The organism is Burkholderia sp. AU45388, assembly GCF_030481585.1.
GTDB lineage: Bacteria > Pseudomonadota > Gammaproteobacteria > Burkholderiales > Burkholderiaceae > Burkholderia > Burkholderia sola.
This window is the reverse complement of the sequence record NZ_JAUJPV010000006.1, coordinates 1-57,671: the sequence shown is the minus strand read 5'-3', so window position 1 is coordinate 57,671 and position 57,671 is coordinate 1. Positions and strand designations below refer to the sequence as shown.

General features: G+C 67.8%; 45 protein-coding genes (1 of these 45 running past the window's edge). 18 read left to right on the top strand and 27 right to left on the bottom strand.

All coding sequences use genetic code 11. From position 1 onward, the window contains the following. From QZM72_RS13505 to sapR, 7 genes are all read right to left on the bottom strand, one after another. Positions 1-232, bottom strand: partial view of an ABC transporter ATP-binding protein gene (locus QZM72_RS13505; RefSeq protein ID WP_089470001.1) — the start only. It extends 545 nt beyond the left edge of the window; 232 of the gene's 777 nt are visible here — the first part of the coding sequence; its start codon is at positions 230-232; the stop codon falls past the left edge of the window. After that, positions 229-1,143, bottom strand: coding sequence for an ABC transporter ATP-binding protein (locus QZM72_RS13500; RefSeq protein WP_089470000.1), 915 nt, complete (start codon positions 1,141-1,143; stop codon positions 229-231). The genes QZM72_RS13505 and QZM72_RS13500 overlap by 4 nt, the downstream gene beginning before the upstream one ends. A gap of 1 nt (position 1,144) precedes the next feature. Beyond that, positions 1,145-2,059 (bottom strand): nickel transporter permease, encoded by a 915-nt coding sequence (gene nikC / locus QZM72_RS13495; protein WP_301738358.1) that lies wholly within the window; start codon positions 2,057-2,059, stop codon positions 1,145-1,147. Between the two features lie 66 nt (positions 2,060-2,125). Then, positions 2,126-3,196: an ABC transporter permease gene (locus QZM72_RS13490; protein WP_065501758.1), complete on the bottom strand. Its 1,071-nt coding sequence runs from the start codon at positions 3,194-3,196 to the stop codon at positions 2,126-2,128. Positions 3,197-3,206: 10 nt separating this feature from the next. Continuing rightward, on the bottom strand, positions 3,207-4,808 hold the full coding sequence (locus QZM72_RS13485; protein ID WP_301738357.1) for an ABC transporter substrate-binding protein: 1,602 nt from the start codon (positions 4,806-4,808) through the stop codon (positions 3,207-3,209). 70 nt (positions 4,809-4,878) lie between these two features. Further along, positions 4,879-5,442, bottom strand: coding sequence for a D-alanyl-D-alanine dipeptidase (gene ddpX / locus QZM72_RS13480; RefSeq protein ID WP_301738355.1), 564 nt, complete (start codon positions 5,440-5,442; stop codon positions 4,879-4,881). A 16-nt stretch (positions 5,443-5,458) separates the two neighbouring features. Then, on the bottom strand, positions 5,459-6,352 hold the full coding sequence (gene sapR / locus QZM72_RS13475; RefSeq protein WP_301738354.1) for a sap1 transcriptional regulator SapR: 894 nt from the start codon (positions 6,350-6,352) through the stop codon (positions 5,459-5,461). A gap of 255 nt (positions 6,353-6,607) precedes the next feature. Here sapR and QZM72_RS13470 point away from each other — a divergent pair, with 255 nt between their 5' ends. The 4 genes from QZM72_RS13470 to QZM72_RS13455 all read left to right on the top strand — a co-directional run bounded on the left by QZM72_RS13470 (position 6,608) and on the right by QZM72_RS13455 (position 11,172). Then, a complete protein-coding gene (locus tag QZM72_RS13470; RefSeq protein WP_050012821.1) occupies positions 6,608-6,856 on the top strand; it encodes a helix-turn-helix transcriptional regulator in 249 nt (82 codons plus the stop codon). Positions 6,857-6,859: 3 nt separating this feature from the next. Beyond that, positions 6,860-8,194, top strand: coding sequence for a type II toxin-antitoxin system HipA family toxin (locus tag QZM72_RS13465; RefSeq protein WP_301738353.1), 1,335 nt, complete (start codon positions 6,860-6,862; stop codon positions 8,192-8,194). 318 nt (positions 8,195-8,512) lie between these two features. After that, complete coding sequence (locus QZM72_RS13460; RefSeq protein WP_209924950.1) at positions 8,513-9,769, top strand: oxalate decarboxylase family bicupin; 1,257 nt, start codon at positions 8,513-8,515, stop codon at positions 9,767-9,769. 95 nt (positions 9,770-9,864) lie between these two features. Continuing rightward, complete coding sequence (locus QZM72_RS13455) at positions 9,865-11,172, top strand: Nramp family divalent metal transporter (RefSeq protein WP_301738352.1); 1,308 nt, start codon at positions 9,865-9,867, stop codon at positions 11,170-11,172. Positions 11,173-11,532: 360 nt separating this feature from the next. On the opposite strand, the gene QZM72_RS13450 is transcribed toward QZM72_RS13455, so the two are convergent. From QZM72_RS13450 to QZM72_RS13435, 4 genes are all read right to left on the bottom strand, one after another. After that, complete coding sequence (locus QZM72_RS13450; protein WP_301738351.1) at positions 11,533-13,122, bottom strand: ABC transporter substrate-binding protein; 1,590 nt, start codon at positions 13,120-13,122, stop codon at positions 11,533-11,535. Positions 13,123-13,257: 135 nt separating this feature from the next. Next, positions 13,258-13,590, bottom strand: a complete 333-nt coding sequence (locus tag QZM72_RS13445; RefSeq protein WP_089470589.1) for a sugar ABC transporter ATPase — start codon at positions 13,588-13,590, stop codon at positions 13,258-13,260. A gap of 268 nt (positions 13,591-13,858) precedes the next feature. After that, positions 13,859-15,418, bottom strand: a complete 1,560-nt coding sequence (locus QZM72_RS13440) for a DHA2 family efflux MFS transporter permease subunit (protein ID WP_089469990.1) — start codon at positions 15,416-15,418, stop codon at positions 13,859-13,861. A gap of 382 nt (positions 15,419-15,800) precedes the next feature. Next, the gene (locus tag QZM72_RS13435; protein ID WP_089469988.1) at positions 15,801-16,703 is read right to left on the bottom strand and encodes a LysR family transcriptional regulator; all 903 of its coding nucleotides are present in this window, start codon (positions 16,701-16,703) and stop codon (positions 15,801-15,803) included. Positions 16,704-16,849: 146 nt separating this feature from the next. On the opposite strand from QZM72_RS13435, the gene QZM72_RS13430 reads away from it, so the two are divergent. Further along, positions 16,850-18,880: an FUSC family protein gene (locus QZM72_RS13430; protein ID WP_089469987.1), complete on the top strand. Its 2,031-nt coding sequence runs from the start codon at positions 16,850-16,852 to the stop codon at positions 18,878-18,880. A 10-nt stretch (positions 18,881-18,890) separates the two neighbouring features. On the opposite strand, the gene QZM72_RS13425 is transcribed toward QZM72_RS13430, so the two are convergent. Beyond that, positions 18,891-19,811: a bestrophin family protein gene (locus QZM72_RS13425; protein ID WP_089469986.1), complete on the bottom strand. Its 921-nt coding sequence runs from the start codon at positions 19,809-19,811 to the stop codon at positions 18,891-18,893. Between the two features lie 12 nt (positions 19,812-19,823). Then, positions 19,824-22,148: an FdhF/YdeP family oxidoreductase gene (locus QZM72_RS13420; RefSeq protein ID WP_301738350.1), complete on the bottom strand. Its 2,325-nt coding sequence runs from the start codon at positions 22,146-22,148 to the stop codon at positions 19,824-19,826. Positions 22,149-22,300: 152 nt separating this feature from the next. On the opposite strand from QZM72_RS13420, the gene QZM72_RS13415 reads away from it, so the two are divergent. Next, the gene (locus tag QZM72_RS13415; protein WP_301738349.1) at positions 22,301-23,722 is read left to right on the top strand and encodes a PLP-dependent aminotransferase family protein; all 1,422 of its coding nucleotides are present in this window, start codon (positions 22,301-22,303) and stop codon (positions 23,720-23,722) included. 58 nt (positions 23,723-23,780) lie between these two features. Here the strand turns inward: QZM72_RS13415 and QZM72_RS13410 are convergent, their stop codons facing one another. After that, positions 23,781-25,022 (bottom strand): mechanosensitive ion channel family protein, encoded by a 1,242-nt coding sequence (locus tag QZM72_RS13410; protein WP_089469983.1) that lies wholly within the window; start codon positions 25,020-25,022, stop codon positions 23,781-23,783. A 463-nt stretch (positions 25,023-25,485) separates the two neighbouring features. Between QZM72_RS13410 and QZM72_RS13405 the strand changes: the two genes are divergently transcribed. Then, on the top strand, positions 25,486-27,204 hold the full coding sequence (locus QZM72_RS13405) for a SulP family inorganic anion transporter (protein WP_301738348.1): 1,719 nt from the start codon (positions 25,486-25,488) through the stop codon (positions 27,202-27,204). 147 nt (positions 27,205-27,351) lie between these two features. Here the strand turns inward: QZM72_RS13405 and QZM72_RS13400 are convergent, their stop codons facing one another. The 6 genes from QZM72_RS13400 to QZM72_RS13375 form a co-directional block, all read right to left on the bottom strand. Continuing rightward, entirely contained in the window at positions 27,352-28,809 is a 1,458-nt protein-coding gene (locus tag QZM72_RS13400; RefSeq protein WP_301738347.1) for a DHA2 family efflux MFS transporter permease subunit, read from the bottom strand. After that, positions 28,806-29,369: an isochorismatase family protein gene (locus QZM72_RS13395; protein ID WP_089469980.1), complete on the bottom strand. Its 564-nt coding sequence runs from the start codon at positions 29,367-29,369 to the stop codon at positions 28,806-28,808. Before QZM72_RS13395 ends, QZM72_RS13400 begins: the two co-directional genes overlap by 4 nt. A gap of 69 nt (positions 29,370-29,438) precedes the next feature. Beyond that, positions 29,439-29,882, bottom strand: coding sequence for a MarR family winged helix-turn-helix transcriptional regulator (locus tag QZM72_RS13390; RefSeq protein ID WP_089469979.1), 444 nt, complete (start codon positions 29,880-29,882; stop codon positions 29,439-29,441). Between the two features lie 86 nt (positions 29,883-29,968). After that, positions 29,969-30,202, bottom strand: coding sequence for a hypothetical protein (locus tag QZM72_RS13385; protein ID WP_301738346.1), 234 nt, complete (start codon positions 30,200-30,202; stop codon positions 29,969-29,971). Between the two features lie 44 nt (positions 30,203-30,246). Next, positions 30,247-31,329 (bottom strand): serine hydrolase, encoded by a 1,083-nt coding sequence (locus QZM72_RS13380; RefSeq protein WP_301738345.1) that lies wholly within the window; start codon positions 31,327-31,329, stop codon positions 30,247-30,249. Between the two features lie 199 nt (positions 31,330-31,528). Further along, the gene (locus tag QZM72_RS13375; RefSeq protein ID WP_301738344.1) at positions 31,529-31,807 is read right to left on the bottom strand and encodes a hypothetical protein; all 279 of its coding nucleotides are present in this window, start codon (positions 31,805-31,807) and stop codon (positions 31,529-31,531) included. A gap of 51 nt (positions 31,808-31,858) precedes the next feature. Between QZM72_RS13375 and QZM72_RS13370 the strand changes: the two genes are divergently transcribed. Together QZM72_RS13370 and QZM72_RS13365 are read left to right on the top strand one after the other, a co-directional pair. After that, entirely contained in the window at positions 31,859-32,734 is an 876-nt protein-coding gene (locus tag QZM72_RS13370; protein WP_301738343.1) for a LysR family transcriptional regulator, read from the top strand. A 71-nt stretch (positions 32,735-32,805) separates the two neighbouring features. Then, positions 32,806-33,090 (top strand): transcriptional regulator, encoded by a 285-nt coding sequence (locus tag QZM72_RS13365; protein ID WP_301738342.1) that lies wholly within the window; start codon positions 32,806-32,808, stop codon positions 33,088-33,090. A gap of 96 nt (positions 33,091-33,186) precedes the next feature. On the opposite strand, the gene mgtA is transcribed toward QZM72_RS13365, so the two are convergent. The 3 genes from mgtA to QZM72_RS13350 form a co-directional block, all read right to left on the bottom strand. Next, a complete protein-coding gene (gene mgtA / locus QZM72_RS13360; protein ID WP_301738341.1) occupies positions 33,187-35,952 on the bottom strand; it encodes a magnesium-translocating P-type ATPase in 2,766 nt (921 codons plus the stop codon). Between the two features lie 47 nt (positions 35,953-35,999). Next, positions 36,000-36,158 (bottom strand): hypothetical protein, encoded by a 159-nt coding sequence (locus tag QZM72_RS13355; RefSeq protein WP_301738340.1) that lies wholly within the window; start codon positions 36,156-36,158, stop codon positions 36,000-36,002. A gap of 506 nt (positions 36,159-36,664) precedes the next feature. Continuing rightward, complete coding sequence (locus QZM72_RS13350; protein WP_301738339.1) at positions 36,665-38,326, bottom strand: S8 family peptidase; 1,662 nt, start codon at positions 38,324-38,326, stop codon at positions 36,665-36,667. A gap of 415 nt (positions 38,327-38,741) precedes the next feature. Here QZM72_RS13350 and QZM72_RS13345 point away from each other — a divergent pair, with 415 nt between their 5' ends. Further along, entirely contained in the window at positions 38,742-39,638 is an 897-nt protein-coding gene (locus QZM72_RS13345; RefSeq protein WP_089469970.1) for a glutamate/aspartate ABC transporter substrate-binding protein, read from the top strand. Between the two features lie 75 nt (positions 39,639-39,713). Here the strand turns inward: QZM72_RS13345 and QZM72_RS13340 are convergent, their stop codons facing one another. After that, positions 39,714-40,256, bottom strand: a complete 543-nt coding sequence (locus tag QZM72_RS13340) for a hypothetical protein (protein ID WP_301738338.1) — start codon at positions 40,254-40,256, stop codon at positions 39,714-39,716. A gap of 295 nt (positions 40,257-40,551) precedes the next feature. Between QZM72_RS13340 and QZM72_RS13335 the strand changes: the two genes are divergently transcribed. Both QZM72_RS13335 and QZM72_RS13330 read left to right on the top strand, forming a co-directional pair. After that, positions 40,552-41,799, top strand: coding sequence for a multidrug effflux MFS transporter (locus tag QZM72_RS13335; RefSeq protein WP_301738337.1), 1,248 nt, complete (start codon positions 40,552-40,554; stop codon positions 41,797-41,799). Positions 41,800-41,820: 21 nt separating this feature from the next. Next, positions 41,821-42,342 (top strand): GNAT family N-acetyltransferase, encoded by a 522-nt coding sequence (locus QZM72_RS13330; RefSeq protein WP_089469967.1) that lies wholly within the window; start codon positions 41,821-41,823, stop codon positions 42,340-42,342. Positions 42,343-42,371: 29 nt separating this feature from the next. On the opposite strand, the gene QZM72_RS13325 is transcribed toward QZM72_RS13330, so the two are convergent. The 3 genes from QZM72_RS13325 to QZM72_RS13315 all read right to left on the bottom strand — a co-directional run bounded on the left by QZM72_RS13325 (position 42,372) and on the right by QZM72_RS13315 (position 51,498). Further along, the gene (locus QZM72_RS13325) at positions 42,372-43,061 is read right to left on the bottom strand and encodes a hypothetical protein (RefSeq protein WP_301738336.1); all 690 of its coding nucleotides are present in this window, start codon (positions 43,059-43,061) and stop codon (positions 42,372-42,374) included. Positions 43,062-43,184: 123 nt separating this feature from the next. Then, positions 43,185-45,437, bottom strand: coding sequence for a penicillin-binding protein 1C (gene pbpC / locus QZM72_RS13320; RefSeq protein WP_301738335.1), 2,253 nt, complete (start codon positions 45,435-45,437; stop codon positions 43,185-43,187). Between the two features lie 10 nt (positions 45,438-45,447). Continuing rightward, positions 45,448-51,498, bottom strand: coding sequence for an MG2 domain-containing protein (locus QZM72_RS13315; protein WP_301738334.1), 6,051 nt, complete (start codon positions 51,496-51,498; stop codon positions 45,448-45,450). A 310-nt stretch (positions 51,499-51,808) separates the two neighbouring features. Here QZM72_RS13315 and QZM72_RS13310 point away from each other — a divergent pair, with 310 nt between their 5' ends. The 6 genes from QZM72_RS13310 to QZM72_RS13285 all read left to right on the top strand — a co-directional run. After that, a complete protein-coding gene (locus QZM72_RS13310) occupies positions 51,809-52,315 on the top strand; it encodes a sugar dehydrogenase complex small subunit (protein WP_089469963.1) in 507 nt (168 codons plus the stop codon). Next, positions 52,315-53,934 (top strand): GMC family oxidoreductase, encoded by a 1,620-nt coding sequence (locus QZM72_RS13305; RefSeq protein WP_301738332.1) that lies wholly within the window; start codon positions 52,315-52,317, stop codon positions 53,932-53,934. The genes QZM72_RS13310 and QZM72_RS13305 overlap by 1 nt, the downstream gene beginning before the upstream one ends. A gap of 2 nt (positions 53,935-53,936) precedes the next feature. Continuing rightward, positions 53,937-55,214: a cytochrome c gene (locus QZM72_RS13300; protein ID WP_301738331.1), complete on the top strand. Its 1,278-nt coding sequence runs from the start codon at positions 53,937-53,939 to the stop codon at positions 55,212-55,214. Positions 55,215-55,389: 175 nt separating this feature from the next. Then, positions 55,390-55,806 carry a DoxX family protein gene (locus tag QZM72_RS13295; protein WP_301738330.1) on the top strand — a complete coding sequence of 139 codons (417 nt, stop codon included), beginning with the start codon at positions 55,390-55,392 and terminating at the stop codon, positions 55,804-55,806. Between the two features lie 63 nt (positions 55,807-55,869). Beyond that, positions 55,870-56,976, top strand: a complete 1,107-nt coding sequence (locus QZM72_RS13290; protein ID WP_069617957.1) for a porin — start codon at positions 55,870-55,872, stop codon at positions 56,974-56,976. Positions 56,977-57,475: 499 nt separating this feature from the next. Beyond that, positions 57,476-57,671: hypothetical protein (locus QZM72_RS13285; protein WP_301738329.1), on the top strand; the 196-nt coding region annotated here is incomplete at its 3' end.

Below are 57,671 nucleotides of genomic sequence, written 5' to 3'. Positions count from 1 at the left end.
GGAACGCGCGTTCGGGCGTGCCGCCCACCGGGCGGCCGTCGATCGACAGACTGCCGCCCGCGAGCGGCACGAGGCCCGTCAGCGCACGCAGCAGCGTCGATTTGCCGGAGCCTGATTCGCCGACGAGCCCGAACACTTCGCCGTCGCGCACCGCGAAGCTCGCGTCTCGCACGGCGTCGACGTGACCCGTGCGGGTCGGGAAACGAATCGAGACGCGATCGACGTCGATCATCGCGAGGCCTCCTGTCGATCGGCGCGCGCGACGGCCGGCGCCGCCGCGTCGAGCCACGCCGGATCGCGCCGTAGCACCGGCAGTTCGTCGGGCGGATTCGCGAGCGGCGGATTCGCCGCCAGCAGCCCGCGCGTATAGGGATGCGTCGCGTCGCGCAGGTCGCGCGCGGCGCAGGTTTCGACCACGCGGCCGGCATACATCACCGCGACGCGGTCGCAGAACGACATCACGAGCGGCAGGTCGTGGCTGATGAACATCAGGCCCGTGTCGTGCCGCGCGATCATCGCGTCGAGCACCGCGAGCACCTGCATCGATACCGCGACGTCGAGCGCGGACGTCGGCTCGTCGGCGATCAGGAGGCGCGGGCCGGTCGACACCATCATCGCGATCATCACGCGCTGGCCCATGCCGCCCGACAGCTCGTGCGGATACGCGTCGGCGACGCGCGCCGGATCGCGGATCTGCACGGCCGCGAGTGCCTCGACGATCCGCTCGCGCAGCGCGCGGCCGCGCAAGCCCGGCTCGTGCCGCCGGAACGCTTCGCCCATCTGCTTCGCGACCGTCATCACCGGGTTCAGCGAATATTTCGGGTCCTGCAGGATCATTCCCATCTGGCTGCCGCACAGGCGCCGGCGCTCGCGCGGCGACATCGCGAGCAGGTCGTGGCCCGCGAAGCGCATCGTGCGGGCCGACCAGCGCGCGGCGTCGGGCAGCAGGCCGAGCAGCGCGCGGCCCGTCAGCGACTTGCCGGAGCCCGACTCGCCGACGATGCCGAGTCGTTCGCCCGGCGCGAGCGTCAGCGACAGGTCGCGCACCGCGTCGGTGACGACGCCGTCGTGCCCGCGAAAGCCGATCTTCAGGCCGTCGATCTCGCAGAGCGGTGCGGCGGCGTGGGCGGAATTCAATGACATGTCACGCTCCATGACGCGGATCGAAGACGTCGCGCAGCCCGTCGCCGAGCAGGTTGAACGCGAGGCTGACGAGCAGGATCGCGATGCCGGGCAGCGTCGCGACCCACCATGCGTCGAGCAGCACGTTGCGGCCCGACGCGACCATGAAGCCCCATTCCGGGCTCGGCGGCTGCGCGCCGAGGCCGAGAAAGCCGAGGCCCGCGACGGTCAGGATGATGCCGGCCATGTCGAGCGTCGCGCGCACGATCACCGACGACATGCACAGCGGCATGATGTAGCGCAGCAGGATGCGCGGGCCCGACGCGCCCTGCAGCCGCGCCGCATGGATGTAGTCGGCCTGCGCGATGCGGATCGTCTCCGCGCGGGCGAGCCGCGCATACGCCGGCCACGCGGTGATCGAGATCGCGACGACCGCGTTGATCACGCCGGGCCCGAGCGCGGCCGCGAACGCGAGCGCGAGCACGATCTTCGGGAACGCGAGCGCGATGTCGGTGATGCGCATCAGCACGCTGTCGACGAAGCCGCCGCAATAGCCGGCCGTCGTGCCGATCAGCAGGCCGATCGGCACGACGATCACGACGACGAGCAGCGCGATGCCGAGCGTCAGGCGCGATCCGGCGATCAGCCGCGAAAGGATGTCGCGGCCGAGCTGGTCGGTGCCGAACCAGTGCGACGGCGAGCCGGGCGGCAGCAGCCGGTCGGGCAGCACCTGGCGCAGCGGATCGTGCGGCATGATCAGCGGGCCGACGATCGCGACGACGATCAGCGCGACCAGGATCGCGAGCCCGAACAGGTTGAGCGGATTCGTGGCGAACCGGCGCCAGCGGCGGTACGCGAGGCCGAACGCGGCCTGCGAGCGCGACGCGGGCGCATCGGAAAGCAGCCACGCGCGCAGGGTGAGACGCTCGGCGTTCATGGTCGGGTGGCCTTCGACATGGGTGGAACAGGACGCAGGATGGAAGCGGTCATATCGAACCGGCCCTCAGCGCGCACGCGGATCGAACACGCGGTACAGCGCGTCGGTCAGCAGGTTGACGGTGATGAACATCGCGCCGATCACGAGCGTCGCGCCGAGCACCGCGTTCATGTCGGCGTTCAGCAGCGCGCCGGTCAGGTACGAGCCGAGCCCCGGCCACGCGAACACGATCTCGGTCAGTACCGAGCCTTCGAGCAGGTTGCTGTACGTGAGCGCGATCACGGTAAGCAGCGGCACCGCGATGTTGCCGAACGCATGCCGCCAGATCACGCGGCGCTCGGACAAGCCCTTCGCGCGCGCGGTGACGATGTATTCCTGGCTCAACTGGTCGAGCATGAACGAGCGCGTCATCCGGCTCAGGTAGGCGACCGAGTAGTAGCCGAGGATCGCGGCCGGCAGCGCGATGTGCGACACCGCGTTGCGGAACACGTCCCACTCGCCGGCGAGCGCCGCGTCGATCAGCAGGCTGCCCGTGCGCGGGTCGACCATCCCGTCGTACACGGGATCGAGCCGGCCCGGGCCGCCGACCCAGTGCAGCCGCGCATAGAACAGCAGCAGCCCCATCAGCCCGAGCCAGAACACCGGCACCGAATTGCCGATCAGCCCGACGAAGCGTGCGATGTGATCGATCGGCCGGTTGTGCTTCACGGCGGCCGCGACGCCGAGCGGCACGCCGATCGCGATGCCGATCAACGTCGCGATCGTCGCGAGTTCGAGCGTGGCCGGAAACACGCGCTTGATGTCGTCGAGCACCGGGTTCGCGGTCAGCAGCGACATGCCGAGATTGCCATGCAGCACGTCGCGCGCGTAGATCAGGAACTGCGTGACGAGCGGCTTGTCGAGGCCGAGCGCGATGCGCTCGGCCGCGTAGGCTTCGGCGGACGCGCGATCGCCGAGGATCGCGAGCACGGGATCGATCGGCACCTTGCGGCCGATCACGAACGTCAGCGCGAGCAGCCCCGCGAACGTGACGGCGAGCGTGAGCGCCCAGCGCAGCACGCGCAGCGCCCAGCGGACGGCCGGGCGCCGCGCGGGCAGCGTGCGCAGCGCTTCGAGGGAGGAGGCGGGGGTCGACATGCGGCGAATCTTATTGCTTCTTCAGGTTACGGTACGACACGAGATCGTTGATCGGCCCGACTTCGAGCCCGCTCACGCCGGGCCGCGTCGCGACCTGCGCGACTTTCTCGAACATGATCACGAACGGCGAGCGCGCGAGCATCTCCTTCTGCATCGCCTGGTACCGCTGCGCGCGTTGCGCGGCGGTCGGCTCCGCGAGCGCGGCGTCGGTTTCCTTCGTCAGTTGCGGAATGTCCCAGCTGTTGCGCCAGGCCAGCATTTTATAGCTCGACTTGTCGGTGTTGTCCGGATTCCATGCGAAACCCTGCGCATTGCTGTGCGGGTCGATGTAGTCGGCCGACCATTCGCCGATGTAGATGTCGTGCTGGCGTGCGCGGTATTTCGCGAGCGTCTGCTTGTTGTCGCCGGGGATCAACTGCACCTTGACGCCCGCCTGCGCGAAATTCGCCTGCACCGCCTGCGCGATCTCCGTGTACGGATAGTCGTTGCGCACGTCCATCGTCACCGAGAAGCCGTTCGGCACGCCGGCCTTCGCGAGCAGCGCCTTCGCCTTCGCGACGTCGAGCTTGTACGGGTTCGCATTCAGCGTGCCGAGGAAACCTTCGGGCAGGAAAGTCTGGTGCACCTTGTAGGTCGTCTTCACGACGTTGGACTGGATGCCCGAATAGTCGACCAGCCACTTCAGCGCTTCCTGCACGTCGGGCTTCGCGAGCGTCGGGTTCTTCGTATTCAGGCCGAGATACAGCAGCGTCGCCTGCGGCGAGACCGACACCTTCGCCTTGCCGGATTTCACGACCGCCGCGAGATCGTCGGGGCTCAGGTCGCGCGCCGCGTCGACGTCGCCGTTTTCCAGCAGCAGGCGCTGGCTCGCGGCTTCGGGCACGTGGCGCAGCACGATGCGCTTCATCGCGAGCGGCAGCCGGTAGCCGTCGAAGCGCTGCAGCACGAGGCTGTCGCTGGGCGACCACTTGACGAGCTTGTAGCCGCCGGAGCCGGCCTCGTTGGTCTTCAGCCACGCGTTGCCGAAGTCGTTGCCCTGCTGGTGCGACAGCAGCAGCTTCTTGTCGAGCACCGACGCGGGCCACGAGCCGAGCACGTTCAGCACGAAGGTCGGCGCGTATTTGTGGTCGGTCGTGATCGACACCGTCTGGTCGTCGAGCTTCTTCACGTTCGCCGCGACGTTGGCTTTCGTGAGCCCGATGCCGGTCAGCACCGCGGCCGGGCCCTTGTCGAGCAGCACCGTGCGCTGGATCGACCATGCGACGTCGTCGGCCGTCAGCGGGTTGCCCGAGTGGAACTTGAGGCCCGGGCGCAGCTTGAACGTATAGGTCAGCCCGTCGGGGCTCACGGTCCACGATTGCGCGACGTCGCCGTTGAATTTCGACGGATCGCGCAGGTCGACGCGCACGAGCCGGTCGTACGTGTTCGCGACGTATTCCTCCGGCACCAGTTCGTAGATCTCGCCCGGATCGAGCGTCGTGAATTCGTCGAGCAGCGTGGCCATCACGAACATGTCCTTCGGCGTTTCCGCGCGGGCGGCGGAAAGCGGCACGGCGGCGAGCAGGGACGCGGCGGCCAGCGCCGCGACGAGCCGGGAGGTCGGGAATTTCATGGGCACTTCTCCATCTGTCGTTTGAGTCGTTGAACGTGAACGTGCATGAAAAAGAGGGCGTGCGGCGTCGTCACATCAGGCGCCACGGGCCGCTCGCCGCGTTGTCGATCGGCGGCAGCGCGTGCGAACCCGGCAGCTCGTAGTGCCACCACTCGCTGTCGATGTGGGTGAATCCGGCCGCGTGCATCATGCCGAGCAGCAGCAGCCGGTTGCGTTGCACCGGCTCCGGCAGCCCCGCGTGGAAGTGGCTCGACGCGGCGACCATCTCGTCGAAGCCCGTGCCCATGTCGAGCGGCTCGCCGTTCGCGCCGACGAGCGTCAGGTCGAGCGCGGTGCCGCGGCTGTGGTTCGACCCGCGGCCGAGATCGGCGACGAAGTTCGGGTCGGGCAGGAAATCCCACAGCACCTGCTGCGCCTGCGGCGGCCGGTATGCGTCGTAGAGGCGCAGCGTGAAGCCGGCCTGCGCGGCGATGTCCACGGCGCGGCGCAGCGCGGCTTCGGCCGGCTCGAGCAGCAGACAGTGCGCGGTGCGGTAGATCGGCTTGCCGGTCAGGTTGCGCTCGGTCGCGTAGACGAGATCGATCTCGACGCGATGCGTGGCGGGCGTGATTTCGACGAGACGGTGACGGTTCATCGGCGGTCCGGTTCGCTCAGGATTCGAATTGGTCGAACGTGTGCTGCAATTCGCGGTTGCGCGCGACGCGCCGGTCGATCGCGGGACCGAGGCGGTCGACCACGGCGGTGATCAGCAGGTTGAACAGGCAGGTGAGCGGCGCGAGCGAATCCCAGAACTGGCCGACGTCGGTCTTCACCTGCAATAGGTCGGCCGGCCACTCGCGCGCCCACGGGCAATACAGATCGGTGACGAGCGCGAACGGCTGGCCGCGTTCGGCGGCGGCCTGGCAATAGCGACGTGCGCTGCGCGAATAGGCGCGCGTGTCGGTGACGATGCAGTACGGCCGTTCGAACTCGGAATTCAGCGAATCGACGTACGAGCCCGACTGGCCGTCGGAATAGAACACGCGCGGGCGCAGGTATTCGAGGTAGCTGCTGAACGCGTTGCTGATGCCGCGCGTCGACTGGATCCCGAGGATGAAGACGGCATCGGCATGCGCGATCCGGTCGGCCACCTGCGCGAACACCGGTTCTTCGGCAAGCCGGTACACATGGCGGATTGCGTCGAGTTCGCGCTCGAGCGAGGCGGCGAGCGTGCCGCCGCTGCGATCGCCGTCGCGCGCGTCGGCGGTGGCGGTCGTGGGCGAGGTGGTGGCGCGGCGGTACTCGTCGAGGCGGTCGGTGATCATCCATGGACGATCGCTGCCGCCGCGCAGTTCGCGTTTCAGATCGTCGAGATTCCGGTAACCGACGCTGCGCAGGAAACGCCCGACCGAAATGCCGCTGGTGCCGGTCTGCTGCGCGATCTGGTCGGCGGTTTCGAGGCCGAGCCGATCGAGGTTCGCAAGCATGTAGCTGGCGATGCGTTTCGCGGTCGGCGTCAGGTCGGCGAAGCGGGATTCGACGGTGTGGGCGAATGCGCAGGTCATCAGGCTGTTAGATCGTTGTCATTTGATGATTCGATGTCATCTATCTGACAAAGCCAAAATCACGCGCGCCAGCGAATAAAAACTATGGGTTTGCGGTGGGTGATAGGGGGATGGGCGTGCGTGCAACGGCGGGGCGCAACGCCCGACGTGAAAAATATTTCTGACACGAATATTTTGCGTTTATCTCTAACAGAGATAATTTGCGTTTATGCCTGTCAGAGATATACTGCATGAATCGCATAGAGGGCCCCCGCCGTGAATCTCATCGTCAATACCCCTGCTCAACTGGGCGAGATCCTGTCGTCAGCGCGTCAGGCCAAGGGGCTGACGCAAGCCGAGGCGGCGGCACGCATCGGCGTCGGCCAATCGCGCCTGTCGTCGCTGGAAACGATCCGCACCGAAAGCCTGTCGCTCAAGCAGTTGCTCGAATTGACCGCGCTATACGGTCTCGAGCTCAGCATCCGCACGAAGGACGGGCGCGACGCTGCCAACGTCGAGTGGTAATCGATGGGGCGCAAATCGCACAGCCGCGCGCTATCGATCTGGGCCAATGGCGTGCGGGTCGGAATCTGGCGGATTCCCGCGCGCGGCGACATGGAACTGCACTACGACGCCGGCTGGAAACAGTCGGATGCCGGCCGCCCGCTGTCGCTGTCGCTGCCGTTCGGCATCGGCCCTGCGCCGTTGCGCGGCGAGCGCGTCAATCACTACTTCGACAATCTGCTGCCCGACAGTGACGCGATTCGGCGTCGGCTTGCGTCCCGGTTCGGCACGGCGACGACCGAGCCGTTCGATCTGCTCGCGGCGCTCGGCCGGGACTGCATCGGCGCGGTGCAGTTGCTCGGCGAGGATGAAACCCCGGCCGGCCATGACCGGATCGACGGTACGCCGTTGTCCGACGACGACGTGGCACGCGTACTCGATCAGGCGAGCGGGGCGGCGGGCGGCGCGCAGGACGATGACGATTTCCGCCTGTCGCTGGCCGGCGCGCAGGAAAAGACCGCGCTGCTGTTTCACGACGGGCGGTGGATGCGTCCGCATGGCGCGACGCCGACCACGCATATCCTCAAGTTGCCGCTCGGGCTGGTCGGCAACAAGCGTGCGGATCTGACGACATCCGTCGAAAACGAGTGGCTGTGCCTCGCGATTCTGCGCGCGTTCGGCTTGCCGACGGCGCAGGCCGACATCCTCCGTTTCGGCGAACACAAGGTGTTGTCGGTCGCGCGCTTCGATCGCGCGCTGCATCGTGACGGCGGATGGCTGTTGCGCTTGCCGCAAGAGGATTTCTGCCAGGCGCTCGGCGTGCCGCCGCATCTGAAATACGAAGCGCAGGGCGGCCCCGGCGTGCCCGATCTGGCCGGCATCCTCCGCCGGTCGGAAACGGCGCAGGCCGACCTCGACACGCTGTTCACCGCGTTGGTGGTGTTCTGGATGCTCGCCGCACCGGACGGGCATGCGAAGAACTTCAGCCTGCGCCTGCTGCCGGGCGGCCGCTTCCGTCTGACGCCGCTCTACGACGTGATGTCGATCTGGCCGGTCGAGGGGGATGGCGCGAACCAGTGGTCGTGGCACAAGGCGAAGCTCGCGATGGCCGTGCACGGCAAGCGCAAGCACTATGCGATGCGCGACATCACGCGCCGCCACTTCACTGCGATGGCGGAGTATTGCCTGCTTGGCGACATCGCTACGCCGATCGTCGAACGACTCATGGCGTCGACGCCGCACGTGATCGAATCGGTCGGCGCGGCGCTGCCGGCCGGCTTTCCGGCGAGGATCGCCGAACGCATTCTCGGCGGATTGCGCTTCGCCGCGCAACGACTTGCCGACATGCCGCGGGCGTGACCCGGTCCCGGCCCGGCCGGTCCGGGCACGTGAAAGCCGGCGCATCCGCATTTTCCCGTTCCGGTCGATGGCATGGGGCCGCCATCGACCGGCGCGCATATCGCCCCCTTCTTCCCGACATTCATCCTCTGCTGCATCGCAACAATTACAAAATTAAAGTCGATTACATTCAGTCATTAATTCAGGTTAATAATTCATTTAATTTTTAGATGAATATGGATTTAACTTGCGTCACGGGATGTTCGATTTTCGATCATTCGAAAACGGCAGGTATTCCGTAATGGGAATTCTCTCGATGACAGAAATGAAGAGGAAATCATGACGAATCTTTCTCGACGCAGGATGTTGACGAGTACGGCCGGCGCCATTGCGGCCGCGGGCATTGCGGTAACGGCGAAGGCCGCTTCGTTCGGTAACCCGGACAGCCCGCCGGAAGGCGCGGTGAATGCCCGCAACCGGCAGAGCCTGACCGACCCGGGGCCTAAAAATCCGGCCATCGCCAATCAATTCCCGTCTTTTCAGGATCCGCCGGCTACCGATATCAACGGGATGCCGTTATTCTGGGCGTCTTTCAATAATGCCCATAAACGCATTCAGAATGGCGGATGGGCGCGCGAAGTGACGCAGGACGATTTCGCGATTTCCGAAACCATTTCCGGCGTCAACATGCGGCTGACGCGCGGCGGCATTCGCGAGATGCACTGGCACCAGCAGGCCGAGTGGGCCATCATGCTCGACGGCCGCTGCCGGATCACGGTGCTCGACGAACTCGGGCGGCCGTCGGTGCAGGACGTCAAGACCGGCGATCTCTGGTATTTCCCGCCCGGCCTGCCGCATTCGCTGCAGGGCCTCGGCAGCGACGGCGCCGAATTCCTGCTCGCCTTCGATAACGGTCGCGCGTCCGAATTCAACACGCTGCTGTTGACCGACTGGATCGCGCATACACCGCCCGACGTGCTTGCGCTGAACTTCGGCGTGCCGGCCGACGCGTTCAGGAACGTGCCGCTCGACAATCTTTGGATCTTCCAGGGCGACGAACCGGGCCCGCTGGCGGATGCGCAGCGCGCGTCGGCCGCGTCGGCCGGTGCGCCGCCGCATCCGTTCGTCTTTTCGCTCGGCGACATGAAGCCGGTCAGGAAGACGCGCGGCGGCGAGGTGCGGATCGCGGACAGCACCAACTTCAACGTGTCGACGACCGTCGCGGCGGCGCTCGTCACCGTGCATCCGGGCGGCATGCGCGAGCTGCACTGGCACCCGAACGCGGACGAATGGCAGTACTACCTGCAAGGCGAGGCGCGGATGACCGTGTTCGACACGGGGCCGAAGGCGCAGACGGCCGACTTCCGCGCGGGCGACGTCGGCTATGTGAAGAAGAGCCTCGGTCACTACGTGCAGAACACCGGCCAGACCGACCTCGTGTTCCTCGAGATCTTCAAGACCGACCGTTATGCGGAGGTGTCGTTGTCCGACTGGCTCGCGCACACGCCGCCGAAGCTCGTCGAAGCGCACCTGAACGTCGCGCCGGACGTGATCGCGCAATTTCCGCGCAATCGTCCCGACGTCGTGCCGCTGTAACGCCGCCGGCGTCCTGCCGTGGCCGGCACGCGGCTTGCTGGCCGTGGCGGGGTGAACCCCGAATCGGTCCTCCTCATTCGAACGGAATACTGACCATGATTCCCGTCCCGAGCAAACCTGCCGGCGGCTTCGCGCTGCCGGGCCGGTCCATCGAGCATACCGACGGCGCGGCGCGCGCCGCGCTGGAAGGGCGCCGCACCGGCGTCGCCGCGCTGCTGCCGTTCGTCGGCCCGGCCGTGATCGCGTCGATCGGCTACATGGACCCCGGCAACTTCGCGACCAACATCCAGGCCGGCGCCGCGTACGGCTACCGGCTGCTGTGGGTCGTGCTGGCCGCGAACGCGATCGCGATGCTGTTCCAGGCGATGTCGGCGAAGCTCGGCATCGTGACCGGCCGCAATCTCGCCGAGCTGTGCCGCGACCGCTTTCCCGCGCCGGTCGTGTGGGGCATGTGGATCGCGTCGGAGATCGCCGCGATGGCGACCGATCTCGCCGAATTCCTCGGCGGCGCACTCGCGTTCGGGTTGTTGTGCCACCTGTCGCTGTTCGCGGGGATGATCGCGACCGCGTTCGTGACCTGCGCGATCCTCGCGCTCGAAAAACGCGGCTTCCGGCCGCTGGAAGCGGCGATCGCGGCGCTGGTCGGCGTGATCGGCGCGTGCTATCTCGGCGAACTGCTGATCGCGCCGCAGGACTGGCATGCCGCCGCGTTCCATCTGGTGGTCCCGCAGATTCCGGATCATGCGGCGCTGACGATCGCGGTGGGCATCATCGGCGCGACGATCATGCCGCACACGCTGTATCTGCATTCGGGCCTCACGCAGGATCGCACCGCGCCGCGCGACGACGGAGAGCGGCGCCGGCTCGTGCGGTTCTCCAACCGCGAAGTCGTGATCGCGCTGGGGCTCGCCGGCTTCGTGAATCTCGCGATGGTGATGATGGCGTCGTCGGCGTTTCACGCGGCCGCACCCGGCATGACCGACATCGGCGACGCCTATCACACGCTGATTCCCGTGCTCGGGCCGGCGGCCGGCGCGCTGTTTCTTGTCGCGCTGCTGACCTCCGGCGTGTCGAGCTCGGTGGTCGGCACGATGGCGGGGCAGGTCGTGATGCAGGGCTTCATCCGCCGCCGCATGTCGATCTGGGTGCGGCGCGCGGTGACGATCGCGCCCGCGTTCGTGGTGGTCGCGCTCGGCTGCGACGTCACGCGCGCGATGGTGGTCAGCCAGGTCGTGCTGAGCTTCGTGCTGCCGATGCCGATGATCGCGCTGCTGATGCTGTCGGCACGCACGGACGTGATGGGCGCTTACGCGATGCGGATGCCGCTGCGGATCGTCGCCGGCGCGGCGACGGTCGTGATCGTCGGGCTGAACGCGTACCTGGTATGGGCGGCATTCAATTGAACGGGCACCGGCCGGCAGCTTGCTGCCGCGTGTCCGGCGCTTCGCGCCGCCGCCGGATCGCGTTGCACTGCGGCCGCCGAGGCTCGTCGCGCGCAGCGTGACGACAAACGTGCAGGACAGCGGGTCGGCGCACACGTGGAGCCGGTCGTCGCCGATCCGCGAGACAGGTCGAACAGCGGCGCGCAGAACCGGATGCCCGCGTCGGACAGCACGCGCTTGCGGATCTGCGGATGGCGCGCGCAATACGCGGCGGCCTCGATGAAGCGGCCGATCGGCAGCGCATAGGCGCCCGGCGCCGGCACGGCGGCTCGCGGCGGATTGCCCGCGCGGCGGCGTGGCCACGCGCGCGGGCGGCCGCGATTACTTCGCGAGCGTGCGGTATGACACGAGGTCGTTGATCGGCCCGATTTCCGGCCCGGTCACGCCGGGGCGCGTGGCGACCTGCACGACCTTCTCGAACATGATGATGAACGGCGAGTTCGCGAGCACGGCCTTCTGCAGCGCTTCGTAACGCTGCGCGCGCTTCGCGGGCGACGGCTCGACGAGCGCGGCCTCGGTGTCCTTCGTCAGTTGCGGAATGTCCCAGCCGTTGCGCCACGCGAGCATCTTGGTCGGCGACTGGTCCGAGTTGTCCGGATTCCATGCGAAACCGCGCGCGTTGCTGTTCGGGTCCATGTAGTCGGGCGACCATTCGCCGACGAAGATGTCGTGCTGGCGCGCGCGGTACTTGCCGATCGCCTGCTTCGCGTCGCCCGGGATCAGCTTCACGCGGATGCCGCCCTGCGCGAAATTCGCCTGCAGCGCCTGCGCGATCTCGATGTACGGATAGTCGTTCGGCATGTCCATCGTCACGTCGAAACCGTTCGGCAAGCCGGCCTTCGCGAGCAGCGCCTTCGCCTTCGCGACGTCCTGCTTGTACGGCCGCGCGTTCGACGCGCCGAGGAAGCCTTCGGGCAGGAAGGTCTGATGCACCTTGTAGGTCGTGCTGACGATGTTGCGCTGGATGCCGTCGTAATCGACGAGCCACTTCATCGCCTGCTGCACCTCTGGCTTCGCGAGGTTCGGGTTCTTCGTGTTCAGGCTCAGGTACAGCAGCGCCGACACCGGCCACGACGCGATCTTGATCTTGCCGGCCTTCGACAGCGCGGCGAGGCTGTCGGGGCTCAGGTTGCGCGCGGCATCGGCATCGCCGTTCTCCAGCAGCAGCCGTTGGGCTGACGCTTCGGGCACATGGCGCAGCACCACGCGCTTCATCGGGTACGGCGTGCGGTATTTGTCGAAGCGCTGCAGCACGATGCTCTCGTTGGGCGTCCACTTGACGAGCTGGTACGGGCCCGAGCCCGCGTCGTTGGTGCGCAGCCAGCCGCTGCCGAAATCGTTGCCTTGCTGGTGCGACAGCAGCAGCTTCTTGTCGAAGACCGACGCCGGGCACGCGCTCAGCACGTTGAGCACGAAGCTCGGCGCGTACTTGCGGTCGGTTTCGAGCACGACCGTTTGCGGATCGACCACGCGCACCTTCTGCGTGACGTTCGCCTTCGTGAGGCCGAGATCGGCGAGCACGCCGGCCGGCCCCTTGTCGAGCAGGATGGTGCGCTGCAGCGACCATGCGACGTCGTCGGCGGTGACCGGGTTGCCGGAATGGAACGTCAGGCCCGGGCGCAGCTTGAACGTGTAGGTCACGCCGTCGGCGCCGACCGTCCACGATTGCGCGATCTGTCCGTCGAAGCGCGTCGGGTCCTTCAGGTCGACGCGGACCAGCCGTTCGTAGGTGTTCGCGACGTATTCGGACGGCACCAGCTCGTAGATCCCGCTCGGGTCGAGGGTCGTGAATTCGCCGAGTTGCGTGGCGACGACGAAGATGCCGGGCGGCGTGGCAGCCTGCGCCGGCAGCGCCGGAACAAGCGCGACGAGCGCGGCGCTGACGAACAGCCGGGACAGCAGGTGCTTCATGCGGGCTCCGTTGAAAGGGAATCGTGGAGCGATTCTCTCATCGACGGCCGTTCGGATGAAAATATTCGGCAGGCGCGCCAGGTGGCGCGCAGCGGCAGGCAGGTGGGCCGGGCAGGCGCCCGGCGCCGAAGGATGTCAGATCGCGCAGCGCGCGACCGCGAAGCGCATCGCTTCCTCGGCCGGTTCGTTGCCCGAGCCGCGCACGACCTTGATCACCGAGCCGTTGCCCGACGGCGTCAGCGTGACGAAGTACGAATTCGAGCCGACGGCGATGTCGGTCACGCCGTTGTGCTGCGATTGCTCCGTGCCCGACAGGCGGCTGTCGAGGCAGTTCGCGACCGCGTAGGCCGGACGTTGCGACGACACGTAGATCATCGGCGCGGCGCCCGAGGCGGCCGACTCGGACGAGGGCGCGGACCCGCAGGCGGCGAGCAGGGCGGCGGGAAGGAGCAGCAGGAATCGTTTCATGGTCGGTCGTCGGGTGTCTCGTATCGAGGCTGGGGCGCGGGGGAGCGAAACGCGAAGCTTCGCGACGAAACCGCCCGGAATCGGGTCGTTTTTGACGGACGACGACACGGCAGGCGGCTGACGACGGAGTATACCCGCAGCATTCGACGCCGTCGGCGCGTTGAAACGATTCGATACAACCGGCGCCCGCTGTCGGACGCGCGTTTGCTCCCGTTGTCGCCGTGAGCGGCGGATCGCCCGGTCGTCGCGCTGCTGCCGCGCATGCGGATTAATGCGCGCCGGCCGCCGCCGCATCGGCATCGCCGCCGCCCGAGCGCACCGGTTTCGTGATCCAGATCAGCGGGATGATCGCGACGAAGATGATCGCCGACACGTAGAAGATGTCGTTCAATCCCATCACGGCCGCCTGCGAATCGACCGACGCATTGAAGAACGCGAGCGCCGAATCGGGGCTCAGGTGCAGCAGCGAACGGGACGTGTCGAGCTGTTGCGTGAAGACCGGATTGGTGACGCTCGCCTGTTCGGTGAGCCGCACGTGATGCAGGATCGTGCGGTCGTTCCACGCATTGCTGATCAGCGACGTGCCCACCGCGCCGCAGAACGTGCGGCCGAAATTCGACAGGCCCGCCGCGGCCGGAATCTTGTCCGGCGGCAGCCCGGACAGGATGATCGACGTCAGCGGCACGAAGAACATCGCCATCGGAATGCCTTGCAGCAGCGTCGGCAGCACGAGATCCCAGCGCGACACGTCGGTGTAGAACGTCGTGCGCATCATGAACACGACCGCGAAGCCGACGAACGCCGTCGTCGCGATATAACGCGGATCGGTGCGCGGCAGCAGGCGCCCCATGAGCGGCGTGAGCAGGATCGCGAACACGCCGAGCGGCGCGGTGGCGAGCCCCGAATCGACCGCGCGGTAGCCGAGATAGCCCTGCATCCATTGCGGCAGCAGCACGAGCGTGCCGAAGAACATCCCGTACGCGACGGAGATCGCGATCGTGCCGCCCGCGAAGTTGCGTTGCGTGAAGAGCCGCAGGTCGACGATCGGGTTGGCTTCGTTCAGCTCCCAGATGAGGAAGAACGCGAAGCCGATCAGCGCGACGATGCCCAGCGCGACGATCACGGGCGAGTTGAACCAGTCGAGATCCTTGCCCTTGTCGAGCATGATCTGCAGCGACGCGACCCACAGCACGAGCAACAGCAGGCCGACCGTGTCGATCGGCAGGCGGCGCGTGGCCGACTCGCGATCGCGGAACACGAACCACGTGACGGCCGCCGCGAAGAAGCCGACCGGAATGTTGATGTAGAAGATCCACGACCAGTTGTAGTCGTACGTGATCCAGCCGCCGAGCGACGGCCCCGCGATCGGGCCGACGAGCGCCGTCATCGACCACAGCGCGAGCGCCGTCGACGACTTCTGCCGCGGCCACGCGCCGAGCAGCAGCGCCTGCGACAGCGGCGCGAGCGGTCCTGCCACCGCCCCTTGCAGGATCCGCGCGGCGAGCAGCGTCGGCAGGTTCGGCGCGATTCCGCACAGCCACGATGCGAACACGAACAGCAGGATCGACGTGACGAACAGGCGCACCTGGCCGAAGCGCTGCGTGAGCCAGCCCGTCAGCGGAATCGACACGGCGTTCGCGGCCGCGAAGATCGTGATCACCCACGTGCCTTCGTCGACCGACACGCCGAGGTCGCCCGAGATCGTCGGGATCGCGACGTTCGCGATCGATGAATCGAGCACGTTCATGAACATCGCGAGGGATACCGCGATCGTGCCGATCGCGAGCTTGCTGCCCGACAGCGGCGCCTGGGGTGACGGAGATGACATGGTGTTCCTGCGTGATGAAAGGTGGCCCGCGGGGCGCATGCGCCGACGGCGCACGCGCGTGCGGACACGCGCGACGTGCGCGCGGCCCGGCAAGCGGACGCCGCTCGCGCGCGGCGTGCGGGTCAGGCGTGGGATCGGATCGGCGAAGCCGTGACGGCTTCGGCAAGCAGGCAGGCCGGTCAGGAAGGCGCGACGCGCGTGACGCGTCGGCGGGCAGCGCTCAGGTGGCTGCCGTGGCGTTTGTGGTCGTTTTTCATCGGCACAGGCTAACGATGCGGCGAACGGCGATCAACGCCCGCGTGCTCATTAATTCCTTTCCTGCGCCGCAATAATGCGGCGGACGTGCATCGATTGCCGGTCGTGCGATGGGGTGACGGCGCGGCTACGCCGCCGTCCGCCACGCAGTGAAGACTTCCGTCAGGAATTCGACGAACGCGCGCACCTTGCTGTCGAGCGTCGCGCGCTTCGGGTACAGCGCGTGCAGTTCGACGTCGTCGGTGCGATGCCAGTCGGGCAGCACGATTTCGAGTTCGTTGTTCTCGATCCGCCGCGTGGTGAAGTGGGTCGAAATCAGCGCGATGCCGCCGCCGCTCGCGGCCTGGCGCAGCACCGTGACCGATTCGTTCGAGATCAGCACGGGCCGCACCGGCACGTCGGCCACGTCGCCGGCCGCGTTGGTCAGGCGCAGCGTCAGGCCGGGCACGTCGCGGCCGACGAACAGGATGTCGTGATCGGCGAGATCCTGCGGCGTATGCGGCCGGCCGGCGCGGTCGAGATAGTGCGGGCTGGCCGCGAACTTCGCGTGCGACCAGCCGAGCGAGCGGGCGACGTAGCCGGAATCCGTCAGCACGCCGGTGCGCAGCGCGACGTCGAAGCCGTGTTCGACGAGATCGAGCGCGCTGTTGTCGTAGATCAGCACGAGCTGGACCAGCGGATAGCGCCGGCGAAACTCGGCGAGCGCCGGTTCCAGTTCGAACAGGCCGATCGCGTAAGGCACCAGCACGCGTAGCGTGCCTTCGGGCTCCGTGCGCAGCGCGCGCACCTGGCGGTCCGCGTCGAGCAGGATTTCCTCGGCGCGCAGGCAGCGTTCGTAATAGTCGCGCCCGGCTTCGGTGACGGACACGCGGCGCGTCGTGCGGTACAGCAGCTGGACGCCGAGGTCGTCCTCGAGCTGCCTGATCTTGCGGCTCACGCGGCTGAGCGGCATGTCGAGTTGTGTGGCGGCGCCGGTGAAGCTGCCGCGCTCCACCACGCGCAGGAATATCCGGATGCTCTCGAGGTCCATGCGATTCGTTTCAATGTTCGGCCTGCGCGCATCTTACCGTCACGGGCCGGATCGCTGCAGGTCGAGCCGATTATCCCGCCCGGCGCAATAACGCATCCCGCCGCCGCCGCTTAGTGGCGGCCGGCGCGCGATCGTATGCTCGCCGGATGAAATTCGCCTTCCCCAGCATGCCGCCGCTCGCGGCCGTCCGGGCCGCGCTGCGCGACGCGCGGCCGACGCTGCCGCCCGGCGCGCTTGCATTCGCGCTGCGCAATACGGCTGCGTCGCTGCTCGCGCTCTATATCGCATTCCGGATGAATCTCGACGATCCGAAATGGGCCGCGTCGACGGTGTGGATCGTCGCGCAGGGCAGCCGCGGGATGGGGCTGTCGAAGAGTCAGTACCGGATTCTCGGCACCGCGATCGGTGCGGCCGTCGCGCTCGCGTTGACCGGCGCGTTCGCGCAGACGCCCGAGCTGTTCCTGCCGGCGCTCGCCGCGTGGATCGGCCTGTGCGCGGGCGTCGCGACGTTCCAGCGGAATTTCCGCGCGTATGCGGCGGTGCTCGCCGGCTATACGGCCGCGATCATCGCGATGGATGCGGTATCGGCGCCGCTGCACGCGTTCGATATCGCGGTCGCGCGATTTCTATACGTGGTGGTCGGCATCCTGTGCGGGGCGCTGTTCGAAACGGTATTCGCGCCGGGCGCGCCGCTGGACGAAGTCCGGACGCGGCTCGCGCGCTATCTCGAGCGCGCGGTGGCGCTCGGCGCGGGCGCGCTGCGCCGCGAGCCGAATGGCGCGGCCGTCCACCGGCTGTTCGCGGACGCACTCGACCTCGACACCGCGGCGGAATATGCGGCGGCCGGCGCACCGTCGGTGCGTCGCGCGATCGGCCATTTGCGCGCGGCGGCGCTCGGCGTGCTGACGGCGCAGGCGGCCGCGCAGGCGATCCGCGAGCATGCGGCGCGCGCGCATGACGCGCCGGACCCACTGGTCGACGAGGTCGCGCGTGTGCTCGACGGTATCGCCGCGGCAGGCGACGCGGCGCCGGAGATGGCCGCACTGCGCGCACGCGTGAACGACGCGCTGCGCGCCGAGGCGGCCGCGCCGGCTGCGCCGGACACGTCGCGCCTGCTCACGCTCGACCGGCTGGCGGCGCTGCTCGGCGGATTCGATCGCGCGTGGGCGAGCCAGGCGCTGCTCGACCGGCCCGAGCTGCCGCCTTCGCGGGTGCGCTACGCGTTCCACCGCGATCCGGTGCTCGCGTGGCGCAACGGCCTGCGCGCGTTCATCGCGGTGCTGGCCGCGTCGGCGATCTGGATTTTCACCGCGTGGCCGTCAGGCGGCGGTTTCGTCGCGATCACGGCCGTGGTCGGCGCGCTGTTCTCGACCCGTCCGAACTCCGTGCGCGCGGCCGTGGGCTTCCTGAAAGGCTCGGCATGCGCGGCGATCGCCGGCGTCGTCTGCAACTTCATCCTGCTGCCGGCGGTGTCGGGTTTCGAAATGCTCGCCTATATCCTGGGCGTGTTCCTGATCGGCACCGGGATCGCGATGCGCCATCCGCGCACGGCCGCGATGGGCAGCGCGTTCTCGATCTTCTTCTGGAATTTCACGTCGCCGGACAACACGACGCGCATCGGCGACGCCGCGTTCCTGAACAGCGCGCTCGCGACGATGCTCGGCATCGCGTTCGGCGCGCTGATCTTCGCGCTGGTGTTTCCCGGCGATGCCGGCACGAGCCGACGGCGTCTGCACCGCGCGGTGCGTCGCGATCTGGCCGCCATCGCACGCGATCCGCGTGCGTGGCCGGCCAGCGTATGGCTGAGCCGCACGGCCGACCGTCTCGCGCGCGAGCTCGGTTTCGCGGGCAGCCTGCCGCAGACGCTGATCGAGCGCGACATGCGCGACCTGCTCGCGATCTGGGGGCTCGGCGACAGCGTGCTGTCGCTCGCCGACCTGGCCACGCGCGAGTCGGCCGCGCACCGCGCGGCGGCCGCGGTGCGCGCGCGCGTCGCGCGAGCGGATTTCGCGCGGCTCGAGCAGACCTGCGACGCCGCCGCCCGCTTGTTGCGACGCCGCGTGGCCGCGCGCGACGGCGACGCCGCGCATGCATTGCTGGGCGGCATCGTCCTGCTGCGGCGGATCGCGGACGCCGCCGCCGAGCATGACGGCTTTCTGCGCGGCCGCCGCGACTGAGCGGCGCGAGTCAGGTGAGGCGGTACGACGGGCCGGGCGTCACTTCGGCCGGCAGCGGCTCGCGGTTCAGTTCGAGCAGCGTGCGCTCGATCTGCCGCGTCATCGCATCGAGCGCGAGGTGGTTCGGCCCGTTGCCGAACGGCTCGGCGATCGCATGTGCGATCGCGTCGAGCGCGATCAGCGTATAGGCGACGAAAACCGTGACGAAGGGTGTCGCCGCGCCGATCGAATCGACGAGACCGAATGGCAGCAGTACGCAATACGCGTAGATGGTCCGGTGCAGCAGCACGTCGTATGAAAACGGAATCGGCGTCGATGCGATGCGCTCGCAGCCGCTCACCATCGCGACGAGTTCGTCGAGGCGCGCATCGAGCATCCACAGTCGCGTGTCGGCGAGCTGGCCGGCGTCGGCGCGCGCGGCGAACGCTTCGCGCAGCGCGTGCACGATGACGACCGGGCGAAACCGGGACGCGGCGATGCGCGCATAGGCGGCGCCGTCGAGCAGCCCGCGCAGGTCCGCGGCCGGATCGGTGCCGCGCAGTTGATGCTTGAGCGCATGGACGAACGCGACGACCGTGCGCACGAACGCGCGGCGCGACGCGTCGTCGCGGTCGACCGCGCCGTAACAGAGCGCCTGCGACACCAGCGTGCGCGTGGCGGTCAGTACACCGCCCCACAGTTGCCGCCCCTCGCGATAGCGTTCGTAGCTCGCGCTGTTGCGAAACCCGGCGAAGATCGCGAGCGTCAGGCCGATCAGCGTGAACGGCGTCGGGTTCAGCGGCACCTTTTCGCCGAGCACGCGGCCGCCGCCCCACACGGCGACGAGGCTGATCGCGAGCGTCAGCACGAGCTGCGGCAGGATGGTCGGCAGCACCGAGCCATTCCAGACGAGCAGCATCCGCAGCCAGTGCTCGCGCGGACGAACGATCATCGTCGTGCTCCGTCAGGCGGCGATCGAGGCCGGCGCGGCCGCGCGATGCAGCAGCACGGGCACCGATTTCGACGTCGGCGTGTTGCACACGTCGCCCACGCTGTCGAGCGGCACGAGCGGGTTGGTTTCCGGGTAGTACGCGCCGATGCAGCCGCGCGGGATGTCGTATTCGACGAGCAGGAAGCCGTTCGCGCGCCGCTCGATGCCGTCGTGCCACACGGTTTCCATGTCGACCCAGTCGCCGGCCGCGAGGCCGAGCATCGCGAGATCGTCGCGGTTGACGAACACCACGCGGCGCTGGCCGAACACGCCGCGGTAGCGGTCGTCGAGCCCGTACACGGTGGTGTTGTACTGGTCGTGCGAGCGCGTCGTCATCAGCGTCATCAGCCGTTCGCCGTGCAGCACGCGGGCGCGCTGGATCGGCGTGTCGGTCGGCAGCCCATGCGCGATGAAGTTCGCCTTGCCCGTCGGCGTCAGCCATTCGCGGTCGCGCGACGCCACGCGCAGGTGGAAGCCGCCGGGCCGCGCGATGCGCGTGTTGTAGTCATGGAAGCCGTCGAGCGTCGCCTCGATCGCGTCGCGGATCTTCGCGTAGTCGTCCTTGTACGCGAGCCAGTCGATCTTGCCGCTGCCGAACAGCGCGTGCGCCATGTGCGCGACGATCGCGGGCTCCGACATCAGGTTCGGCGACGCCGGCTTGTTCATCCCGTACGACACGTGGACCATGCTCATCGAATCCTCGACCGTCACGCCTTGCGCGACGTTGTCCTGCAGGTCGATCTCGGTGCGGCCGAGCGTCGGCAGGATCAGCGCGTCGCGGCCGTGGATCAGATGGCTGCGGTTCAGCTTCGTCGTGATGTGCACGGAGAGCGCGCAGCGGCGCATGCCTTCCCACGTGCGCGGCGTGTCCGGCGTCGCCATCGCGAAGTTGCCGCCGAGACCGATCAGCACCTTCACGCGGCCGTCGAGCATGCCTTCGATCGTCTCGACGACGTCGTAGCCGTGATGGCGCGGCGGTTCGAAATCGAACACGTGGCCGAGCCGGTCGAGGAACGCCTGCGACGGCTTTTCCTCGATGCCGACCGTGCGGTTGCCCTGCACGTTCGAGTGGCCGCGCACCGGGCACAGGCCGGCGCCGGGGCGGCCGATGTTGCCGCGCATCAGCATCAGGTTGGTCAGCATCTGCACCGTGGCGACCGAATGCTTGTGCTGCGTGATGCCCATGCCCCACGTCGCGATCACGCGTTCGCTGCGCGCATAGCGCTGCGCAAGCGCGTCGATCTGCTCGTACGGCACGCCGCTTTCGGCCGTCAGCGCGGACCAGTTTTCGGCGCGCAGATCGTCGGCGAACGCGTCGAAGCCGGCCGTGTGCGCGTCGATGAACGCGGTGTCGAGCACACGCGGCGCACCGGCGGCGCGCGCGGCGTCGTCGAGTTCGAGCACGCGCTTGGCCATTCCCTTGATCAGCGCGAAATCGCCGCCGATGGTCGGCTGGATGAACGTCGATGCGATCTTCGTGCCCGACATCGTCAGCATCTCGAGCGGGCTTTGCGGATCGGCGAAGCGCTCGAGCCCACGCTCCTTCAGCGGGTTGATCGACACGATCGTCGCGCCGCGCTTCGCGCACTCGCGCAGCTCGCCCATCATCCGCGGGTGATTGGTCGCCGGGTTCTGGCCGAAGATCAGCAGCATGTCCGCATGCTCGAAATCGTCGAGCGTGACGGTCCCCTTGCCGACGCCGACCGACGCCGGCAGCCCGCGGCTCGTCGCCTCGTGGCACATGTTCGAGCAATCGGGGAAGTTGTTGGTGCCGTACAGCCGCACGAACAATTGATAGAGGAACGCCGCCTCGTTGCTCGCGCGGCCGGACGTATAGAACGCGGCCTGGTTGGGGTCGGGCAGCGCGCGCAGATGGCGCGCGATCAGCGCGAACGCATCGTCCCATGCGATCGGCACGTAGCGGTCGGCCTGCGCGTCGTACACCATCGGGCCGGTGAGCCGGCCGTGCTGTTCGAGCTCGAAATCCGACTGTTCGAGCAGTTCGGTCACCGTGTGCGCGGCGAAGAATTCGGGCGTCACGCGCTTGCTCGTCGCTTCCGCGGCCACGGCCTTCACGCCGTTCTCGCAGAATTCGAACGTCGACGCGTGCTGGCGGTCGGGCCATGCGCAACCCGGGCAGTCGAAGCCGTCCGGCTGGTTCTGGCGCAGCAGCGTGCGGTAGTTGCCGCCGGCGACCTTTTCCTTGATCAGGTTGATCGTGACGGCTTTCAGCGCGCCCCAGCCGGCGGCCGGGTGGGTGTACGGTTCGATGCGCGCGGTGGCGGATTTCGTTTTCATGATGCAGGTGTCGGGGTCGATGCGTGCAGAGTACGCGCGGCGCCCGTACGGCTGTGTGTACACCTGTTCACTTCAAAAAAGAGTACAGTTTCGGCCATTCATCCCGTGCGGATCGCAACTGTGTTGCTGAAGGGAAGTTGAAAGGGAGGCGCGTGAAGCGTTACGAACAACTGGCCGACGATCTCCAGGCGCAGATCGAGCGGGGCGTGTACCGGCCCGGCGAGCGGATTCCGTCGGTGCGGCACGCGAGCCGGCAGCAGCAGCTCAGCGTCACGACCGTGCTGCGCGCGTACCTCGTGCTGGAAAGCCGCGGCCTGATCGAAAGCCGGCCGCAGTCGGGCTACTTCGTGCGGGCGCGCGCTGCGGCGCCGGCCGAGGCCGAGCTGCATGTCTCCGCGCCGGCTGCCGAGCCGTCGGCCGTGGACGTGAGCCGGCTCGTGCTGTCGACGCTGCGCTCGATCGCGCGCGACGACGCGGTGCCGCTCGGCTCGCCGTATCCCGACGCGTCGCAGTTTCCGGTGCAGCGTCTCGCGCGCTATGCGCAGGCGATCGGGCGGCGCCGCACGCGCTGGGGCGTGATCGACGACCTGCCGCCCGGCAACCAGGAGCTGATCCGCCAGATAGCGCGGCGCTATGCGGAGCGCGGGGTCGCGGTCGAGCCGGGCGAGATCGTGATGACGATCGGCGCGACCGAGGCGATCAACCTGTGCCTGCAGGCCGTCGCGAAGCCGGGCGACACGATCGCGGTGGAGTCTCCGACGTTCTACGCGATGCTGCACGCGATCGAGCGGATGGGCATGCGTGCACTGGAAGTCGCGACGCACCCGGGCGACGGCATCGATCTCGACGCGCTCGAACGGATTCTCGCGCGCGAGCGCATCGCCGCGTGCATGGTGATGCCGAATTTCCAGAATCCACTCGGCTTCCAGATGCCCGATGCGCGCAAGCGCGCGCTGGTCGAGCTGCTCGCGAAGCACGGCGTGCCGGCGATCGAGAGCGACGTCTATCACGAGCTGCACTTCGGCGACACGGCGCCGAGCGCGCTGAAGTCGTTCGATCGCGACGGGCTGGTGCTGCATTGCGCGTCGTTCACGAAGAGCCTGTCGCCGCGCTACCGGATCGGCTGGGCGATGCCGGGCCGTTACCGCGACCAGGTCGAGAAGCTGAAATTCCTGAACACGCTCGCGACGCCCGCGATCGAGCAACTCGCGATCGCCGAGTACCTGAAACACGACGGCTACGATTTTCATCTGCGGCGCATGCGTAAGCAGTACGCGCAGCAGGCGAACCTGATGAGCGCGATGGTGCGGCGCTTCTTCCCGGAAGGCACGCGGTTGTCGCAGCCGCGGGGCGGGTATGTGCTATGGGTCGAGCTGCCGCCGCGGGTCGATGCGATGAAGCTGTATACGCTGGCGCTCGCGCGGCGGATCACGGTCGGGCCTGGGCACATGTTCTCGGCCGGCACCGATTACCGGCATTTCGTCCGGCTCAACTACAGCTACCCGTGGTCGCGGCAGATCGAGGATGCGCTGAAGGTGCTGGGGCGGCTCGCGTCGGAGTGCGCGGCGCGGTGAGCGTTGCCGCCCGCCGGCAGGGCAGGCGGCGGGCGGCGGCCTGCCGCCGTGGCCGGTATCACGCCGCGCGCGGCGCCTGCAGCCCGGGCTGCGCGGCGTCGACCATCCGGCGCATGTCGAAGCCCGACGGATGCTGGTACACGCGCAGCCCGAACTCCGGCAGCACCGCGATCAGGTGGTCGAACAGGTCGGCCTGGATGGTCTCGTAGTCGACCCACGTCGTCGTATCGGTGAAGCAGTACAGTTCGAGCGGAATGCCTTCGGCCGTGAGCGGTAGTTGTCGCGCCATGTTCGTCATGTCGCGGCGGATGCGCGGATGGCCCTTCAGGTAGTTCGCGACGTACGCGCGGAACGTGCCGAGATTCGTCAGCTGGCGGCGGTTCGCCGGGCAGTCGCCGGCCGCGCCGAGCGTGCCGTTCCATTGCTCGATCGCGTCGACCTTGTCCTCGAGATAGTCCTTCAGCAGCGTCAGGCGTTCGAGCCGTTCGATCTCGTCGTTCGTGAGAAAGCGCACGCTCGTCGCATCGATGAACAGCGCGCGCTTGATGCGGCGCCCGCCCGCCTCGGTCATGCCGCGCCAGTTCTGATAGCTCTCGGTGATCAGCTTCCAGGTCGGCACCGTGATGATCGTGTGATCGAAGTTCGCGACCTTGACGGTGTTCAGCGTGATGTCGATGACCGTGCCGTCCGCGCCGGCCGACGGCATCGTGATCCAGTCGCCGATCCGCAGCATGTCGTTCGACGACAGTTGCACGCCGGCGACGAGGCCGAGCAGCGTGTCCTTGAAGATCAGCATCAGCACCGCCGACATCGCGCCGATGCCGGACAGCAGCAGGCCGATCTGCTTGCCGGTCGCATCGCCGATCACGACGAGCGCGGCCGTGATGAACATCACGAGCTTGACGAGCTGCATCGCGCCTTTCAGCGACAGGCGCGGCTGATCGCGTTGAGCGGTGCGGTGCGCGTGTTCGAGCGCGGACAGCGTCGCGCTGATGGTCATCGTCACGAGGAACACGATCAGCGCGAACAGCACCTTGTCGACCACCTGCGCGACCAGGCCGGGAATGCCGGACACCGCGCCGAGCCCGAGCTTGATCACGACGAACGGGACGATGCGGTTCAGCCATTTGAAGGCGCCGAATTCGAACAGCGCGTCGTCGACGCGCGTGGCGGACAGTCGCGCGAGCCGCGCGACCACGCGAAACAGCAGGAAGTGGACGACGGCGGTAATCGCGCCGGCGGCGGCGAGCAGGACGAGGATGCCGACGAGCGGCGCAAACCAGGATTCGTTCAGGGTCATAGGGGCGGACAGGGGCCTTCTCGTGCGTTGAATCGGCGCCGCGATGCGGCGCGCGCCCGATGAAGGGCACATGAAAGGGACCGTGATTGTGCCATCGGATTCCGGATGCGTGCCGTGAAGGCGGGGCGAGCGGCTCCCGAATCGGCTCACCATTGTGCAGGTATCCTCTGCATCGGGGTGAAGGCGAGCCTCGAATCGACATCACCGCAAGCCGGCGTGCGAGCCGATTGCCGGACGCGTCACCCGCCAGCATGCATTCGGCCGGAAGCCATGACGGCAGGGCTTTGCGCTTCGCTACGCACGATCCGCGATCCATGCAATCATGCGGACGTCGCCGGCGTCGTCGGTGTGCCGCTCGCGTTGGCGTGCGGCCTGTCCGGCCCCTCCGGCGACGGTGAGCGACACGCACCATCGTCGCGCACCCGTTCGTGGCCCCCGTCACTCGACCTCACGCATTTCACGCATGCAAGATTCCAACGAAAGCCGTCCGTCACGCGTATGGCTGCTGAAAGGCATCCTCCCGATCCGCCGCGCGGGCGCCATCCGAGACATCTTCGCGGGCATGTCGCTCGCGTCGATGGACATCCCGCAGGTGCTCGGCTACGCGCGCATCGCCGGCATGCCGGCCGTCACGGGGCTCTACACGGTATGCCTGCCGCTCGTTGCGTTCGCATGCTTCGGCGCGTCGCGCCATCTCGTGGTCGCCGCCGATTCGGCGACCGCGACGATTTTCGCGAGCCGGCTATCGTCGATGGCGCCGGCCGGCAGCGCCGACTATGCGGCGCTCGCCGGCATGGTCGCGTTGCTGACCGCCGCGATGCTGCTGCTCGCGCGCATCTTCAAGCTCGGTTTTCTCGCCGATTTCCTGTCGCGCACGGTGCTAATCGGCTTTCTCGCCGGCGTCGGCGTGCAGGTGTCGATCGCGATGCTCGGCGACATGCTCGGCTTGCCCGTGCCGTACCCGGCGTCGCGCAGCCTCGCGCAACTCGACTACGTCGCCACGCACCTGCTTCATGCGCACCGGCCGACGCTCGCGCTCGCGGCGCTCGTCGTCGTCGCGATTCTCGCGTGCAAGCGGTTCCTGCCGCGCGTGCCGATGCCGATGATCGCGGTCGCGGGCAGCATCGCCGCGAGCGCGGCGTTCGGTTTCGCCGAGCACGGCATCGCGGTGCTCGGGCCCGTGGCGGGCGGGTTGCCGCCGCTGCGCTGGCCATCGGTCACGTGGCAGCAGTTCCTCGATCTCGTGCCGGTCGCCGCGTCGTGCTTCGTGATGATCATCGCGCAGAGCGCGGCCGCCGCACGCGTGTTCGCGCAGCAGTACGGCGAGGACGTCGACACCAATGCCGACATCCTCGGCCTCGCGGCCGCGAACGCAGCGGCGGCGCTCGGCGGCGCGTTCGTCGTCAACGGCAGCCCGACGCAGACGGCGATGGCCGAGGGCGCGGGCGTGCGCAGCCAGATCGGCCATCTCGCGTTCGCCGCGGTCGTCGCCGTCGTGCTGCTGTTCTTCAGCCCGTATCTGCAGTATCTGCCGCATGCGGTGCTGGCCGGCATCGTGTTCACGATCGCGCTCGGGCTGATCAACGTGCGCAGCCTCGCGGCGATCCGCCGGGAAAGCCCCGGCGAATTCACGCTCGCGATGATCACGGCCGCGGCGGTCGTGACGATCGGGGTCGAGCACGGCATCCTGCTGGCCGTCGCGCTGTCGTTGATGCGGCACGTGCGGCACAGCTACCGGCCGCATACGATGGTGCTCGAACCCGTCGCCGGCAACGGACGGTGGCAGCCGGTGCCCACCCGGCGCGGCGTGATGACGGCGCCCGGGCTGATCGTCTACCGGTTCGGCTCCGATCTGTTCTTCGCGAACGATCACCTGTTCGCGGCGGAAGTGACCGAGCTCGTCGACGCGGCGCCGGTGCCGACGCGCTGGTTCGTCGTCGACGCGGGCGCGATCACCGACGTCGACTATTCGGCCGCGCGGACCTTGGTCGATCTCGTCAGGGCGCTGCATGCGCGCGGAATCGGCGTGCTGTTCGGGCGCGTGAACCGCTACCTGCGCGCGGACATGGATCGTCACGGGATCACCGAGGCGGTCGGCGGGTCATGCATCTTCGCCACGCTGCATCAGGCGCTGGAGGCGGCGGGCACGACGCCCGCGCGGCAGGAGCCGGACACGGTGTAGGGATCGTTCCCGCGAACAACGGGCCAGCCCAACGAATGCGTTTTTCCAGACTGGGGAACGTGCGTTGCCGGCCGCATTGCGGCGTCGATCGTGCCGATGTGGTTGCCGTAGCGGGAAACCGCGCACACGGTGCGGCGCGGCGCCCGTTCAGCGCGAACCGGCCGGCGCGTTGCCGGCCCGTCGGTCGCCGCCTGCACCGGCCGAGCGCAACGGCAGCCGCAGCGTCGTCATGAAGCTCGCCGCATGCAGCGTGCACAGCAGGCCGAACGCCCACGCATACGCGACGGCTTGCGTGCCGCCCGCCGCCGTCGATTCGGCGTGCAGCCGCCATGCGAGAAACAGCGTGCATAGCGTCGTGAACGTCGGACCGCCGAGCCGCTGCACGATATTGAGCGACGTGGTCGCCATCGGCAGGTCGCGGCGCTCGACCGACGCATACGCGGCGGCGATCGACGGCGCGCCGATCGCACTCTGACCCATGCCGCGCAGAAACAGCGCCGGTACGAGCACGAGCGGATCGTAGCCGGTCAGCGCGAGCAACACGAGCGGCAGCGTGGCGGCGAGTGCGAGCAGGGCGCCGGCGGCGGCCAGCCGGCGTACGCCGAACCGGCTCGTCAGCGCGCCCATCGACGGATAGGTGACGAGCATGCCGAGCCCGAGCGGCGCGAGCAGCCAGCCCATTTCGCCCGGCGAGCGCCCGCACGCCTGGATCAGGAACACGGGAATCAGCATCTGGCCCGCATACAGCGCGCCGTTCGACAGGAATTGCGTGCCGGCTGCCGCGCCGAACACGCGCGAGCGAAACAGCGCGAGATCGATCAGCGCACGCGCGCCCTGGCGGCGCTCGACGCGCAGGAACGCGACGAGCAGCAGCGCCGCGCCCGCGACCGCCGCGATGCCGGGCATCGAGCCGATCCGCTCGATGCCGTACAGGAACAGCACGAGGCCGGGCGACAGCAACGCGAGGCCGATCCAGTCGAGTTCGCGCCGCGGCGCATCGTCCCGGTCGCCGGGCAGGAACCGCACGGCCAGTGCGAGCGCGAGCGCGCCGACGGGCAGGTTCACCAGAAACAGCCAGCGCCACGACGTGTGCTGCAGGATCGCGCCGGCCACGACCGGGCCGAGGATCGGCGCGAGCAGCACCGGCACCGCCGCGTAGCCGATCACGCGTGCCATCTGCTGGCCGGCGACGCGCGCGATCATCATCTGCGCCATCGGCGCGAGCAAGCCGCCGCTGACGCCTTGCAACACGCGGAACGCGATCAGCGACGGCGCCGACCACGCGAGCCCGCACAGCGCCGACGTGAGCGTGAACGCCGAGAAGCACCACAGGTACAGCGCCTTCGCGCCGATGCGGTCGACGAGCCAGCCGCTCAGCGGCAGCACCAGCGTCAGCGCGAGCAGGTAGCCGCTCGTCACCCACTGGATTGTCGACAGGCTCGCATGCAGGTCGGTCGCGAGGCTCGACAGCGACACGTTGACGATCGTCGCATCGAGTTGCGACAGCAGCGAGCCGAGCGTCGCGACCGCGCTGACTTTCCAGATCGACGGGTCGAGCCGGCCGATCGCATGGCCCGGCGTCGGCTGTCTGCGTTCGTCGCTCACGCGCCGCGCCGGTCGAGCAGCGCGACGATGTCCTGCGTCGTGCCCGTTTCGCCGAGGCGGGGGAACAGCCGCTCGACGCTGTTGGCGTGCGCGTCCGCGTTGAGGTCGGTCATCGCGTCGACGGCGAGCGTCACGTTGTAGCCGAGTTCGTGCGCCTGTCGCGCGGTCGATTCGACGCCGATGCTCGTCGCGACGCCGGCCAGCACGATCTGCGTGACGCCGGCTGCCTTCAGATGCGCGTCGAGACCGGTGCCGGTGAACGCGCCCCAGGTCCGCTTCGTCACGACGTGGTCGCCTGGCTGGCGGTTCAGTTCGGGCACGAGTTCGGTCCAGTCGGCCGGCAGGGCGTCCAGGCGCACCTGCTGCTGCGTGCGGCCCGGCGCGCCGCCCGCGACGTTGACCAGCACGACCGGCAGGCCGCGGCCGCGGAATGCGTCGAGCAGTTCGCGGGCGTGGGCGATCACCGGTGCGACCGGATGCGCGGTGGGGAGGGCGACGATGCCTTTCTGCAGGTCGATGACGACCAGCGCCGTGTTCGTGTCGAGACGGGTTGCGCTCATGATGGGGGCTCCGGGGGAAAGGGCGAAGAAAGCCGGCCGCGCGCATGCAGCGCGGCGAACCGGCCGGGTTTATTGCTCGCCGATGCGGCGGATCAGCGGGATGGCCGCGGCAAGCGTGTCGATGTCGTCCGGATCGAGTTGTCCGATCGCCGTGCCGAGCCACTTGTGTTTCGCGGCGTTGCGCTTGCGCCGCGCGTCGACGCCGGCGGCGGTGAGCTTGAACAGGATCTGGCGGCCGTCGGTCGGATGCGGTTCGCGCTCGACGAGCGCGTCTTCCTCGAGGCTCGCGAGGATCGCCTTCATCGACTGCGGCTTCATCGCTTCGGCGCGAGCGAGATCGGCGGTCGTCATCGGCCCGTGCCGATCGAGCCGCGCGAGCGCGCTCGTCTGGGACATGCCGAGCCCACCGGAATCGATCTCGGAGCGCAGCCGACGGATGAGCTGGCCGACCGCGAGGGTCAGGTCGGCGGCGACGGTTTCGGCTGAAACGCCGGGTTTGCGTGGCGGGTTCATGCGGCGAATCTTAGAACACGACAGCCAAACTTGCAAGTTTGACTGTCGAATTGATCGCCGGCCTGACGGCGCCGTCAGGCGCGCGATTACGTGCGTCGATGCACGACCGGTACGACTTCGCTGTAGCGCGGGGTCGCGTTTTCGTGCAGCAGATCGCCGAGGTACTGGCCGAGTTCGTCCGCGGCGAGCGCGGATGGAATCTGCAGATTGGCCGGGCGCCGTTTGCCTTCGGCGCCGAGATCGAACACGGCCCAGCGGCCGTCCGTGCGCACGACGGCGAGCAGCCGGCCGAAGGCGTTGAAGCGGTATTCGTGCTGCATCGCGTCGCTCCCGTGGCGTGAACGCGCCGGCTGCCCGTGTGCGCTTACCGGATCGAACAGGACAGCCAGCGATGGATGTTGATTGCGTCGCTGGATACGCCGGCACGCGTCGGTGCGCCGAGCAGCACGACCGTCTCGCGGCGGCCTTTCACGCGCATGCGCATCACGACACCGTGCCCCGATTCGTTGATGAAGCCGGTTTTCTGCAGCCGGATCGGCAGGCGGCGGTAGCGCACGAGCGGGTCGGAATTCACGTACACGAGCTCCCCGTCGCCGGGGCGCACGGTGGTCGACAGATCGGTCGAGAAATAGCGGATCAGCGGATCCTGCGCGGCCGCGCCGACGAGCCGCGCGAGGTCTTCCGCCGTCGACACGTTGTGCGGCGACAGGCCGGTCGGCTCGCGGAAGTGCGTGTGCCGCATGCCGAGCCGGCGCGCTTCGCGGTTCATCGCCTTCACGAACGCGGCGCGCCCGCCCGGATAGTCGCGGCTCAGCGCGGCGGCCGCGCGGTTCTCCGACGACATCAGCGCGATATGGAACATGTCGCGGCGCGACAGTTCCGAGCCGACCTGCAGGCGCGAACCGGTGAACTTGATCGTGTCGCGGTCGCGCGCGGTCACGCGCAGCACGCCGTTCAGCGGACGATCGGCGTCGCGCGCGACGACCGCCGTCATCAGTTTCGAGATCGATGCGATCGGCCGTACGGTGCGTGCGTTGCGCGCGAGCAGCGGGGTGCCGGAATCGACGTCGAGCACGTAGGCCGCGCGTGAATGCAGCGACGCGACCGCGCGCGGCGTATAGCCGCAACTGGCGAGCAATTTCGGTTTCGCGGGCGGGCGCGGTCGCACGGCGGTCGTGCGTTTCGCGCGCCGCTGCTGCGGTGCGGGTGCCGCGTGGCGTTTGGCCGCTTGATGCGTCACGCGTGAGCGGCGGTGCTTGATGGCCTTTTTCTTGCGATGGGCTGTCTTCTTGACGGCCTTCGTATGGGCATGCGGCTGCGCATGGGCGGTGCGATGCGGCTGCACGCGTTGCGCGGACGCATGCGCGGCGAATGCGAGCAGCAGGAACGACAGGGCGAGGATCAGGGTGGTCCGGGCGCGAGGCAGGTGCGCGATGAGGCCGGTCAAGCGAAAGTCTCCTTTTCACGCGCGATGCGGCTGCGCGGAATGCATGGGCGGTCAGCGGGTGCGGGAAATTATACGGTCGATCGCGCGGCGATGACGATGGGATGACGCGCAATGACGCTTCATGCGGGAGGATTCCGGTCGTTTTCGCGCTGCCGGGCAAGCGGTGCGAGGCGGCATGCAAGGCGGGCAGGTACGCGGTTCAGCGTGGCCAGTTCCGCCGCGACACGACCGCGAAACTGATCGCGATCGAACCCGTCACCGCGCGCGGCGGCGCGTCTTCCAGCGCATCGCCGAAGCGGAAGCGGCGGCTGCGCCCGTCCGTGCGTTCGGCGCGACGCTTCGGTGCGCGCGCATCGGTGGCAGCCGCGCATTCGCTTGCAGTCGCGACGTCGGATGATGGCTCGGCCACGCAGTCGGCCGCTGGATCGAGGGACATGGAAGTGAGTTCCGGGAAGGGCATGTCCGTATTGAACGCCATCGCATTCGATCGGTAAAATGAATCTTTCGATCACTCAGATTCCTTAAAAGAATGGAACTGAAACTGCTTCGCACGTTCCTGACGGTGACCGAGCTGTGCCATTTCAGCCGTGCGGCCGATGCGCTGCACATGAGCCAGCCTGCGCTCAGCAAGCAGATCGGCGCGCTCGAGGCGAGCCTCGGCGGCAAGCTGTTCGAGCGCGGCCGGCATGGCGCGGAACTGACGCCGTTCGGCGAACGCTTCCTGCCCGACGCGCAGGCGCTCGTGCGCGATGCCGACGAAATCCTGGCCCGTGCGCGGGAAGCGACCAGCGGCCAGCGCGGGCATTTGCGGCTCGGCATCTGCCTGTCCGTGCTCACGCTCGTGCCGAAACTGATCGCCGAATTCCGTCGCCGCAATCCGGGTATCGCGGTGACGCTGAGCGACCTGTCGTCGTCCGAACAGACGCGCCGGCTGCACGCCGGCAAGCTCGACGCCGGTTTCCTGCGCCTGCCCACCGACGAAGGCTTGTCGTCGTTCAAGGTGACCGACGAAGCGCTCGCGCTCGCGGTGCCGCCGCATCTAGGCTTCAAGCGCGTGCCGGCCAACCTCGACGTGCTCAACGAGATCGGCTTCATCGCGCTGCAGCGTGCGCGCGGCCCGGGGCTGGCCGCGCAGATCGACCGGTGGTGCGTCGAGCGCCGCTTCGTACCGCACGTGATGCAGCAGGCGGAGGACGTGCAGTCGGTGCTGACGTCGGTCGCGGCCGGCGTCGGCGTCGCGTTCATTCCGTCGAGCGCGCGGTACCTGCTGCGCGACGCGACGGTGCTGCCGCTCGACGGCCGGGACGCGAAGTGGCGCGTGGGGCTCGGATGGCGGTCCGAACGCGACGATCCGGTCACCACGCGTTTCGTGTCGTTCATGCGCGCCGCGCTCAAGGGCGCGTGACGCGGCGTATAGTGTCCGCGATGGTTGTCTTCATGCATGCCGGCCCGACGCCGGCCGACGAACCCGAACCGATGACTTCAGACTCCGACGAATCCCCGCTCGATCCCGCGCTCGTCGCCACGCTCGCGACGCTGAACGAAGCCGCGAGCGATCCGGCCGGCAAGGCGTGGTCGCTGCCGAAGATCGCGAAGCGCACGCAACTGCCGATGAGCACGCTGCGGCGCGTGCTGACGCAGTTGGACGCCGCGGGCCTGAGCGCGACGACGCTGAACGAGGACGGTACCGGCAGCGCCGCCCTGACCGACGAAGGGCGCGCGGTGTGCGCGCAACTGTTCGGCGCGAACGACGCGCAATGAATGAAAAAACGGGCCGCGGATGCGGCCCGTACATTACCGAGCGACGTTCGGCCCGCGCGGGGGCGCACGGGCCGGCACGTCGTCATCGGCGCACCATCAGAACCACTGCTTGTACCGGCGCACGTAGATCGTCTTGACGATCTGCGCGAGCACGATGTAGCCGACCATCGTCGCGGCGAGCCACAGCCAGTAGGTGCCCGGCAGGTGCATGAAGCCGATCGATTCCGCGAACGGCGAGAACGGCAGCCAGCAGCCGATCGCGATCGCGGTGAAGGTCGACAGCAGCACCGGCAACGACGCCGTGCTCTGCAGGAACGGGATCTTCTGCGTGCGCAGCAGGTGCACGACGAGCGTCTGCGACACGAGGCTCTCGATGAACCAGCCCGAATTCATCACGATCTGGCCGCTCGCGCCGCCGTTCAGGTGATAGAGCGCGCCCGCCCCGAACACGGTCCACATCAGGATGTACGTCGTGATGTCGAATACCGACGACGTCGGCCCGACCCACAGCATGAAGCGGCCGATGTTGCCGGCTTCCCACTTGCGCGGCTTCTTCAGGAACTCGCGGTCCATCTTGTCCCACGGCAGCAGCATCTGCGACGTGTCGTAGATCAGGTTCAGCACGAGCAACTGCGTCGCGAGCATCGGCTCCCACGGCAGGAATGCGCTGGCGACGAGCACCGAGAACACGTTGCCGAAGTTCGAGCTGGCCGTCATGTTCAGGTATTTCAGGATGTTGCCGAACGTCTCGCGACCCTTGATCACGCCTTCCTCGAGCACCATCAGGCTCTTCTCGAGCAGGATGATGTCGGCGGTTTCCTTCGCGATGTCGGCGCCGCTGTCGACCGAGATGCCGACGTCGGCGTCGCGCAGCGCGGGTGCGTCGTTGATGCCGTCGCCGAGGAAGCCCACCGTGTGGCCGTTCGCCTGCAGCGCCTTGACGATGCGCGCCTTCTGCAGCGGCGTGAGCTTCGCGAACACGGTCGTGCGTTCGACCACCCGCGCGAGGGTTGCATCGTCGAGCGCTTCGATCTCCGTGCCGAGCATCGGCTTACCGGGTTCGAGGCCGACCTGGCGGCATACCTTCATCGTGACGGTCGGATTGTCGCCCGTCAGCACCTTCACCGCGACGCCGTTCTCGCGCAGCGCGGCGAGCGCCGGTGCGGCCGATTCCTTCGGCGGATCGAGGAAGGTCAGGAAGCCGCGCACGACGAGGTCGCGCTCGTCGGCGGTGCGGTATTGCGCGCGTTCGTCGCCGCGCGGAATCGTTCGCGTCGCGAGCACGAGCACGCGGAAGCCGTCCTCGTTGTACGCGGTGGCCTGTTCGAGCAGCCGCTTGCGGGCCACGAAGTCGAGCGGGCGCACGCCGTCCTCATCCTGCACGTGCGTGGACACCGCCAGCATTTCCTCGACCGCGCCCTTGCAGATCAGCAGGTGCGTGCCGCGCGTATCCTCGACGACGACCGACAGGCGGCGCCGCACGAAGTCGAACGGCAGCTCGTCGATCTTCTTGTAGCCCTGCGGCTTCACGCGTTCGCCGATCTCGTCGGCGCGCGCGACGACCGCGATGTCGATCAGGTTCTTCTGGCCGCTCTGGTGGACGCTGTTCAGCCAGCCGAGCCGCAGGATGTCCTCGTTCTTGCGGCCGGACAGGTCGAGGTGATGTTCGAGGATGATCCTGTCCTGCGTGAGCGTGCCGGTCTTGTCGGTGCACAGCACGTCCATCGCGCCGAAGTTCTGCACCGAGTTCAGCCGCTTGACGACGACCTTGCGGCGCGCCATCGCGACCGCGCCGCGCGCGAGATTCGCGCTGACGATCATCGGCAGCATCTCGGGCGTGAGGCCCACGGCCACCGCGAGCGCGAACGTGAGGGCGCTCAACCAGTCGCCCTTGGTCAGGCCGTTGATCATGAACACGATCGGCACCATCACGAACATGAACTTGATCAGCAGCCAGCTCACGCTCGCGACGCCGCGGTCGAAGCTCGTCTCGATGCGCTTGTGGCTCACGACGTTGCGCGCGAGCGAGCCGAAGTACGTGTCTTCGCCGGTCGCGACGACGACGGCCGTCGCCGTGCCGCTGACGACGTTGGTACCCATGAAGCAGACGTTCTCGAGATCGAGCAGCGACGCCGGTGCGTCGTGGGCCGCGCCGGCCGCGCGCGTGCTCGCGGATTTGCCGGCCACCGCGCCGAGCGTGTCGTACTTCTCGACGGGCAGCGCCTCGCCGGTCAGCACGGCCTGGCTGATGAACAGGTCGCGCGACGCGAGCAGCCGCACGTCGGCGGGGATCATGTCGCCCGCGGAAAGATGCACGATGTCGCCGGTCACCACTTCGCGCATCGGCACCTCGCGGCGCGTCGGTTCCAACGAATCGGTCACCGCGCGCTGCACGGTCGCCGTCGTGCGCACCATCGCCTTGAGCTTCTCGGCCGCGCGCAGCGAACGGAATTCCTGCACGAAGCGCAGCAGCGCGCTGATCGTGACCATCGTCAGCAGGATCGTCATGCCGACGTAATCGCGATCGTCGGGCGCCGCGAAATAGACGTCGGTGCAGAAGCTGATGGCGGCCAGCACCAGCAGCACGTAGACGAACGGGTTGTGGAACGAGAGCAGCAACTGGCGGGTCCAGTGCGGCGGCTTGTCGTGCGCGATTTCGTTCGGGCCGTCATGCTGCAGGCGGTCGGCGGCCTGGTCGTAGGTGAGGCCGCGCGTGCTGGTGCGCAGCGACTTCAGCGTGTCGTCGAGCGGGCGGGCCGCTTCCTGCGCGACGCGCATGATGCGCGGGTCGGTCTGCTGGCCGGCGCCGGCCTTGATGAAGCCGCGTTGTTTCTTGTGAGAGGTGTTGTGTCGTGTCGTCATGAGTCGCTCCTAGCGCACGAGGCGGCGGGCGGGGAGCGGCCGCGACGTTATCGACGCGCGAGCGCTCCCCGCCGCGTCGCGTCGGGCGCGATCGGCTGTGGATCGGTAAAGGCGGGAACGCTCGCCGGCGCGCAGGATGCGGACGGCGTGTCGATGCGCAGCGTCGCACCGGCGAGCGGTAATCGACTACTGTCGTCCGAGTTCATCTGCACTCCTGTCGGTTGAGGATAGTCGGCACGGGCGATCGGCAACGGCGCGCAACGAGGCGCGCGGCCGGACGGCACGCGAACGGAGAGCGCACGCGGCCGGCGCCGCGCGCAACGCGAACGCACACGCGCGACGGTGCGTCGCGTGCATTCGACAACATCGAAAATTCGGCGGGAGATCTGGCCCGTGGTCAGGCCGGAAGGGCGCCGCATCCTGCTCCCCGGGATGCGGCAGAAGACGAGGCTCTGCGCGTTTTCCTCAGGCAGCAGTCAAGTTGGCCGGATACCAACTACAACTCGCATCGGTGTTCACAGAACACTCCATGTAACTAGACGGGGGCGATGGTAATGGCTCGCTGTGCGAAGCGTCAACCCTTTTGTCGGGCGTTATTTCGAGATGCTTGATCGGGCCGGTGCGCGTTCGCAAGCGCCCCCGACAACCCGCAATGAAACAGCCGCGCGCACACCTTGTCGGCATGCGCGCGGCCGCGTCGAACGAGGTGCGGTTACTGGTTCGCGGTCGCGACGGCGGCCCCTGCGTCGAGGATGCCCGAGCCCGCCGGCAGCGCGGTGCACGACGTGCCGGCCGCGAGCTTCGCCGCGCGCGTGCCGCCTTGCAGCTTCTGCAGGATCTGCGCGGGCGTGAGGTTGCCGTTCACCGACAGCATCAGCGCGGCGACCCCCGTCACCTGCGGCGCCGCGAGGCTGGTGCCGTTCGCGGGGCCGTAGGTGTCCGAGCCCGGCGTCGTCGTGCCGGTGTTCGACGTCGACAGGATGTTGACGCCCGGTGCGCTCAGCGCGACGTCGGCGCCGAAGTTGCTGAACGACGCGCGTCGGCCCGTCGCGTCGGTCGCGCCGACGGTGATCACGCCGCGGCAGTTCGCGGGCTGGTCGAGCCCGGTCGACAGGCCGTCGTTGCCGGCCGCGACGACCACGGTCACGCCCTTCGCGGTCACGTCGTCGATCGCCTGCTGGAACGTCGTGCTGCATGCGCCGACGCCGCCGAGGCTCAGGTTGATGATCTTCGCCGGCCGCGGGTTCGTCGGTACGCCGTTGACGGGAATGCCGGCTGCCCAGCGCATGCCGTCCGCGATGTCGCTCGTCACGCCGCCGCACTTGCCGAGTACGCGCACGGGCAGGATCTGGCCGAGCCACGATACGCCGGCGACGCCCGTGCCGTTGTTGGCGGTCGCGCCGATCACGCCCATCACGCGCGTACCGTGCCAACTGCTGTTGCTGGGCTGGCTTGCGCAGTGATAGTACGGGCCGTTGACGTTGTCGAGTTCCTGCTGCGTGACCCAGTCGCCCGGATCGGTGGCGTCCGGGCCGCGCGTCAAGCCGTTGTTGCTGGTGTTGACGTTGCTGATGAAGCTGTAGCCGGACAGCAGGTTGCCGACGAGGTCGCCGTGCGGCCGGTAGCCGGTATCCAGCACGGCGGTGACGACGGTCGGCGATCCCTTGGTCACGTTCCACGCCGGCGGCATGTCGATGCCGGCGGCCGGGTCGGACAGGTTCCACTGCTGGTTGTAGAGCGGGTCGCTCGGCGTGTCGCGGATCTGCATCGGGTGATCCGGTTCCGCGTAGTCGACATCGCTGTCGGCCGCGAACGCCTGCGCGAGCGCGGCGGCATCGGTGGCGGCCATGCGCTGACCGAGCGACAGCACGGCCGCGCCGCTCGAGATCGTTCGCTCGACCTGCACGTTCACCGGCGTTTGCGCGACCGTGCTCGCGTACGCGCGCGCGTTGCCGGTCGCGGGCGCCGTCCAGCGCGTCATCGCGCGCTGGATCACCGCATCGAGTCGCGAGCCGTTGTCGATGGTCGCCATCGCGCGCGTGGCCGTCAGCGTTTTCAGCTTGACGATGAGGTGATCGACCGGCGGCTCGGCCGGTGCGGTCTGCGCGGCCATCTGCACGGCGGCCTGCTGCGACGTGCATGCATTGCCGCCGGACGATGTGGGCGGGGTGGTGGGGGCGGGCGCGGGAGTGGGTGCCGGTGCGGGCGTCGGTGTCGGTGCGGGTGAAGCGTTGGACGAAGACGGGTTGCTGCCGTCGCCGCCGCCTCCGCCGCAACCGGCGAGGGGCAGGAGGGCGGCGGCGGACAGCATGCCAGCGAGCATGCGCGCATGGGCCGAACGGGCCAGCGCGAAATTGAAGCGTTTGGCTTTCATGTCGAAAGTCGATCCTCGTAGATAACCGTCGTGCCGGTGGTGGTGCATGGTTCGGCGCAAACCGGACCTTGTTTTTGTCGGCGCCCGCCGGCTGCTGCGACGCGCCATGCATTGGGTAACGGCTAATGAGGCGGCTTCTTGAATATGTTGTGTGTGAAAAATGGGTGGGACGCAAACGATTGCGATGCTGTCTTGCAGCATGAACGCGCGTTTGGAACGGGTGATATGTTCATGGAGTGCAAGAATGCGGGCGGTCGATCCGGCGAAACGTGCGGCGCAGGCGCTTTTGCGCGACGCGGAAACGATTGCTCCCGATGAAGGCGCGCGACGGAAAGCTTGACGGTTTCCCCGATGCGGCGCGAATTTTTTCGGGCGTACGATCGCGATTCGATCAACGTTTCGTCAGGAGAAAAGCATGGATCGCCGCTTTCGTTGGCTGGCCGTTGCGCTCACCTGCGCGCTGGCGGGCGCCGCCCACGCGCAGGCCCTTACCGGTACGCTGAAGAAGATCAAGGACACGGGCGTCGTGTCGCTGGGCATTCGCGAGTCGTCGGTGCCGTTCTCGTATTCGGACAACCAGCAGAAGAACATCGGCTATTCGCGGGACATCGCGTCGCGCATCATCGACCAGTTGAAGACGGATCTGAACCTGCCGAACCTCGCGGTGAAGGAGATCCCGATCACGTCGCAGAACCGGATTCCGCTGCTGCAGAACGGGACGATCGACTTCGAATGCGGCTCGACGACGAATACGCTCGAACGGCAAAAGCAGGCCGCGTTCTCGAACAGTATCTTTTTGTATGGCATCCGCTTCAGCACGCGCAAGGATTCGGGCGTGAAGGACTTCGCGGACCTGGCCGGCAAGACGGTCGCGACGACGGCCGGCACGTCGGACGAGCGCCTGTTGCGCAAGCTCAACGAAGAGAAGGCGATGAACATGACGATCATCAGCGCGAAGGATCATGCCGAAGCGTTCATGAACGTCACGACCGGGCGCGCGGTCGCGTTCGTGATGGACGAGCCGCTGCTGTACGGCGAGATCGCGAAGGACCGCAACCCCGCTGCGTATACGGTCGCGGGCACGCCGCTCGTTCACGAGAACTACGCGTGCATGATGCGCAGGGACGATCCGGCGTTCAAGCGTGTCGTCGACGGCGTGATCGCGAAGATGCAAACGTCGGGCGCGGCCGAGAAGCTGTACGACCGGTGGTTCATGCAGCCGATTCCGCCGAAGGGCGTGAGCCTCAACTATCCGCTGTCGGCTGAGATGAAGCAGTTGTTCAAGAATCCGACGGATCAGGCGCAGTACTGATTCGGCCGTCGCAATGAAAAACCGCCGGCGCGTGCCGGCGGTTCGAGCGCAGGGCGCCGAGCGGCGCGAAGCGCGTCAGGCCTTGATTTCCGGGCCGCGTGCGGTGGGTGCGGCCGGTGCGGCCGGCCTTGCGGGGGCCACCGACGGCATCGGCGGCTGGGCCGGGACGATGACGAGCACCGGTTGGGGCGCGGCCCACGCCGGTATCGCGAACCCGACGGGCTGCGGCATCGGCATTGCGAACGCGTTGGCGAGCGCGATGTGCTGCAGCGCCATCATCTGCTGCTGCATCGCGACCATCTGCGCCTGCGCCGCCTGCATCCGGTACTGCGCGGCCTGTATTTGCCGCAACGCCGCCGCGGGCGGCACGCCGCCCGACGACGACGTCTGCATCTCGAAGCTCGCGCCGCCTTGCGGGCTACTCCAGCTCCACGTGCTGACCTTCATCGGGCCGACGGCCGTCTGGACGACGCGCGTTTCGGCTTTCACGGGCACGGCTTGCCCGTCGACGTTGACGAACATCGGGTGGGCGGCCGCCGCCGCGCCGGCCTGCCCGGCCAGCGCGAACACGGGCACCAGCGCCAGCGCACCCGCCGCCATATACGAACGGAATCGCATCTTCGTATCTCCATCAAACGAGACTGATCGAATCAACAATGACGTACGGCTCACGAAGTGAGCCATCCGGGACAATGCGACCGTCGGCTTAAATCAACATTAAAATTGCCGCCGGCCGGCCCGATCAGCAGATTTCAGGACGTGCCGCCATCGGCATTCAACCTCGCCCGTGCCAGGGGAATCCTGTCGCCCGGTGCAACAACGGGCACAATACGGAATTCGCCACGATCGCACGCATGTTCGGCATTCGAACATTGATGGTGCGGCCTGCTGCCCGACCTCCTTCCCAGTCTTCATGAACGCCACGCCCACGCCCGCGCGCGAGTCCAATTCGCCGCGCTTCCTGCTGTTCCTGATCTGCCTGTTCGCATCCGCCGGCCAGCTCGCGATCGATATCTATGTGCCCGCGCTGCCCGACATGGCCCGCTCGTTCGCGACCACGCCGCAGGCGATCCAGTCGAGCGTGTCCGGCTACATGGCGGCCTACGCGCTCGGCCAGCTGATCTTCGGTCCGATCGCCGACGCCTACGGACGCAAGCGCGTGCTCGCGTTCGGGCTCGTGATCTACACGATCGGCTGCCTGCTGTCGCTCGGCGCGCCGAACCTGGAAACGTTCGTGCTCGCGCGCTGCCTGCAGGGCTTCGGGATCGCGACCACCAACCTGCTGGCGAAGGCGATCATCACCGATTCGTTCTCCGGCCAGGCGTTGATGCACGCGTTCACGTACATGTCGATCGCGTGGGGGCTGGCGCCGATCATCGCGCCGGTGATCGGCGCGCACCTGCAGGAGTGGTTCGGCTGGCGCGCGTGCCTCGTGTTCCTGCTGGTCTACTCGCTGGCGATGTGGGCGCTGCTGTGGCGCTACCGCGAAACCTTGCCGAAGCCCGTGCATCTCGAGCCGCGCACGCTGATGGCGAACGCGGGCAAGGTGCTGGCGAGCCCGGTGTTCCAGAGCTGTTTCCTCGCCCAGGGGCTGTGCTACAGCATCCTGCTGGTGTTCAACATCGTCGGCCCGTTCATGGTGCAGACCACGCTGTACAAGCCGCCGACCTTCTTCGGTTATCTCGCGCTCGGCATCGGCCTCATGTATTTCCTCGGCGGCCTGTCGAACCGGATTCACGGCCGCGGGCTGCCGAGCGCCGAGCAACGGCTGCGTATCGGCGCGCGCGTGATGGCGGGCGCGTCGATCGCGATGCTGGTGCTGGCGCTGACCGTCGGCCTGCGCGTGTGGACGCTTGCGACGCCGGTGCTCGTGATGGGCTTCTGCGCGGGTGCGATGTATCCGACGCTGATGGCCAAGGGCAATTCGCTGTTTCCGCATATCGCCGGCCTGACGAGCGCGATTCTCGGCTGTGCGCTGCTGCTCGTGTCGTCCGCGATGATGGGGCTGGCAGGGTTCGTGTCGATTCACGTGCTGACGCCGCTCGCGGTGTTCTTCGTCGCGTTGTCGTTCATCGTCGTGTGGATGGTGACGAAGCTGCTGCGGTATCTGTCGCAGCAGCAGGCGGCGACGGTGGTGTGCGGAAGCGGGGAGGCGGCGTAAGCGCCGGCTCGCGATCGACTCATGAACCGGATCCTGCTGAATCGCGTTGCCCGGTCCGACGCCGCCGATCTGATCGCCGCGAACCGCGCGAGCCGGAGCCATCATCTGCCGTGGGTCGATTCGTTCATCGACCAGGCCGGGTTCGATCAATGGTTCGCCCGCTGCCTGACGGGGCCGAACGTCGGGTTTGTCGCGCGCGAGCGGGCGTCAGGCGCGGTGGTCGGCGTGGTGAACCTCAACGAGATCGTCGGCGGCGTGTTCCAGAGTGCTTATCTTGCGTACTACGGAATGGCGGATTTCAGCCGCAAGGGGTTGATGACGAATGCGCTGCGCGCGGCGATCGACGTCGCGTTCGGCGAACTCGGGCTGCACCGGCTCGAAGCGAATATCCAGCCCGGCAACCATGCGTCGATCGCGCTGGTTCGACGGCTCGGGTTCAGGCAAGAGGGATTTTCGCCGCGCTATCTGCGCATCGGCGGCGAATGGCGCGACCACGAGCGTTGGGCGTTGCTGGCCGACGACGCGCACGAAGCCGACGCCTGACGGTCGATTCTCGTCCCGCCTCGCGGCGCTTACAGCGGATGGGCGGCCCCGGCCTGCTGCAACAGCGACACGGCCGCCGGATCCGGCAGTCCGTTCGGGGCGATCGCTCCGGCCTTGGCCAGCGCGACGAGATCGCTGTCGACGCCCGGCTGCCCGACCACGAACGACGTGGTCAGGAACGCCGGCGCGGCGAGCGTGACCGCATAGCGCTGTTGCAGGTTCGTCACCACGGCCGATTGCGCGGCCTGCACGGTGTCCAGGCTGTTCATCGCCCGCTGGTAGCGCAGGGTGCCCTGGAAATTACCGATCAGCCCGGCCGTGTTCGTTCCGAGTTGCGCCGCGAGATAGACGAGCATCAGCTCGGTCTCGGGCGTCGTGTTGAAGGTGCCGCCCGCGTAGGCGAGCGAATGCAGGCTCGCGCCGCCCGACGCCACGGTGATCACGCATGGCAGCGCCGCGTCGAGCGTCACATGGTAGTTGCCGCCTCCGTCCGTCAGCGTCGTTGCCGAGCCCGCCGCGCAATTGACCGTGACTTGCGCGCTCGCGAGCGCGTCGCCCGTCGCGGCCGTACCCGACAGCGAGACGGTTTGCGTGTTGTCGTTGAAGCACGCGTCGACGCCGAAGCAGGCATCGCCGTTGCAGGCCTGGAGGGCGGCGAGCGTTGCAGCGCACAACGCGCCTAGCGCGGGGCGGGTGAAGCGCGTAAGGCGAATGGTCATGGTCGCGGGCAATCCGAGAGAATGAGGCAACCGGTGCGGGTGGGGGAATGCGGCGCTGTTGTCATTCTATGTCGTGATCCGGGGAAAGCGAATACGGCCGGCCAATAAGGCCGGCTCGCCGGTTCAAGGCTTGCGCGTGGCCGGTTTCGCGAACGCGCCGCGCACCTCGAAGCCGATCGCATCCGCGACGTTGCCGCGCGCGTCGACGAGTTCGAGCCGGTGCCGGCCCGGCCACGGCAGCCACGCGACGCGATCGGCGTGGCCGATCACCTTGTCGTCGAGCCGCCACGCGAACTTCGTTGCCCGCCCGGCCGAGCGTTCGAACCAGATCCGCTGGTTCTTCGGCGGAATGTCCGGGTCGATCGCGAAGATCGTGCCGTCGGTCGGCGCGCCGATCGTCAGCGGCGCGCGCGCCGCGTCCTTGCCCGGCGTGACCGGCGCCGCGAGCCGGATCGTGTCGACCGCCGTGCCCGCGATGAACCACTCGTTGCGGGCCGGCTCGATATCGCGCTCGAACGCGATGCGGCGCGTCTCGACGCCGGCCGGCGCGCGCGGCGCACGGCTTGGCAGCTCGCGGTGCAGGTAGCCGACGACGGCCGACCACACGGGCGACGCGCCCGTGACGCCCGACACGTCCCACATCGGCGAGCCGTCCGCATTGCCGACCCACACGCCGACCGTATAGCGCGACGTGAAACCGATCGTCCAGTTGTCGCGCATGTCCTTGCTCGTGCCGGTCTTGACCGCGGAGAAGAAGCGCGTCGCGAGCGGGTTGTCGAAGCCGAAGGTGCGCACGCGCGCGTTGTTGTCGGACAGGATGTCGGTCACGATGAAGCTGGCCGCTTCACTGAACACGCGCGTGCCGGCCTCCGGACGCGCGGATGCCGATGCGCCGGATGCGCCGGAGGCCGGCGTCGATGCAGCGGCGGGCAGGTCGACGACCTTGCGTGCGACGCCGCCGTTCGCGAGCGCGCGGTATGCGTTGGTCAGCGACAGCAGCGTGACGTCCGCGCTGCCGAGCGCGAGACTGAAGCCGTAGTAATCGCCTTCCTGCGCGAGCGGCAGGCCGAGCGCGGTCAGCGTGCGCGCGAAGCGGTGCGGCGTGACGAGCACGAGCGTGCGCACGGCCGGCACGTTCAGCGAGCCGCCGAGCGCGCTGCGCACGCTCACCCAGCCCTTGAAATCCTTGTCGTAGTTCTGCGGAATATAGAGGCCGCCGCCGGCCGCGAGGTTGATCGGCGCATCGTCGAGCAGCGACGCGGCGGTCAGCCGTTTCTCGTCCAGCGCCTGCGCATAGAGGAACGGCTTGAGCGTCGAGCCGGCCTGGCGCGGCGCGAGCACGGCATCGACGTCGCGCGCGCTCGACAGCGCCCCCGACGAGCCGACCCACGCGCGGATCTCGCCGGTCGCGTTGTCGATCACGACGACCGCGCCGTCCTGCACGTTGCGTCGGTGCGCGGGCGCATTGAGCTCGGTCAGCGCGCGCATCAGCGTGTCCTGCGCGAAGCGCTGCAGCGGGGCATCGAGCGTCGTGCGGACTTGCGCGCCGGCCGCCGGCTTGACCTCGGCCGCGATGCGCCGCGCGAAATGCGGGGCGAGGGCGGCGCCGTCGTCGCGTACGGCGTTGGCCGGGCGCGCGGCGACGAGTTGCACGTAGCCGTCGAGCGATGCGCACGCCTGCGCGGCCTGCATGTCGCGCAGGATCCGGCACGCGCGTTCGGCGATCTTCGCCGGGGCCGCGTTGGGCGCACGCACGAGTGCGGCGGCGATGGCGGCCTCGCGTGCGTCGAGCCCCGACGGCGCCTTGCCGAACAGCACCTGCGACAGCGAGCCGAGCCCGATCGTCTCGCCGCGGAACGGCACCAGGTTCAGGTACGCCTCGAGGATCTGGTCCTTGCGCCAGCTGCGTTCGAGCCACAGCGCGTTCACGGCCTGCGTGGCTTTCTGGGGCAGCGAGCGCTGGCCCGAACGGCGCGGCGAATCGCTGAGCAGGCCCGCGAGCTGCATCGTGACGGTCGACGCGCCGCGTGTGCGCTCGTTCCACAGGTTGCCCCATGCCGCGCCGGCGATCCCGCGCCAGTCGACGCCGCTGTGTTCGTAGAAGCGCTTGTCCTCGGACACGACGATCGCCTCGCGGAACGCGGGCGATACGTCGGCGAGCGACACCCAGTCGCCGCGCCGTTCGGTGAGGTCCACACGCGTGCGCTGCAGCGGCGTGCCGTCGCGCGCGAGCAGCACCCAGTCGGAGCTGCGCCAGTTGCGGCGCACGTCGTCGTAGCCGGGCAGCGCATGCGCGACGAGCGGCGCGGCCAGCACCACGGCGACGAATACGCGGCCGGCGAAACGCGCCGGCCGCGGCAAAGCCAGATCGATCATCGCGGTCTCGTCACTTGCCCGCGTCGGCCGGCTTCACGGTCATCGGCGGGTTCGGCCACAGGCCGTACACGGACGGCGCATACAGCGCCTCGACGCGCGTCGGCGGCAGTCCGAACGTGCCGACGTTGTTCAGCCGCACCGTGTACTCGACCGAGAATTTGCCCTTCGGCAAATAATCGTAGTACGCGCGGTAGCCGTCGAAGTCGCGCTCGATGAACGCCGGCCACGCGCCGTCGGGCGTTTTCTCGCCCTGCGTCGCGGCTTCGGAATCGCGACCGAGGCCCGATCCGAGGATCGTCGCGCCGGCCGGGATCGGATCGTTGACGGCGACCCACGTCATGTCACTTTGCGCATCGATGTCGAGATGCACGCGCACGACGTCGCCGCGCGTCAGCACGCCCTTGACGGCCGGCGACACGGGCGTGACGGTCTTCGTGATCCGGTAGCCGGCCGCGAACGGCGCGCGTAACGGCACGGCCGCGAGGCTTTCGACCGTGGCCCACGGGCGGCCCGTGCCGTCTTGCGTGACCGACAACGTGGCTGGCCCCTGCGACGCACGCGGCCACGGCATCAGCACGCTGCGCGCGGCGGCCGCGCGGGTCGCCGGCGTGGCTGACGCCGGCGCATCGGCGGGCGCGGCCGATGCCGCCTGCGACCACGAGATCGTGCGCTCGTCGCCGCCCAGCGCCACCTTCGTCGCGCCGGCGACCGGCGTGCTCTCGTAGGTGCGCGAGAAGCGCTCGATCGCGAGCAGGCCGAGCGCGTTCGACGTCGTCGTCTGCCACGCGCCCTGACGTTGCAGCGCGAGCAGGCCGGCGGTCACGCGCGGCATTTCGTCCTTCCATGCCGGGTCGCCCGCGAACTCCAGCGCGAGACGCGCGGCGTTGGTCTCGTTGCTGGTCATCAGCCACCACAGATCGTCGTCGCGCGCGGTCGAGAACACGAGCTGCGTGCCCTGGTACGTCAGGCGCGCCCGCAGGATCTGCTCGACCTGCGCGCGTTTCTCGTCGCGTTGCGGGATGTCCTTCACGCGCGTGAGAATCGCGTGATAGTCGATCACCGCCGACGTCGGCCACTGGTTCGGCGCGATCTCGATCGAACCGAGCATGCGGCCCTGCGCGGCGCCGTAGCGCGACAGCGCCTCGATCGCGGCGAGCTTGCGCAGGTCGCGATCCTGGCGCGGCGCCCACGTGTTGCGCTCGAGGCGGCCGTCGACGAAGCGCGCGAGCCCGGCCTCGAGCTGCGTGCGCAGGTCTTCCGGCAGGGCGAAGCGCGGATCGAGGCGGCTTGCCTCGTCGGACACGACGAGCAGGTATGACGACAGCGTCGCGCTGCCGTGATGCGAATCGTCGGACGACGGCGGGAAATAGCTCGCGAGCCCGTCGCTGTCCAGATAGACGGGCATCCGTGCGATCAGCGCCTGCCATTGCGCGGGGTCGCGCAGCCCGATTGCACGCGACGTCTGCTGTTCGAGGCAGCGGTACGGATAGCGCTCGAACCAGCGCCGCACGCCGGGCAGCCCGTCGGCAAGCTTCGACTGCAGCGATACCGCGATGCCGCCGCGCGGTACGCCTTGTGCGTTGCTCACGGCACCGGCCGGGGCCGCGACGGGCACCGTCAGCGTGCCGTCGACCTGCGCGAGCGTCGCCTGCTGCACGGTCACCGGCAGCGCGGGCACGACCTTCTGCGCGACGGCCAGCGCGTCGGACGCGCGCTTGCCGCCTTGCTCGGCCGCCTCAATGCGCCAGTTCAGCGCACCGGCCGCATCGAGCGCCTGCTCGGGCACGGTGATCGTCCATGCGACCTCGGTCGCCGCATTCGCCGCCAGCGATACCGTTTGCGGCGCGACGTCGAGACCTGTCACGCGTGGCGTTACGACGACCTGCATCGCACGGTCGGTCGTATTGCGCAGCGTGACCTGCGCGCGGAACGCGTCGCCTTCGCGCACGAGCGGCGGCAGGCCGGAGATCAATTGCAGATCCTGCGTGCTGCGGATCGACGTGCTGCCCGTGCCGAAGCGGTCGGGGCCGACCGCCGCGATCGCCACGATCCGGAAGCGCGTGAGCGCATCGTTCAGCGGCACGTCGACGGTTGCGCTGCCGTTCGCATCGAGCGTCACGCGCGGGTTCCACAGCAGCAGCGTGTCGAATAGCTCGCGGGTCGGCGCGCTGCCGCCGCCGCCGCCGGCCGGCACCGCCTTGCGGCCGAAGTGGCGGCGGCCGACGATTTCCATCTGCGCGGTGGCTGTTTCGACGCCGTACGCGCGCCGGCGCAGCATCGCGTCGAGCAGGTCCCAACTGTTGTTCGGCATCAGTTCGAGCAGCGCTTCATCGACGGCCGCGACGGCGATCTGCGTGCCCGCCGGTGCCGGCTGGCCGTTCGGCAGCGTGACCTTCACGTGCGCCTGCGCCTTGCTGCGTACCGTGTAGCGGGTCGCGTCGGTCGTCACGGTCACGCCGAGGCGATGAGCGCCCGTGCCGACCTTGATCTCGCCGAGGCCATAGCGGAACGCGGGCTTCGACAGGTCGACGAACGCGGTCGGCGCCTCATAGTGGCGGCCTTCGCGCCAGAACGCGCGCGCCCATTCGACCGGCGCCTTCCAGCCCCACGTGAAGAACGAATACCACGGCACCTCGCGAATCCGGCCGCGCAGCGCAAGCACCGACACGTAGACGTTCGGCCCCCACGATTCGCCGACCTTCAGGTCCACGGTCGGGTTCTTGCCATTCAGCTCGACGATGTGCGTCTCCATCACGCCGCCGCGCTCGACCGCGACCAGCGCGGTCGCGTAGCGGAACGGCATGCGGACCTGGAAGCGGGCCGTTTCGCCCGGTTCGTACGACGTTTTTTCGGGGATCACGTCGATCCGGTCGGTATTGTCGCCGCCGAACCAGAGTTCGTCCTCCCGCGTGACCCATACCGACGTCGATGCATTCGACGTACGGCCGTCGCCGTCCTTCGCGACCGCGATCAGCTGCACGTTGCCGGCCTGCTCGAGCGTCGCGTCGCAGGCCATGCGGCCCTTGTCGTCGGTCTTGCCCGAGCACAGCACGCCGAGGTCGCGCGTGTCGCTCTTGTTGTCGTACGCATAGAAGCCGCCGACCATCCGCTTGCGCGACGACGTCGTGATGCGCGCGACGCCCTTGATCTCGATCGGCACCGACGCGCGCGGCTTGCCCTGCAGATCGACCGCCAGCGCCTGCACCGGCACGCGCTGGCCGACCGACACCCAGCGGCCGGCCTTGATGCCGGCCACCACCGCGGCCGGCCACAGGATCGTGTCGCCGCGGATCGTCTGCACTTCGCCGTTCGGGTCCGCGAACGTCGCCTCCAGCGCGATGCGCTTCGGTGCGTCGACGTCCGGCAGGCCCTTGAGCGTGACCGAGCCCGCGCCGTTGCGGTCGAGCGTCAGCGGCAGCTTGTCGGCGATCAGCTTCGTCGCGTCGGGATCGTTGCTCGACGCCGACGACGATGCGTTGTCGCCGTCCTGCGCATCGTCGTCGGCATTGCCGTCGCTCGTGTCCGGGCGATACGGCGTGAAGCTGAAATCCTCGAAACGATCCGCGAACGGCGGCGACGCCCACTTCATCAGCGCCGACACCTGCACGGGCAGGTTCGATGCGCCGCCGCCCGACACGTAGTCGATCTGCACCGCGAGCGGCGCTTCCTTGACCGCGACGAGCGGGCTCTTCTGCGCGTCGCGCGCGCCGATCGAGCCTTTCAGCACCGGCAGGCGGAACGCCTCGACGCGGAAGCTGCCGCTGTAGTAGGTGGCGGTCGGCGCATCGTCCGGGCCGCCTTCGAGTTCGACGCTGTATTCGCCGAGCTTCGCGGCGGCCGATAGCGTGAACTGCGAATCCGCGCTGTGGTCGGCCGCCCACGTGAGCGGCAGCTTGTACGTCTGGCCCGTGCCGAGATGCCGGATCGTCACGCGCGTCGGGTATTGCGACGGGAACGCGAGGCTTTGCAGCGTCTCGGTGCGGATGAAATGCTTCATCGACACGGTTTCGCCGGCGCGCAGCAGCGTGCGGTCGAACACCGTATGCGCGCGCACGGTCGGCGCGCTGTCGGTGTCGGTCGGCACGTTGAAGCGCCACGATTCGATCCCGCGGTTCCAGCCCGAGCTGACGAAGGCCATGTCGGGGCCCGTCTTCGGATCGTCGACGCGCGCCGACACGAAGTAGTCGTCGAAACGCTGTTCCGACGAGCTGCACGCGCGCTTCGGCTCGAACGGCCCGTCGATCTTCAGCAGGCCCTGCGCGTCGGTCTTGCCGGCCGCGATTTCGTCGCCGTTGCAGTCCGACACGCGGATCTGCGCATTCGGCACCGGCTTGCCCTTGTCGAGCGTCGTGACCCACACGAGGTTGTTTTCGCGGCCCTGTTTCAGGTGCACGCCGAGGTTCGTGACGAGCACGGTGGTGCGCACGTACATGCTCGACGGCTTCGCGAGCAGCGAGCGGCCGAGCGCGGGCGACGCGAGTTCGAGCACGTAGAAGCCGGGCTTCTCGATCGGCACGCCGACCACTTCGAACGGGCGCAGCGCTTTCGGATCGGCTTTCGGCAGCGTCAGCACCTGCGCGCCGGGCTCGCCCGCGAGCAGCGACAGCGAGCGCACGTCGATGCGGCGGTTCTTCGGCGCGGGCTGCTTTTCGCCGGCCTCGAGCGGCACGTAGACGGGGCGTTGCCCCTTGCGTTCCAGCAAGCCCGGAATCTGGCTGTCGATCGAGCCGGCCGTCATCGACCAGTTGTCGAAGCGATCGACGGTGCGCATCCATTCACGGATCGCGGTGTCGTTCTCGACCTTCAGGTTCGCGAATTGCGCGCCGCCCGCATTGAGGCCCGCGATATGCAGGTCGGCCTCGACGTTGCGCAGCGTGACGGGCACCAGCGCGGGCGTGCCGGGTTCGGCGAAGCGCTCGACGATCCCGAAGGTGCCCGACGAGAATTTCGCGAGCGGCGGCATCGGTGCCGTGCGCGTCGCGAGCGGGAACAGGTCGGCGTTGGACAGCGGCCGGTCGGTCACGTCGTGCAGGCCGGACGGCAGCTCGACGGTCAAGCCGGCCTGCGCGGGCAGCGGCGGATTGAACGTGACGGTCGTTACTTCCTCGCTGTGATCGTCGGCCGCGAAGGTCGGCGACAGCGTGCCGTCGGGGCCGCGCAGCTTGATCGCTTCGGCCAGCTTGCGCGCGATCGGCGCATTGAACGACAGCGTGAGCGGGCGCAGCGGCGTGCAGGGCGCTTTCGCGTTCTCGCGTTCGCACGAGAAGCTCGCGGCGAACGGGGCGCGCACGGTGAAATCGAAGCGCCGTTCGGTTTCGTTCGCGATGCCGCTCGGGCTCGCGACGCCCTTGCCGTACACGAGCTGCATCTTCGCGCTCGCCGGCAGCGCCTGCGCGCACGACAGCGTCAGCACGCGCGCCGCCTCTTTTTTCAGCCCGAAATGGTCGAGCAGCGCGTTGCGCGTATCGTCGTCGGCCGCCGTGACGGGAATGCGGTTGCCGATGCCGGCCGCTTCGCACCAGATGTTCGCGAGTGCCGAACGCGGCTCGGCCGGGCCGTTCAGCTTCATCACGAAGACCTGCCGCTCCTCGATCTCGCGCGAGCCGGGGCGTACCGACACCGGGAACGGGCCGCCCGTCTGGAACGTGAAGCGACGCGGGCCGCTGGCCGCATTGCCGGCGACCGAGCGCAGCGTGTCGTTGAGCGCGACCGAGCAGCGTACGCCCGGCGGCAGGTCGCTTTCGAAATCGTAAACCCAGGTCTTGTCGTCGAGCCAGTGGCCCGAGCCGCGCGCGGCCGTCGAATCGTTGCAGGTCACGCGCGCCGGACTCGGCGCGGAGGCCGAGCCGAACGCGACCATCGGTTCGTCGAACTTGACGACGCTCTGCCGGACTTCGGTGACCGTGCCTTGCGGCGACACGCTCACCGTGCGCGCCGCGCCCGCATGCAGCGACAGCGCCGCGGCGCCGCCGAGCGCCGCGACGGCGCCGAGGCGCCAGAGCAGCCGGGTCGTGTGGTTGGTCAGGTTGGTTTCTTTGTTGTGCTTGTCGTGCTGCTTCATCGCTCGATTGCCCTCGGAGGGAAGCTTTCTGTTTGATTGCACGCGATTCTAACCGACCGCCATGCGCGCGCAGTGCGGCGTGCGGGTGCAGTGTGTGGTCGGCACGCGACACGGGTATGCGGGCAACGGATCTGTCGCGCCGACGACACAAAATTGCAGCGAAATCTCGATTGTCTCGGATGGCGGAACATTTAATCGACTATAAAAAGATTGTTTGATCCGGCTTGAGCGCGTACATTTCAGGTCCGCGCCAATGTTTGAGAAATATCAAGCGTGGTTTTCCCGAATCCGGTGTTCGAGAGAAGGAAACATGCACAACGACAACACCCCCCAATCGCGTCGTGACAACGACGCAGCCGCAACCGGCATCACGCGGCGTCAATGGCTGCAGGGCGCACTGGCGCTGACGGTGGCGGGCCTCACCGGCTCGCTGGCGTTGCGGGCCCTGGCCGACGATCCCGGCACCGCGCCGCTCGATACGTTCATGACGCTTTCCGAAGCATTGACCGGCAAGAAAGGGCTGAGCCGCGTCACCGGCGAGCGCTATCTGCAGGCATTGCAGAAGGGCTCGTTCAAGACGGCCGACAGCCTGCCGCAACTCGCCGGCGCGCTCGCATCCGGCTCGCTGAATCCCGACCAGGAATCGCTCGCATTGACGATTCTCGGTGCGTGGTATCTCGGCATCGTCGACAACGTCGTGATTACCTACGAAGAAGCATTAATGTTCAGCGTGGTGTCCGATACCCTCGTGATCCCGTCGTATTGCCCCAACAAACCCGGCTTCTGGGCCGAAAAACCGATCGAGAGGCAAGCCTGATGGCCGATACCGATACGCAAAAAGCCGACGTCGTCGTCGTCGGATCGGGTGTCGCCGGCGCGATCGTCGCGCACCAGCTCGCGATGGCGGGCAAGTCCGTGATCCTGCTGGAAGCCGGCCCGCGCATGCCGCGCTGGGAAATCGTCGAGCGTTTTCGCAACCAGCCCGACAAGACCGATTTCATGGCGCCGTACCCGTCGAGCCCGTGGGCCCCGCATCCGGAATACGGCCCGCCGAACGACTACCTGATCCTGAAGGGCGAGCACAAGTTCAACTCGCAGTACATCCGCGCGGTGGGCGGCACGACGTGGCACTGGGCCGCGTCGGCGTGGCGCTTCATCCCGAACGACTTCAAGATGAAGACCGTGTACGGCGTCGGCCGCGACTGGCCGATCCAGTACGACGACCTCGAGCATTACTATCAGCGCGCCGAGGAAGAACTCGGCGTGTGGGGCCCGGGCCCCGAGGAAGATTTGTACTCGCCGCGCAAGCAGGCGTATCCGATGCCGCCCCTGCCGTTGTCGTTCAACGAGCAGACCATCAAGAGCGCGCTCAACGGCTATGACCCGAAGTTCCACGTGGTGACCGAGCCGGTCGCGCGCAACAGCCGCCCGTACGACGGCCGGCCGACTTGTTGCGGGAACAACAACTGCATGCCGATCTGCCCGATCGGTGCGATGTACAACGGCATCGTCCACGTCGAGAAGGCCGAGCAGGCCGGCGCCAAGCTGATCGACAGCGCGGTCGTCTACAAGCTCGAGACCGGGCCGGACAAGCGCATCGTCGCCGCGATCTACAAGGACAAGACGGGCGCCGACCATCGCGTCGAGGGCAAGTACTTCGTGCTCGCCGCGAACGGCATCGAGACGCCGAAGATCCTGCTGATGTCCGCAAACCGCGATTTCCCGAACGGCGTCGCGAACAGCTCCGACATGGTCGGCCGCAACCTGATGGACCATCCGGGCACCGGCGTGTCGTTCTACGCGAACGAGAAGCTGTGGCCGGGCCGCGGCCCGCAGGAGATGACGTCGCTGATCGGTTTCCGCGACGGCCCGTTCCGCGCGACCGAAGCCGCGAAGAAGATCCACCTGTCGAACATGTCGCGCATCAACCAGGAGACGCAGAAGATCTTCAAGGCCGGCAAGCTGATGAAGCACGAGGAACTCGACGCGCAGATCCGCGACCGTTCCGCGCGCTACGTGCAGTTCGACTGCTTCCACGAAATCCTGCCGCAACCCGAGAACCGCATCGTGCCGAGCAAGACGGCCACCGACGCGATCGGCATCCCGCGCCCCGAGATCACGTATGCGATCGACGACTACGTGAAGCGCGGCGCCGTGCACACGCGCGAGGTCTACGCGACGGCCGCGAAGGTGCTCGGCGGCACCGACGTCGTCTTCAACGACGAGTTCGCGCCGAACAACCACATCACAGGTTCGACGATCATGGGCGCGGATGCACGCGACTCGGTCGTCGACAAGGACTGCCGCACGTTCGACCATCCGAACCTGTTCATCTCGAGCAGCTCGACGATGCCGACCGTCGGTACGGTGAACGTGACGCTGACGATCGCGGCGCTCGCGCTGCGGATGTCGGACACGCTGAAGAAGGAAGTCTGACCGTGCGGAAATCTACTCTCACCTTCCTCCTCGCCGGCTGCCTCGCGCTGCCGGGCCTCGTGCGCGCGGCCGATTCCGCCGATCCGGCGCAGATCAAGCGCGGCGAATACCTCGCGGTCGCGGGCGACTGCATGGCCTGCCACACCGCGAAGGGCGGCAAGCCGTTCGCGGGCGGCCTCGGCATGCCGGTGCCGATGCTCGGCAAGATCTATACGAGCAACATCACGCCCGATCCCGATACGGGCATCGGCAACTGGACGTTCGACGACTTCGAGCGCGCGGTGCGTCATGGCGTGTCGAAGAACGGCGACAACCTGTATCCGGCGATGCCGTACGTGTCGTACGCGAAGATCAACGACGACGACGTGCAGGCGCTGTACGCGTACTTCATGCACGGCGTCGAACCGGTCAAGCAGGCGCCGCCGAAGAACGAGATCCCTGCGCTGCTGAGCATGCGCTGGCCGCTGAAGATCTGGAACTGGCTGTTCCTGAAGGACGGCGTCTACCAGCCGAAGCCGGCGCAGAGCGCCGAGTGGAACCGCGGCGCGTATCTCGTGCAGGGCCTTGCGCACTGCAGCACGTGCCACACGCCGCGCGGCATCGCGATGCAGGAGAAGTCGCTCGACGAAACGGGCGGCAGCTTCCTGTCGGGCTCGGTGCTCGCGGGCTGGGACGGCTACAATATCACGTCCGACCCGAACGCGGGGATCGGCGGCTGGACGCAGCAGCAGCTCGTCCAGTACCTGCGCACCGGCAGCGTGCCGGGCCTTGCGCAGGCGGCCGGCCCGATGGCCGAGGCTGTCGAGCACAGCTTCTCGAAGATGACCGAAGCCGACATCGGCGCGATCGCGACGTACATCCGGACGGTGCCGGCCGTGGCCAATGGCGATGCGAAGCAGTCGCGCTCGTCGTGGGGCAAGCCGGCCGAGGACGGCCTGAAGCTGCGCGGCGTCGCGCTCGCGTCGTCGGGCATCGATCCGGCGCGGCTGTATCTCGGCAACTGCGCGACCTGCCACCAGATGCAAGGCAAGGGCACGCCGGACGGTTACTACCCGCCGCTGTTCCATAACTCGACGGTCGGCGCACCGAATCCGACCAACCTCGTGCAGGTGATCCTGAACGGCGTGCAGCGCAAGGCCGGCAGCGAGGACGTCGGGATGCCGGCATTCCGTCACGAGCTGTCGGATGCGCAGATCGCCGCGCTGACGAACTACGTGACCGGGCAGTTCGGCAATCCGGCCGCGAAGGTGACCGAGCAGGACGTCGCGAAGCTGCGCTGACGCGGCACGCGACGAAGCAGGGCGACAACGTAAAAGAGGAGGAGCACAGCACATCGGGCGGGTCCCGATGCCGGTTGTTGCAGAGCGGGGCGGGCGGCGCGATTGGCCGCCCGCTCCGGTTCACAGGCAATCCGGTGCGTGCGGTTGCGCGCGCATCGTTTTCGTTGATCACACCATGACACCGAATCAACCGTTTCTCGCGTCCCAGCGCGATGTGCTGCTGCTGTCCCGAATCCTGCTCGTGATCCTGTTCGTGATGTTCGGCTGGAAGAAGATTGTCGACTTCTCCGGTACGATCGCATTCATGGGCAGCGAGGGCGCGCCGGCGCCGATCATCTCGGCGGCGATCTCCGTCGTGATGGAGCTGTTCGTCGGGATCGCGATCCTCGTCGGTTTCCAGACGCGACCGCTCGCGCTGCTGCTTGCGCTGTATACGATCGGCACCGGCATCATCGGCCACCACTACTGGACGATGACGGGCGGCGAGCAGATCAACAACATGATTCATTTCTACAAGAACATCGCGATCTCGGGCGGCTTGCTTGCGCTCTGCGCGGCCGGCCCCGGACGTTTTTCGATCGATCGCGGATAAGCAGACCCGAGGCGCGTGCATGGGGCGCGCGACGGACGGTCGAGACTTCGAGGGGGCATCATTTTGCGACTCAAATACTTCGCATGGCTGATTGCGGCCGCCACGCCGGCGGCTGCGTTTGCACAGACGAGCGTCACGCTGTATGGCCGGATCGACGGCGGCATCGAATACCTGAACCACATCGCGAAGCCGAACGGCGGCAGCGGAACGCGCTGGAGCGCGGAAAGCGGTGACTGGGGCACCAGCATGTTCGGGCTGAAAGGCGTCGAGGATCTCGGCGGCGGGATGTCGACGGTCTTCAACCTGGAAACCGCGTTCCAGGTGATGAACGGCCAGACGGGCGGCGGGCGCATGTGGTCGCGGCGCGCGTACGTCGGGTTGAAGAGCGACACGTGGGGCCAGCTGCAGGCCGGCCGCAACCTGTTCATCGACAGCGACGGCGTGTGGGAATTCGATCCGTTCGTCCAGCAGGCGTTTTCGTCGGCGTCGCTCGTACGCGGTCGCAACTGGCAGCAGAGCAGCAACAACATCGAATATCACAGCCCGGTGATCGGCGGCTTCGACGTGCAGGCGCAATACGCGTTCGGCAATCAGTCGCGCGGCTTCAACTACGGCGCTGCCGACGATTTCGGCCGCTCGGACGGGATCATGATCTCGTACCATTCGCCGGTGCTCGACGTGCGCGGCATCTACGACGAGCTGCGTGACAACAACGGCAAGTTCAGCAACATCTTCACCGCGTCGCGCGAGTACTTCGTCGGTGCGAACGTGAAGGTGTCGAAGTTCAAGATTCAGGGCGCGTATACGCACTACCAGGCGCCGGATAGTCCGGCCGGTGTCGCCGATCGGGCGGATCACTACTGGCTTGGCGCGACCTATTCGGCGACGCCGCAGTGGGCCGTGACAGGTGGCGGGTATTACGTGAAGGTGGGTGATGGCGGTGGCGATGCGTCGCACGATCCGTCGGGCCACGCGATCATGTACGTGCTCGGCACCACGTACAACCTGTCGAAACGGACGTTCCTGTATGGCACGGTCGCGTATGCGCGAAACGGTGGAAATTCGAACTTCTCGCTACTCGCGACGCCGCGGGATGCGACGTCGGGGACGAGCCCGATAACGGGCGAGTCGCAGACGGGCGCGTATGTGGGGATGATGCATACGTTCTGAGTGCGGGCGGTTTGTGTTGGTGAAAAAGGCTCGGGTGATCGAACCCGAGCCTTTTGCGTTTACAGCGCTTGGAGGGCGCATGGTTTGCACGAGCATTGCATTGCGGGGAGGCCGTGCCCGATGGCTTCACAGTTTTTGACGTTTATAGACAGAAAGCTCCAAGGTAAACGACGGTTATTCGATTTATCGCTATCTGGCTGGCCCGGCTACGGTGGGCACTGTCGTTACCGTTGCCGCATGCAGTGGCCCCACCGGCGGCGTGCCTGCGCCGCCTGCGGATATCGTTGTGCTCGAAAGCATGGCGTAAGTTGCATCCGAGTTGGATTTGATATGATGAATTCCGGCTCGATCCGGTGTGCGGCTTGAATCCTTTCTATGCCGAAAGCCCCAGCAGTGGCCGGAAAATTCTGGGCCTTTTTCCTATTTCGATGAGATACCAATCTGCCGCCCGGCGCTGCCCGGCGGCCGTTTTTGTTACTACACGGTACGGGGTAGCCTGATGGTTTCCGATCTCCTGAACAAGGCACTGCGCACGCAATACGTGCAACACGGACGAATTGTCCGCCTCGATACGCCGCTTGGCGAAGACGCGTTGGTCCCGCTCTATGTCCGGGGGCGCGCATGCCTTGGGCGAGACTTCGAATTCACGATCGATGCAACGTCGACGCGGCTCGAAACAATTCCGGCGAAGGCGC

Excerpts from the sequence above, each read along its gene's own strand:
- QZM72_RS13330 (WP_089469967.1), top strand. The coding sequence starts at position 41,821 with ATGAACCGGATCCTGCTGAATCGCGTTGCCCGGTCCGACGCCGCCGAT.
- QZM72_RS13340 (WP_301738338.1), bottom strand. The coding sequence starts at position 40,256 with ATGCGATTCCGTTCGTATATGGCGGCGGGTGCGCTGGCGCTGGTGCCC.
- QZM72_RS13425 (WP_089469986.1), bottom strand. The coding sequence starts at position 19,811 with ATGATCGTTCGTCCGCGCGAGCACTGGCTGCGGATGCTGCTCGTCTGG.
- QZM72_RS13370 (WP_301738343.1), top strand. The coding sequence starts at position 31,859 with ATGGAACTGAAACTGCTTCGCACGTTCCTGACGGTGACCGAGCTGTGC.
- QZM72_RS13385 (WP_301738346.1), bottom strand. The coding sequence starts at position 30,202 with ATGCAGCACGAATACCGCTTCAACGCCTTCGGCCGGCTGCTCGCCGTC.
- QZM72_RS13335 (WP_301738337.1), top strand. The coding sequence starts at position 40,552 with ATGAACGCCACGCCCACGCCCGCGCGCGAGTCCAATTCGCCGCGCTTC.
- mgtA (WP_301738341.1), bottom strand. The coding sequence starts at position 35,952 with ATGACGACACGACACAACACCTCTCACAAGAAACAACGCGGCTTCATC.
- pbpC (WP_301738335.1), bottom strand. The coding sequence starts at position 45,437 with ATGATCGATCTGGCTTTGCCGCGGCCGGCGCGTTTCGCCGGCCGCGTA.
- QZM72_RS13355 (WP_301738340.1), bottom strand. The coding sequence starts at position 36,158 with ATGAACTCGGACGACAGTAGTCGATTACCGCTCGCCGGTGCGACGCTG.
- QZM72_RS13350 (WP_301738339.1), bottom strand. The coding sequence starts at position 38,326 with ATGAAAGCCAAACGCTTCAATTTCGCGCTGGCCCGTTCGGCCCATGCG.
- QZM72_RS13445 (WP_089470589.1), bottom strand. The coding sequence starts at position 13,590 with ATGAAACGATTCCTGCTGCTCCTTCCCGCCGCCCTGCTCGCCGCCTGC.
- QZM72_RS13435 (WP_089469988.1), bottom strand. The coding sequence starts at position 16,703 with ATGGACCTCGAGAGCATCCGGATATTCCTGCGCGTGGTGGAGCGCGGC.
- QZM72_RS13325 (WP_301738336.1), bottom strand. The coding sequence starts at position 43,061 with ATGACCATTCGCCTTACGCGCTTCACCCGCCCCGCGCTAGGCGCGTTG.
- QZM72_RS13295 (WP_301738330.1), top strand. The coding sequence starts at position 55,390 with ATGACACCGAATCAACCGTTTCTCGCGTCCCAGCGCGATGTGCTGCTG.
- QZM72_RS13395 (WP_089469980.1), bottom strand. The coding sequence starts at position 29,369 with ATGAGCGCAACCCGTCTCGACACGAACACGGCGCTGGTCGTCATCGAC.
- QZM72_RS13460 (WP_209924950.1), top strand. The coding sequence starts at position 8,513 with ATGACGAATCTTTCTCGACGCAGGATGTTGACGAGTACGGCCGGCGCC.
- QZM72_RS13455 (WP_301738352.1), top strand. The coding sequence starts at position 9,865 with ATGATTCCCGTCCCGAGCAAACCTGCCGGCGGCTTCGCGCTGCCGGGC.
- QZM72_RS13420 (WP_301738350.1), bottom strand. The coding sequence starts at position 22,148 with ATGAAAACGAAATCCGCCACCGCGCGCATCGAACCGTACACCCACCCG.
- QZM72_RS13485 (WP_301738357.1), bottom strand. The coding sequence starts at position 4,808 with ATGAAATTCCCGACCTCCCGGCTCGTCGCGGCGCTGGCCGCCGCGTCC.
- sapR (WP_301738354.1), bottom strand. The coding sequence starts at position 6,352 with ATGACCTGCGCATTCGCCCACACCGTCGAATCCCGCTTCGCCGACCTG.
- QZM72_RS13410 (WP_089469983.1), bottom strand. The coding sequence starts at position 25,022 with ATGACCCTGAACGAATCCTGGTTTGCGCCGCTCGTCGGCATCCTCGTC.
- QZM72_RS13345 (WP_089469970.1), top strand. The coding sequence starts at position 38,742 with ATGGATCGCCGCTTTCGTTGGCTGGCCGTTGCGCTCACCTGCGCGCTG.
- ddpX (WP_301738355.1), bottom strand. The coding sequence starts at position 5,442 with ATGAACCGTCACCGTCTCGTCGAAATCACGCCCGCCACGCATCGCGTC.
- QZM72_RS13365 (WP_301738342.1), top strand. The coding sequence starts at position 32,806 with ATGACTTCAGACTCCGACGAATCCCCGCTCGATCCCGCGCTCGTCGCC.
- QZM72_RS13465 (WP_301738353.1), top strand. The coding sequence starts at position 6,860 with ATGGGGCGCAAATCGCACAGCCGCGCGCTATCGATCTGGGCCAATGGC.
- QZM72_RS13375 (WP_301738344.1), bottom strand. The coding sequence starts at position 31,807 with ATGGCGTTCAATACGGACATGCCCTTCCCGGAACTCACTTCCATGTCC.
- QZM72_RS13305 (WP_301738332.1), top strand. The coding sequence starts at position 52,315 with ATGGCCGATACCGATACGCAAAAAGCCGACGTCGTCGTCGTCGGATCG.
- QZM72_RS13490 (WP_065501758.1), bottom strand. The coding sequence starts at position 3,196 with ATGTCGACCCCCGCCTCCTCCCTCGAAGCGCTGCGCACGCTGCCCGCG.
- QZM72_RS13405 (WP_301738348.1), top strand. The coding sequence starts at position 25,486 with ATGCAAGATTCCAACGAAAGCCGTCCGTCACGCGTATGGCTGCTGAAA.
- QZM72_RS13315 (WP_301738334.1), bottom strand. The coding sequence starts at position 51,498 with ATGAAGCAGCACGACAAGCACAACAAAGAAACCAACCTGACCAACCAC.
- QZM72_RS13390 (WP_089469979.1), bottom strand. The coding sequence starts at position 29,882 with ATGAACCCGCCACGCAAACCCGGCGTTTCAGCCGAAACCGTCGCCGCC.
- QZM72_RS13310 (WP_089469963.1), top strand. The coding sequence starts at position 51,809 with ATGCACAACGACAACACCCCCCAATCGCGTCGTGACAACGACGCAGCC.
- QZM72_RS13500 (WP_089470000.1), bottom strand. The coding sequence starts at position 1,143 with ATGTCATTGAATTCCGCCCACGCCGCCGCACCGCTCTGCGAGATCGAC.
- QZM72_RS13440 (WP_089469990.1), bottom strand. The coding sequence starts at position 15,418 with ATGTCATCTCCGTCACCCCAGGCGCCGCTGTCGGGCAGCAAGCTCGCG.
- nikC (WP_301738358.1), bottom strand. The coding sequence starts at position 2,059 with ATGAACGCCGAGCGTCTCACCCTGCGCGCGTGGCTGCTTTCCGATGCG.
- QZM72_RS13430 (WP_089469987.1), top strand. The coding sequence starts at position 16,850 with ATGAAATTCGCCTTCCCCAGCATGCCGCCGCTCGCGGCCGTCCGGGCC.
- QZM72_RS13450 (WP_301738351.1), bottom strand. The coding sequence starts at position 13,122 with ATGAAGCACCTGCTGTCCCGGCTGTTCGTCAGCGCCGCGCTCGTCGCG.